Source organism: Kitasatospora aureofaciens, from assembly GCF_019192735.1.
Lineage (GTDB): Bacteria > Actinomycetota > Actinomycetes > Streptomycetales > Streptomycetaceae > Kitasatospora > Kitasatospora aureofaciens_A.
In genome coordinates this window covers 55,980-112,339 of sequence record NZ_JAHTKP010000021.1, presented here as the reverse complement: position 1 = coordinate 112,339, position 56,360 = coordinate 55,980, and the positions used below count along the sequence as shown (strand labels likewise).

Sequence of the window (56,360 nt, the reverse complement as noted above, 5' to 3'; positions counted from 1 at the left end):
GCAGCAGCGCCTCACCCTGGGTGACGATGACGTCGGCGGTGGTGTGCAGCAGCGCGGCCACCTGGTCCTCGATCGCCGCGAAGTCGGCGGCGCTGAGCGGGGGGAGGTCGAGGAAGGGGCTCATGCGCCCGCCTCGCTTCGCTCGGCAGGGGCATTCGCCCATGCGCACCTTTCGATGGCTCGCTCGCTTCGCTCGCTCACGTCTGGGGCCTTTCGCACGTGGGGTGGTTGGGGTCGGAACGAGTCTGCCGTACTTTCGGTGCTTACACGCAGCGCGGCCGTCGGTAGAGTGCGGCCATGAGCGATGGCGCGGTGCTGCACGTCCGGGGTCGGGTGCTGGTCGGTCCGGAGGACGTCCGGGACGAACTCTGGGTGGTGGACGGCCGGGTGAGCTTCACCCGCCCGCCGGGCGCCGAGGACGTCCGGACGGTGACCGGCTGGGTGCTGCCCGGCCTGGTGGACGCGCACTGCCACGTCGGACTGGACGCGCACGGCGCCGTCGACGCCGAGACCAGCGAGAAGCAGGCGCTCACCGACCGTGACGCCGGCACCCTGCTGATCCGCGACGCCGGCTCGGCCGCCGACACCCGCTGGATCGACGAGCGCGAGGACCTGCCGCGGATCATCCGGGCCGGGCGGCACATCGCCCGCACCCGCCGCTACATCCGCAACTACGCGCACGAGATCGAGCCGGGCGACCTCGCCGCCTACGTCCGGGCCGAGGCCCGGCGCGGGGACGGCTGGGTGAAGCTGGTCGGCGACTGGATCGACCGCGAGGCCGGCGACCTCACCGCCTGCTGGCCGGGGGACGCGCTGGCCGAGGCGATCGCGGCGGCGCACGAGGAGGGCGCACGGGTGACCGCGCACTGCTTCTCCGCCGCGTCGCTGCCCGACCTGCTGGCGGCCGGCATCGACTGCGTCGAGCACGCCACCGGGCTGACCGAGGAGCTGATCCCGGCCTTCGCCGAGCGCGGGGTCGCCATCGTCCCCACGCTGGTCAACATCGCCACCTTCCCGGAGCTGGCGGCCGGCGGCGAGGGCAAGTTCCCGGCCTGGGCCGCGCACCTGCGCCGCCTGCACGAGCGCCGTTACGACACCGTCGGCGCCGCCCACGACGCGGGGATCCCGGTGTTCGTCGGGACGGACGCGGGCGGCTCGCTCGCGCACGGGCTGGTGGCGGACGAGGTGGCCGAGCTGGTGAAGGCCGGGCTGAGCCCGGCGGAGGCGCTGTCGGCGGCGAGTTGGGGCGCGCGGGAGTGGCTGGGGCGGCCGGGCCTGGAGGAGGGCGAGCCGGCCGATTTCGTGGTCTACGACGAGGATCCGCGCGCGGACGTCCGAGTGCTGGCCGCACCCCGGCTGGTGGTGCTGCGCGGCCGTCCGGTGGCCTAGCCGGGCCCGGTCGGCTGCATGATCATCCGCTGAACGCGCTGTCGGCGTAGGCCGATAGGGTGGCGACCATGGCACCGCGTCCACTGAACGAGATCGTCGAGCCCGGTTGGGCCACCGCCCTGGAGCCCGTCGCCGGGCGGGTCGCCGCGATGGGCGACTTCCTGCGCGCCGAACTGGCCGCCGGCCGCACCTACCTGCCGTCCGGGCCGAACGTGCTGCGCGCGTTCCAGCAGCCCTTCGCCGACGTGCGGGTGCTGATCGTCGGGCAGGACCCGTACCCGACCCCCGGCCACGCCGTCGGGCTCAGCTTCTCGGTGGCGCCCGAGGTGCGGCCGATCCCGGCCAGTCTGATCAACATCTTCCAGGAGTACGGGAACGACCTCGGCCTCCCGCAGCCGTCCAACGGCGACCTCACCCCGTGGACGCAGCAGGGCGTGCTGCTGCTCAACCGCGCGCTGACCACCGCGCCGCGCAAGCCCGCCGCGCACCGCGGCAAGGGCTGGGAGGAGGTCACCGAGCAGGCGATCCGGGCGCTGGTGGCGCGCAGCGGCCCGCTGGTGGCGATCCTGTGGGGGCGGGACGCCCGGAACCTGCGGCCGCTGCTCGGGGAGGTCCCGGCGATCGAGTCGGCGCACCCGAGCCCGTACTCGGCGAACGGCGGCTTCTTCGGCTCGCGACCGTTCAGCCGGGCGAACGAACTGCTGGTGCGGCAGGGCGCGCAGCCGGTGGACTGGCGGCTGCCGTAGCAGATCGGGGTCAGTGGCGGGCGTCAATCTCACTCCAACGAGTGAAATGACGTTCCGTGTGACTCGTGTGACGGATCGTTCGAGAAGACTGGCGGCTCACCGTTCGGAGCGCCGGCCCCTCCCCGCCTGTCGCGGGTGACGTCCAGGGCGCGCTCCGGAGCCAACAGCACCTGTGGGGGTACCGCCATGTCTTCTCGTCGTCTCGTTTCCGCAGCCGCCGTCGCGGCCTGCACGCTGCTCACCGTCCCGCCGGCGTACGCCGTTCCGTCCGCTCCCGCTCCCTCGCCCGGCAAGGCTCGCGCCGTCACCGCCGAACTCGCCCTGGACGTCAGCCTGTTGAACAAGGCGATCGACGTTCCTGTGAACCTCGCGCTGAACAAGGTGGAGACGCCCGCGCAGCGATGGGGGTCCCCCCAGCCGGAGGCTGGGGGAGGTTCCGTGCTCACCGCGAAGGTGGACGGCGTGGACCAGCAGGGCCCGGTCACCCTGGTCAAGGCGGACGTCGGCAAGTCCGTGACGCGCTCCGACGCCAAGGGCACCGCCGCGTCCGTCCAGCTCGTCAACGCCGACGTGCACGCCCCGGGCCTGCCGGCCACCGCCCTGCTCGGCCTGGAGGCGATGAGCGCCGAGGCGACCTGCCCGGTCGACGGGCAGCCGAGCGCGGACGTCGTCGCGCCCGCCAGGCTGACCGTCCTCGGCAAGCCGGTCACCGTCGGCCTGTACGGGCCGGCCAAGGTGGACGTGCCGTTGGTCGGCAGCGTCTCGGTGGAGTTCTCCAAGCGCACCACCACCTCGACCACGGCTGCCGCCTCCGCCCTGGAGGTGCAGGTGGCGGTGAACCCGCTGAACCTGAACGTCGCCAAGGTGACGGGGACGATCACTGTTGCCTCGGTGAGCTGCGAGAAGCCGTCCGCGCCGCCCGCGACCCCGACGGCTGCGCCGACCACCGCCCCTGCCACGGACGCGCCGACCAGCGCGCCCGCCGTCCAGCCGGTGGCCGACACCACCACCCGCGCCGCCGGCCCGCAGGCCGCCACCGAGAAGCCCGCCGCGGGCCTGGCCGCGACCGGCGGCAGCAGCGCGACCGGCCCGCTCGCCGTCGGGGCCGCCACCCTGGTCGCGGGCGGCGCCGCCGCGCTGTGGGCCACCCGGCGCCGCCGGGCCGCGCACGCCCGCCGGCACTGAGCCGAGGCACCGAACGGTACGGGAGTGCCATCCCCGGCACTCCCGTACCGTGACCGTGTCAACGCGGACGGTTGGTTCACATGCGCGTTACACAAGAGGAACAACCGGGAAACGGCGGCTTGCAACGCTACGCGGGCACCCACCACCCAGCAATGCGAGGTACACCGCCGTGGCAATCAAGGCCGAGTACATCTGGATCGACGGCACCAAGCCGACCGCGAAGCTCCGTTCCAAGACTCGCGTCCTGGCCAACGCGGACAAGATCCCGACCTGGGGCTTCGACGGTTCCTCGACCAACCAGGCCGAGGGCCACGCCTCGGACCGCGTGCTGGAGCCGGTGAAGGTCGTCAAGGACCCGATCCGCGGCGGTGACAACATCCTGGTCCTCTGCGAGGTCCTGGAGATCGACGGTACCCCGCACGAGTCCAACACCCGCGCCCTGCTGCGCGAGGTCGCCGAGAAGTACGCGGCCCAGGAGTCGATCTTCGGCATCGAGCAGGAGTACACCTTCTTCAAGGGCTCCCGCCCGCTCGGCTTCCCGGAGGGCGGCTTCCCGGCCCCGCAGGGCGGCTACTACTGCGGTGTCGGCGCCGAGGAGGTCTTCGGCCGCGAGATCGTCGAGCTGCACCTGGACCGCTGCATCGACGCCGGCCTGGCGATCTGCGGCATCAACGCCGAGGTCATGCCCGGCCAGTGGGAGTTCCAGATCGGCCCGGTCGAGGCCCTGACCGTCTCCGACGACCTGTGGATCGCCCGCTACCTGCTGTACCGCACCGCCGAGGAGTTCGGCATCGACGCCACCCTGGACGCCAAGCCGGCGCGTGGCGACTGGAACGGCGCGGGTGCGCACACCAACTTCTCCACCAAGGCGATGCGCGAGGGCTACGACGCCATCATCACCGCCTGCGAGTCGCTCGGCGCCTCCCAGGAGAAGGTGCTGGAGCACGTCAGCCAGTACGGTGACGACATCCAGTCCCGCCTGACCGGCAAGCACGAGACCGCCCCGTGGAACGTCTACAGCTACGGCGTCTCCAACCGCGGTGCCTCCGTCCGCATCCCGTGGCAGGTCGAGGTGGAGCAGAAGGGCTACATCGAGGACCGTCGCCCGAACGCGAACATCGACCCCTACGTCGTCACCCGCCTCCTGATCAACACCTGCTGCGAGGCCCTGGAGAAGGCCGGCCAGGTCTGATCCGGCTGAAGTCGCGTACGGCCGCAGGCCCTTCCCCCGGTGCGGGAAGGGCCTGCGGCCGTTTCCGCCCGGAGGCATCTGTGGTCAACCTTCCCGAACTGTCCGTGTACCGGCCCGATTGGGCGCCGGCACACGGACGGACTGGACTTACTGACGTTGCGTCAGATCAGGTTCATTCTGGTTCGTACCGCCGGCGCAGGTCCACAGCTCGGTGGCCGACCGTTCGCCGTCGCGGCGCCGGTGACGTCCAGGCAGAGGCCGGACGCGACCCCGCGCAGCACACCCGCGCTGGGGGCGGGCGGCTGGGTGCAGGGCTCGGCGGTGGAGCCGCCCGCCACGTCGGAGGCCTTCAGGAAGGCGAGCCGGTGGTTGTAACGGATCGGGTAGTACGTGTCACAACCGACCACGAGGGTACGGTCGTTGGGCGCGCTGCCGTCGATGTTCTGCGCGTAGTAGAAGTCCGACGGCACCGGGGTGGCGCTCGCCGCGACGTAGGACTGCCCGGCCGGGACGGTCGCGTTCAGCGGCGCCACGGTCTGCGCCGTGATGCCCGGGTACGGGAGGTAGGCGCTCGCCTCGGGGTAGCTGCGCCCGTACACCGGGATGCTCGCGGCCCCGGCCTTCGGGGTGAGCAGGGTCTGGCCGGGCCGGTTGTCGGCGGTCGCGGTCTGCCCGTTGGGGTTGTAGAACCAGGCCTCCTGGCCGTCGTACCAGATGGCGGTCCAGTCGCCGCACAGGTCGGCGACGACGTAGGAAGCGCCGGCGACGGCCTTGTCGCTCCAGTCGGCGGCCCGGGTGGAGCCGCCGTTGATCAGCGGGGCGCTCGGGTCGGGCTGGGTGCGCAGGTAGACGAAGTTCTCCGGGCGGTCGGCGGTGCCGCTCACCGGGGGCTGGTTGGTCGCGTCGAAGGCCGGGGTGATGGTGACCTTGCCGCCGACCGCCAGGGTGCCGCCGATGGCGGGCTTGAGCGGGGCGTTCAGCAGGTCCATGTAGTGCGACCAGTCCCAGAACGTGCCCGGGTCCCAGTGCATGCCGGCGACGTTCGCCTGCAGCGGGCCGGGGACGTCGTCGTGGCCGATGATGTGCTGGCGGTCGAGCGGGATGCCGAAACGGTTCGCCAGATAGCCGACGAGGGCCGCGGACGACTGGTACAGCTGCTCCGAGTACCAGGTCGGGCGGTCGGTCGGGAAGGCGTAGCCCTCGTGCTCGACGCCGATGCTGTGCATGTTGACGGTCTTGTTGCCGGCGTGCCAGGCCACGTTATTCGTGTTGACCAGCTGGGTGACGTGGCCGTCCGAGGACCGCACGATGTAGTGCGCGCTGGCCTGGTTGCTCGGGTTCTGGAACGCCGAGATCGAGCCGGCGAAGCCGCCCTCGGTGTCGTGGATGACGATGTACTGGATGCCGTCGCCGTCGTCGGGGCGGTTGGCCTTGGTGTAGTTGCCGTACGACGTCGGGTCTTGCGGGTTCGTCAGCGCGTACGCGGCGGGCTGGAAGTCGCAGCCGAGGGCGGCGGGGCACTCGACCGTGCCGTCGTCGACCGTGCCGTCGTCGACCGTGGTGGTGGTGGCGGCGGTGGCGGCGGTGGCGGTGGTGGTGGTGGCGGTGGTGGCGGTGGTGGCGGTGGCGGTGGTCGCAGACGTTGCGACCGTGCCGTCGTCGACCGCCGCAGCCGCGGTCGAGACGAAGGCGGCGCGCGTCGCGGTGGACGTGAACACCGCGCGGGTCGCGGTGCGGGTGACCGTCAGCGCGGGCACCGGCGCGAGGGTGACCGTCTCGCCCTCGGCGGTCTGCCGGGAGACGCCCTTGCGCAGAGTGTCGAAGACCCGGTCGGCGAAGGGGTTGGGCTTGCCCGGGTCGCCGGACCGGCTGAACCGGGCCACCGCCTGGTACCAGGCGCCGGGGTCCGCCGCGGCGCCCCTCCCGCTCTCCGTCTGGTACTTCGCCAGCAGGGCCGCGCCGCCGCGGATGCTCTGCGCGCTGTCCCGCTTGAGGTCGTCGGCCGGGCGGTGGATCAGCGCCGCGGCCGCGTCGAGCGTGTGCAGCTCGGGGCCGTCCTGGACGGTGGGCGGGGTGGGCGTGCCCTTGACCGGCCGCGGCGGGGCGTCGTCGCCGCGCCCCTCGACCGTGTCGGGCCCCGGGCCGGCGGCGAGTGCAGCGCCGACCGCGGCGACGTCGACCTGGGTCAGCCCCATGACGTTGTAGTTGCCGGTGGTGCTCGGCAGGCCCTGGTGGGAGTCCCAGCGGGTCTCCTGGTACGAGAGCGCGAGCAGGACGCTCTCCGGCACGTGGAACTCGTCCGCCGCCGCCCGGAACTGCTGCTGGAGTGTGTCCGACGGGGGAGCGGCGGCCGCGGCCGGGGCGATCCCGAAGGCCGTGCCGGCCAGCAGGGCCAGTCCGCCGGCCGAGGCGGTCACCACGGCGGCGAGGTTCCGCCGGGCGCGCGGGGCGAGCGGACGGTGTGCCGCTCTGGGTATGGGTGTCAACGGAGTGTGCCGACCTTCCGCTCAAACGGTGGTTTAGCTCGGACCTTTGTGGGCCGCCGTGACGCTAACACCCCGCGACCGGAAAGCCAGTAGTCAGCCCGGCCATCACCGGTCAGGATGAACAGGTATGACGCCCCTTCTCCTCCTCGATGTCGACGGACCGCTGAACCCCTACGCCGCGCCCGAGCAGCGCAGACCGGACGGCTACGACACCCACCGCGTCCGGCCCGCCTCCTGGGTGGCCCGCCAGGCGCCCAAGCCGGGGGAGGACGTGGAGCCGCTGCGGGTGTGGCTCAACCCGCAGCACGGGCCCGAGCTGCTGGCCCTGCCGTACGAGCTGGTATGGGCGACCACGTGGATGGACGAGGCGAACACCTTCATCGGCCCCCGGATCGGTCTGCCCGAACTCCCGTACATCCGCTGGACCGAGGTCTTCCGGGAGGATCCGGACGGCCTGCACTGGAAGACGCGGGACTTGGTCGCCTGGGCGGACGGCCGCCCGTTCGTGTGGCTGGACGACGAGCTCGGGCCGCAGGACATCGAGTGGATAGCCGCCCACCACCCGGCCCCGGCCCTGCCCCTCTGGGTCGACCCCCGGGCCGGCCTGGGGGAGCTGCACTTCGCGGCGCTGAGGGAATGGGCGGAGGACGAGTGAGGGCCGTCGGCACGGTGGAACGCCTGCGCCGCTACCCGGTGAAGTCGATGCTGGGGGAGGAACTGCGGTGGGTCGGGCGCCGAGCGGTCGGATCGCGGGTGATCACACCCCGGGGACGGCGTCCTTCGCGTTGATGTGCCAGTTGGTGACCACGGCCTTGTCGACCTTGATGTGGCCGACGGGGATGCTGACCGGGTTGGGGTCGGCGTTGCCGATCGCGACGATCACGTCATTGAACTCGACGCTCTGGTCGTTGTTGGTGCTCTTCGGGTTGATGCCGGCGTAGGCAACGACGCCTCCGGTGAGGGTGATGGGCTGGCCGACGGCCTGTTCGGCGTTGCCGGCCTCGATGCCGCGCGAGCCGAAGGCGATGACCGGGTGTTCGCCGGGCAGGGTGCAGGTGACGCCGGGCTTGGCCTTGGCGGAGATCTGGATGTAGCCGCCGGCCTGGGTCTCCAGCCTGGCGCTGATGGTGAGGTCGTTGGCGCCGCAGGCCTTTCCACCGGGGGTGGGCGCCGCCGACTTGGTGGGGGAGGCCGCCACAGGCTTGGTGGGCGTCGGCGTGGCGGTGGGGGCCGCGGCGACGGGCGGCTTGGCGGTGGTCGGGGCCGAGCTCGCGGCGGACGAGGTGTCGCTGTTGTCCGGGCCACAGGCCGTGGCGGTGGCCGTCAGCGCGGCGATGGCGGCGGCCGTGAGGGCGATACGCGAGCGCATGGTGTCTCCAACTTCCTGCTGCCGGTGGGCGACTGCTGTTCCCGTACGGTACGTCGCGCATGTTCACCGCCCGGTGCGCGAAGTATCCCGATCCTGTTTCAGACGGCAGCGGAACGGGAGTTGGCGCGGTTGCGGGGATCACGCCGTGGCCGTGCCTACCTCCCGTCGGCTGACCTCGAACGAGGTCGCTGCGGGTCGGCCCTAAACTCGGGCTGCCGGAAGGCGACTTCGCAATGCTGAGAGGGTGGGCCGGGGCATGAGGACAGGCACGGTGGAGCGGCTGTGGCGCTACCCGGTGAAGTCGATGCTGGGGGAGGAGCTGAACGCTGCCGGGGTCTCCGAGCGCGGGCTGGACGGGGACCGGGCGCTCGCGTTGCTCGACGCGGAGAGCGGGCGGCTGGTCAGTGCCAAGAATCCGCGGCTCTGGGCGGGGATGCTCGGGTTCACCGCTGCGCTCGCGGAAGGTGGGGTGGCGATCAGCGGGCCGGACGGGCGAGCGGTGGAAGAGGGCGAGCTGTCCGAGCAGCTGGGGCGGAAGGTCCGGTTGATCACCGAACGCCCGTCCGGTGCGACCCTCGAACGGGCCGTCCCCGAGGAGGTGTTGGCGCGCGGCATCGACGCCGAAGTCGCCGTCACCGTCAACGAGATCGGCCGGGCCGCCCCCGACGGAACGTTCTTCGACTTCGCCCCACTGCACCTGCTCACCACCTCCACCCTCGCCCGAACCGGGGCCGAGGCCGAGCGATACCGCCCCAACCTGGTGATCCGCACCGAGGACACGGGCTACGTCGAGAACGCCTGGGTAGGACGCGAGTTGTGCATCGGCCCGGACGTCCGCCTCCGCATCGTCATCCCGACCCCGCGCTGCGCGGTGCCGACGCTGCGGCACGGCCCGCTGCCGCGCAGCACCGCCGCCCTGCGCGTACTCGCGGAGGAGAACCGGCTGGTGCCGCTGGAGGGCATGCCGGCGCTGCCCTGCGCGGGTGTGTACGCGCAGGTGCTCGCGTCCGGCCGGGTGGCCGTGGGTGACGCCGTCAGTCTGAGCTGAGCACGGCCGCGAGCGCGTCCAGGAAGCGGTCCGTCGTCGCCTCGTCGCGGACGGCGATCCGCAGCCACTCCTCGCCCAGCCCCGGGAACGTGTCCCCGCGCCGGACGGCGAAGCCGTGCGCGCGCAGCCGCTCCCGGACGGCGGCCGCGCCCGGCAGCCGGACCAGCACGAACGACGCGGCCGGCTCGCCGTACACCCGCACGGACGGGAACGCGGCCAGTCCCTTGAGCAAGTGCGCGCGCCACAGGCCCAGTTCGGCGGCTGCCTCCTCCGCCTCGGCCAGCGCCGCCGGCGTGCTGCACGCCTCGGCGGCGGCCAGCGCCGGGGTGGAGACCGGCCAGAGCGGCTGCGCGGCGCTGAGCGCCGCGATCAGCGGCGCCGGTCCGAGCACGTAGCCGATCCGCAGTCCGGCCAGGCCCCAGGTCTTGGTGAGGCTGCGCAGCACGACCACCTGGCCGGGCAAGTCCCGTACGGTGGCGAGGGATTCGCGCTCGCCGGGCACGGTGTCCATGAACGCCTCGTCCACCACCAGGGTGCGCCCGGGGCGGGCCAGGGCGGCGACGGCGTCGGCGGGGTGCAGGACGGAGGTCGGGTTGGTCGGGTTGCCGAGGACGACCAGGTCGGCCTCCTCGGGGACGGCGCCCAGCCGGAACCCGTCCGCCGGTGACAGCAGCACCCGGTGCACCGCGTGCCCGGCGTCCCGTAGGGCCGCCTCGGGCTCGGTGAACTGCGGGTGAACGACGACGATATGACATGACGTCAATACCCGGGCGAGCAGGACGAACGCCTCCGCGGCGCCCGAGGTGAGCAGCACCTCGTCCGTCGGCCGGCCGTGTCGTGCGGCCACCGCGGCGCGCGCGGCCGTCTGGTCGGGGTAGGCGGCCAGCTCACCGAGGGTGGCGGCGAGCCGCTCGCGCAGCCAGAGCGGGGGCGTGCCGGTGCGCACGTTGACGGCCAGGTCGACCAGGCCGAGCCCGTCGGCGCGCACCTCGGCGTCGCCGTGGTGGCGGAGGTCGGGTTCGGCGGTGGTCACGCGGGGTCTCCTTGAGACTCGATGGGCGGGCCGGGCAGGCCGGGGATGCGGACGACGTCGTACGGGCCGGGCGGCACACCCAGCGCGGAACCGTCACCGAGAGCGACCAGGGCGACGGCGTGCCCGTGCGCGGCCAGGGTGGCGGCCGCCTCGGCGCAGTCGTCCGTCACGATCCGTCGCGTTCCGGGTCGCAGCAGCCCGGCGATCGCCTCGACCGCCGGTGCCGGGCCCACCACCGCCGAGACGCGCCGCAGCTCCGTCAGGGCGCGTGGCACCAGCAGGTCGTGCTCGCCGGGCCCGAGGCCGACCAGCGCGAGCCGTCCGCGCATCGCGGCCCGGGCGATCGCGACCGTCGCCGTCGCCGACTTCCGCTTGGTGACGACGAGTTCGCCGCCGGGCGCGCTCGCCAGCGCCGCCGCCTCGGCGACGCTCGCGGTGCCGACCGCCGCGCCGACCGCGGCGGACGGGTTCGGCACCGGCACGCCCGCGAGGACGTCCGCCGGGTGCTCGTCCACCGGTACCCGGCCGAGGCAGAAGCGGGCCCAGCGCACCGCTGGGTGGTCCGCCTTGCCGGCCACGGTGGCCAGCCGTCCCACCGACGACCGGTCCAGGCCGCTCTCCTTCAGCGTGGCCATCAGCAGCCGCATCACCTCGGCCTGCTCGGTGCCGCTGCCCGCGCCGATCCCGACGACGAGCTTGCGCGGGAGCACGACGAGATCGCCGTCGCCGGGGTCCTCCTGGTCGACGATCCGCAGGATCGGCGCGTCCGTGGGGGCATCGGCCGTTCGGGTGCCCTGTGGGGCCGTGTGTCCGTCCCCGGACGGGTGGCCGGTGGGCGCTCCCTCGGGCCGGAGCGGGCGGCCGGTGAGCACCGGCGTGACGCCGAGGACGGCCGCCACCTCCAGGGCCAGCTCCTCCGCGCCGGAGTCCCGGCCGGTCAGCGGGATCACGTACCGCCGCTGCGGGTCCACGCAGAGCAGGCCCTTGCCCCGGGGAATGTCGATGCCCCAGCCTCCGAGCAGGGAGACGATCGTCGCGAGGGGCGCGAAACAGACCACCTGCGCGGACCGGCCCAGGGCGAACTCAAGCGCCTCGGGCGGGCCCATGCAGTTGCCGCGCGAGGCCCGGTAGACGCTGCTACTGTCCGGCCAGGCGGCGTGCAGTTCGTCGGCGAGCGGCCGGACCGTCCCGTCGACGGCGACCAGTCCGATCACGTCCCGCTCCTTCACCGCCTTCACCGAAAGCCCCGGTGATCCCACCACGCCCGGCCGGAACGGGTCAATCGGGACGGCTGTGACGGAGGCTGTGACATCGGCTGTGACGTCGACCGCCGACGGGCGGCAGCTGTTCGTCTGTTCTTCACTTGTCTTGTGCGGTACACGACACGCCGCGATCCTAGGGTTCTCGGCGCCCCAAAGCCGGAAGACCCAACGCACGGAGGACCCCCATGCCCTTCGCACGACTGCGCACCCCCGGTACGACACCTCCCCGTCGCCGCACCCTCACGGCCCTCGCCGCCGCCCTCGGCCTCGCCGCCGGCTCGCTCGGCCTGTGGGCCGCGAGCGGCAACGCCGCCGCCGACACCACTGTCGCCCTGCCGACGCCCGACCACGTGGTCGTCGTCATCATGGAGAACCACGAGTACGCACAGGTGATCGGCAGCTCCGACGCTCCCTACGTCAACAACACCCTGGTGGCCGGCGGCGCGACCCTGACCCAGTCGTACGCGCTCACCCACCCCAGCCAGCCCAACTACTACATGCTGTTCTCGGGCAGCGCGCAGGGCATCACCGACGACAGCTGCGTCGACATCGGCGCCCTCCAGCAGCCCAACCTGGCCTCCGAGCTGCTGGCCACCGGCCAGACCTTCGCCAGCTACAACGAGGGCCTGCCCGGCGCGGGCGCCACCGACTGCCGCGTCGGCAACTACGCGCAGAAGCACAACCCGTGGTTCGGCTTCGGCAACGTGCCCACCTCCAGCGCCTACGGCATGGACGCGTTCCCGACCGACTACACCACCCTGCCCAAGGTGTCGTTCGTCGTCCCGGACCTCTGCAGCGACATGCACGACTGCTCGGTCGGCACCGGCGACTCCTGGATCCAGAACAACCTCGCCGCGTACGCGAACTGGGCCAAGGACCACAACAGCCTGCTCATCATGACCTTCGACGAGGACAACCGCCTCGCCGGCAACCGCATCCCGACCGTGATCTACGGCGGCCACGTCACCCCGGGCAGCAGCACCGGCACCACGTACAACCACTACGACGTGCTGCACACCCTGGAGGACCTGACCGCCGTCAACGCCCACGCCGGCAACGCCGCCAACGGCAGCGACATCACCGGCATCTGGAACTGACGCCCGTGTACGTCGCGGACTCCCGCAGCTCGAAGGCCCCCGTCGCCCCGGCCACCGCGCCGGGGCGACGGGGCGCCGCCCTGCGCGCAGCCGTGCCCGGGGCGGTAGTCGCCCTCGGCACCGTCAGCCTGGTCACCGACATCTCGTCCGAGATGGTCAGCGCCGTCCTCCCGCTCTACCTGCTCACCGGGCTCGGCCTGTCCCCGCTCGGCTTCGGGCTGCTGGACGGCATCCAGAACGGCTTCAGCGCGCTCGTCCGCCTCGCCGGCGGCCACCTCGCCGACCGGCGCGGCGCCGACGGCGCGGCCCGGCACAAGGCGGTCGCGGCCGTCGGCTACGGCCTGTCGGCCCTGTGCAAGCCGCTGCTGCTGTTCGCCCACACCGTGCCGCTGATCGGCGCCGTCATCGCCGTCGACCGCACCGGCAAGGGCCTGCGCACCGCCCCGCGCGACGCGATGATCTCGCTCGCCACCGAACCCGAGCACCGCGGGCGGGCGTTCGGCGTGCACCGCGCGATGGACACCGCCGGCGCGCTGCTCGGGCCGCTCACCGCGTTCCTGGTGCTGCGGTTGGCGGGCGGCCCGCTGCTCGCGGACGGCGGCGAACGGCACGGCTACGACGCGGTGTTCACCGTCAGCGCGTGCATCGCGGCGCTCGGGGTGCTGGTGCTGCTGCTGTTCGTGCCGAATCGGCTCGGTAGTGACGAAACATCAACTTCTACTCCCTCGCTGCGTGATGGGATTCGGTTGCTAAGGCTCCCCGGCCTGCGGCGGCTCACCCTGTGCGCCGTCCTGCTCGGACTCACCACCGTCAGCGACTCGTTCCTCTACCTGCTCGTCCAGCGCCAACTCGGCCTCGCCACCAACCTGTTCCCGCTGCTGCCGCTCGGCACCGCCGCCGCCTTCCTGCTGCTGGCGGTTCCGCTGGGTGCGCTCGCCGACCGGATCGGCCGCCGCCGGCTCTTCCTCGCCGGGCACGCGGTGCTGCTCCTCGCGTACGGGCTGCTGCTCTCGCCGCTCCGTGGCCTGCCCGCGGTGCTCTGTGTCCTCGTCCTGCACGGCTCCTTCTACGCCGCCACCGACGGCGTGCTCGCCGCCGCGGCGGCCGACGCCGTGCCCGCCGACCAGCGCGGCGCCGGCCTCGCGCTGGTCGGCACCGGACAGGCGCTCGCCCGGTTCGCCTGCTCCCTGCTGTTCGGCGCGCTGTGGAGCGCGATCGGCGGCGCCGACGCGCTCGCCTGGTCTGCGGGCGCGCTCGCGCTGTGCGTGGTCGGCGCGGCCGTCGTGCTCCGTGAGCCCACCCGTGAGGTGCCCTCGTGAACCAGCTCCAGAACCGGACCAGGATCCTCGTCCTCCTGGTCGCCGTCCTGCTGCTCGGCGCGGTCGGCACCGGCGCCGTCCTCTACGCCGCCGACCGCACCGCCCGCCGCGACCAGGCCCAGCCCGGCGGACCCGCCGTCAGCCCGGGCCACGTCACGCTCCAAACGCCTTCCGGGGGGCGGCAGTTGGTGTTCCGCAATATGGCCTGGGGCCCGCACCGCGACGAACTCACCGCCGTCCCCGCCGACCACGCGGACGGCCCCCGTACCGCCTCCGGCGTCCACTGCCTGCGCTTCTACGCCGCCGGCGGCACCGGCATCTGCCTCCAGGCCGAACACGGCGCTCTTGAGGACACCTACCGCGCCGTCGTCCTCGACGACCACCTGAAGGAGAAACGCTCCTTCCCCGCCGCCGGCATCCCCACCCGCTCCCGGGTCTCGCCCTCCGGCCACCTCGCCGCCTGGACCGTCTTCGTCAGCGGCGACTCCTACGCCGGCACCAACTTCTCCACCCGCACCTCCATCGTCGACGTCCGCGACTGGAACCTCCGCGACAACCTGGAGACCTTCGACATCATCAAGGACGGCCGGCCCTACCAGGCGCACGACATCAACATCTGGGGCGTCACCTTCGCCGACGACAACACCTTCTACGCCACCCTCGCCACCGGCGGCCAGACCCACCTCGTCCGCGGCGACCTCGCCGCCCGCACCCTCACCACCCTCCACGACAACGTCGAGTGCCCCTCGCTCTCCCCGGACGGCACCCGCATCGCGTACAAGAAGCGCGTCCCCGGCCTGTCCGCCGACGCCCCCTGGCGGCTCTACGTCCTCGACCTCGCCACCATGACCGAGACCGCCACCGCCGAACAGCGCAACATCGACGACCAGGCCGTCTGGACCGACACCGGCACCCTCCTCTACGCCCTCCCCGGCGACTACGGCGCCGACCTGTGGACCGTCCCGGCCGACGGCAGCGGCACCGCCCGGCGGGTCACCCAGGCCGCCGTCGCACCCGCCTACGTGGGCTGAGGAACTCTCGGCCACGGTCCCTCGTCGAGCACAGTGATGATTTGATCGAACATGGATCGATCAAACGGGGATCGAACGGGGGAACGACAACGGTGGACGGCATCCCGCCCGAGCGCATGGTCGCCGACTCCTGGCCGGCCCTGCACGGCCGCCCGGTGCTGCGCCGCACCGTCGCCGTCGGCCTGGTGCTCTGCGTGTCCGTCGCGGCCGCCCTGCTGGTGCGCGGCATCAACACCCTCACCCTCGGCCGCGGCGGCCGCGACACCGACCGCGACCGCGCCGAACGCCTCGCCGGCCTCCACCCCTCCCAGCACCCCGGCGCCGACCGCTACTACGTCCCCGTCGGCGCCGTCTACACCCACGCGGCCGACGGCTCCGCCGTCGCCTACCTGCACTACCGCGTCGCGGGCGGCACGGGCGTCGGCCTCGGCGACTTCCTGCGCGCCTACGACCTCCCCGCCCCCGGCCCCGCCGCCCCCCTCCCACCCGACCTCACCACCGCCCTCGGCGGCGACGAACCCACGGCCGCTCCAGAACTCCCAGAACCCTCGGACGCCCCGCCTTCCCCCTCGCCCACCGCCGACCCGGTGGCTCAAGGCCTCCAGCCCACCGACTCCGAGGACGACCCCACCCCCACCGAGGCCCCCTCGCCGTCGCCCGCCACCACAATCACCCCCACCCCCACCCGCCGCATCTACGTCTCCACCATCCCAGGCGCCCTCCCCGGCGCCGCCGACATCTACATCCGCGCCACCGGCTGACCCGAGGCGCGGCGGCTCAGGACACGTCGCGGTCGATGGTGAACGCCATGACGCTCCCGGGCTGAAGCGGGAAGGGCAGCTGAACCAGCCCGGCGAGATTGTTGAACGGTGCGGGGAAAGTCGTCCGGACACTGGCTCCGTGGGCGGCCCCGAGCGCGCTGATCTCCGACGCGTTGACGCCCAGGCGGGTGGGCTTCAGCGCCGGGTCGATGGTGAGCCGGTACTCGGCGTCCGTGACATGGCGGAACACCTGCGCCTGGACACGCACCCGCCGGTCGTTGCCGACGAACTTGCGCGCGACGACGCTCAACTCGACGAGATGGCCCACCGTGACCTGGGCGTCGTGCGGCACCGAGAACTGGTCGATCCGGGCCTTCCCGCCCGCGACGGTCTCGTGCACCGGCGGCTTCCGCTCCAGGTCCCGGTTGTCCACGCGGACGGCGCCGATGGTGAAGATCTCCGGGTCGTCCGGGTCCAGGTTGTCGTCGATCATCCAGCGCAGCAGGTACTCGGGCCCGGTGAAGCGGTCCAGGCAGGCGTCGTCGTTGGAGGCCAGGCAGACGATGCTCACCGTCCGGGGGAGGCTGTCGACCCGGTAGGAGATCCGGAAGCTCTGGTAGAGGTAGTCGGGGTGGGCGTCACCGGCCGGCGCGGGCGCCAGCATGCAGTCGTAGCGGTAGGCGGACAACGCCCCGGCGAACAGTGGGTCGCGCACTGGGCCGAGGACATCCTGCATGCCGCGAAGCACCGCGCTGTCGACCTGCTCGGTGGCCTCGCGGACGGTGAGCGATCCGATGGCCAGCGTCACCACTGCCGCCGAGACGAAGGCGCCGCCGATCAGGCTCAGGACGGTTGCGAGCACCTGCTGGTGCGTGAGCAGTGAGGCGACCACGACGCAGACCAGTCCGGTGGTCAGCGCGAGGACGTTGACCAGGACCAGGACCTTGCGCAGTTGTCGTTCCCGAGGCAGAGCCACGCTTCACCCCCCCGCAGGCGGCGTCAGTGCGCCGCCCCCTCCGTGATGATCCGGACGATCCGTTCGGAGACCTCCCCGATCTCCCGCGCCGTGCGAACGTTATCGGACTGACTGTCCGTCAGAAAGACCATGGCAATGGGAACGTCCGGATGCAGGACGATGCCGGCGTCGTTGACCACGCCCCGCAGGCTGCCCGTCTTGTGCCGCACCGGGACGTCGTCGTCCAGGCGGGACGGGATCCGGTCGTTCCGCAGGTAGTTGACCAGGTAGCGCCGCAGCGGCTCCAGATGCGGTGTCCGGTCGATGTGCTCGACGAGTCGCAGCATGTCCTGCGCCGTGGTGGTGTTCACGCGCCCCAGCGGGCCGAGTTCGCGTTCGGAGAAGCCGGCCGGAAAGGCGGTCGAGTTGAGTCGAAGTTCCTTGATCACCGCGTCGATCCGGTCCTGCTGGAGCACCGAACGGATGTACTCGGCCGCCGGATTGTCGCTGGTCACCAGCGAGAAGCCGCACAACTCCCGGACCGTGACAGTGGTTTCGGGGTCGAAGGCCTGCATGACGCTCGGGTACATCGTGGTGGACAGCTCGCCGACCCGGATCCGCGCGTCCAGATCGAGGTCGCCGCGCTCGCCGGCCTCGAAGAGGGCGACCCCCAGAATCATCTTCGCCAGGCTCGCGGCGGGCAGCACGCGGTCCGCCTGGTGCGCGACGGTCAGCTGCGGTGCACCGAGGGTTTTCACCAGGACGCTGCGCACCCCGACTCCGCCGCCGCCCTGCGCGAACTCCTCGATCTGTGCGGCTACTGCGGCGCGCACTCCGTCGGAATCGATCATCAGGGCCATCCATTCCTCCCGTAACGGGTGAGTCGGGCTGACAGTCGTCTACCCGGCTGCCGGCCGCACATGCCGCCGCGTCCGGCGGTTGTCCCTGTTGCCTTTTCCGGCCCTGCTCCGGCCCCCGCTGCCAAAGTGCTGTGCCCCGCCGAGCGGGTGCTCGGCGGGGCACAGGGGGCTCAGCGGCTTGCGGTGACTGGTTCGCGGGCGGGCGCTGGCAGCGCGTCTGCTGGGGTGGGCGTGCGGGTGGGGGCCTGGCCGGCGAGGAGGGCGGCCAGGGCGATGACGAGGCCGAGGATCTGCCACGGGGTGAGGGTCTGGTCGAGGACGACGAGGCCGCCGACCGTGGCGATGACCGGGTTGATCAGGCCGAGGAAGGACGCCGGGCCGGCGCCGAGGCGGGCGATGCCGCGGAACCACAGCACGTACCCGAGGGCGGTGCCGAAGAGGCCGAGGTAGGCGAAGCCGGCCAGGTTGGTGGCGCTCAGGGCGGGCGGCGCGCCCTCGACCACGGCCGCGAGCGGGACGAGGAAGAGCGAGCCGGCGAGGAGTTGCCAGGCGGTGAGGTCGAGCAGGGTGGCGCCTTCGGGCCTGCCCCAGCGGCGGGTGAGCACGGTGCCCATGGCCATCAGCGCGATCGCCGTGACCATTGCGGCGATGCCGATCCCGTCCAGCCGCGCCCCGCTCTTGAGCACGAGGAGCGCGACGCCGCCGACGCCCGCGAGTCCGGCGAGGACGGCCCGCCGCCCGGGCCGTACGCCGAGCACGCCGATCGAGAGCCCGGTGACGAGGAGCGGCTGGATGGCCCCGATGGTCGCCGCGACCCCGCCGGGCAGGCGGTACGCGCCGACGAACACGAGCGGGAAGAAGAACCCGATGTTGAGCATGCCGAGGATGGCGGCGCGCCCCCACCAGCGCCCCTTGGGCAGCTTGCGCCCGAGGAGCAGCAGGAGCAGCCCGGCCGGGACGGCGCGCAGGGCGGCGAGCAGCAGGGGGCGGCCTTCGGGCAGGAGCTGGGTGGTGACCAGGTACGTCGTGCCCCAGGCGGCCGGGGCCAGGGCCGCGGTGGCGGCCACCCCGATGCGGTTCCGGTCCATGGCATCCCCTCAACGTTGATTATCTGAACGTTGAGATAAGTTCTACGCCCAGGACGTGCGAACGTCAAGTATGTGAAGGTTAAGATAAAGCCGTTAAGCTACATGCGGTCCCCATCCAGGCTGTGGGAAGGCGGAAGGCCATGCAGGAGCAGGAGCAGGAGCACGAGCGCGACACCGTCGACGACATCGTCGATCAGTGGTCCCGGACCCGCCCCGAGCTCAACAGCCAGCCCATCGCCCTGATCGGCCGGCTGCGCCGTCTGAACGTCCGCGTGGACACCGCCCTGCGCGAGTACTTCGCCGAACACGGCTTGGACTCCTCCGAGTTCGACGTCCTGGCGACGCTCCGCAGGTCCGGCGAGCCGTACGAGCTCAACGCCCGCGCCCTGCTCAAGTCCGCGATGGTGACGTCCGGCGCGATCACCAACCGCGTCGACCGCCTCTCCGCCAAGGGCCTCGTCGAGCGCAACCCCTGCCCGAACGACCGTCGCGCCGTCCTGGTCCGCCTCACCCCGGCCGGCAAGGACCTGATCGATGCGGCCATGCCCGGCCACGTCCGCAACGAGGAGCGCATCCTCGCCGCCCTCGATCCGGAGGAGCGCGTCCAGCTCGACGCGCTGCTGAAGAAGCTCCTCGTCGCGCACGGTGACACCGAGCGGTTGTAGGGCGGCTGGGACGTATGACGCGCGAGAAGTCGGACGGGCCGACTTCTCGCGCAACGGCTGTCACCGGCCGCGTCTACCGTGTCCGGCCGATGCCTTCGACATGCTCCAGCACCTGTTGCGGCATGTGACGGTCGGTGGGGTCAGCTCGGTGCGGTGTCGTCAGTGGCCGGGTGCAGGTGCGTGAACTCCTCGGCCAGCATGCCCATCAGGACGAGATCGTGGTGTCGGCCTGCTTGGTACGTGTGGTAGCGGAGGCGGCCTTCTTCGACGAAGCCGAGGCGGCGTTGGAGGGCGAGTGACGGTTCGTTGTACGCGTAGGCGCGGGTCTCGCACTTGTGGAAGCGGCGCTCGGTGAACATGTAGCGGAGAAGGAGGATGGCCGCTTCGGCCGCGTAGCCCTGGCGCTGGTACTCGGTGCCGATCGTGATGCCGGCGGTGAAGCGGCCCGCGCGGGGGTCGGCCTCGTAGGAGCCGACGAGTCCGACGAGTTCGCCGGTGTCGAGCGCTTCGACGGCGAGTTGGAAGGTGTCGCCGTCGGACTTGGCGGCTGCTTGCTCCTTCGACCAGCCGCGGTACCAGTCGGCCGAGCGGGGCGGGGAGACTGCGTTGCCCGCCCGCTGGTACTCGGAGTCCTCGTCGAAGCGCATGAGCGCGGACCAGTCGTCGGGTTCGATGGCACGGAGGCGCACCCGTTCGCCCGTCCAGAAGGAGGTCATGGCGGTATCGGGAGCGCTACCTAGCGCCGAACTCGCCGTTGCGGACGGCGGAGACGAAGGACTGCCAGGACCCGGCGGGGAAGAGGAGTGCCGGCCCCTCGGGGTCCTTGGAGTCGCGGACGGGGATGGTGCCCGGGAAGCTGCGGGAGATCTCCACGCACTCACCGCCGTTGGTGGAGTACGACGACTTGATCCAAGACGCGCCGGACAGGTCGGAGTTCATGGGGTTAGCTCCTTTCGAGCCTTGTGGATCAATGCCAGGGATGCTGCCTTGGGCAGGGCTTCCACCACTAGCTGATCGTACTGTCTCTCCCAGGCTGCGACCGTCTCGCGGGTTCGCTCCAAGTGGCCACGAGCATGCGATTCGGCGTATCCGACCACCGAGCCATCCGGGAGGTCCAGCAGGGTTACCGGCAGCGCGAACGGAAGGTGCTCGCCCAGGTGGAACGGCGCCACCTGGAAGGTGATGTTCGGCCGGGAGGCCAGTTCCGCTATGTGGTCAAGCTGCTTGAGCATCACAGCCTTTCCGCCGACCGGCCGCACCAGGCAGCTTTCGTCCAACACCGCGTGGAGCAGTGGTGGCTTCCTCTGGCTGAGCAGACGCTGACGGGTGGCCAGGAACTCCACTCGTTCCTCCGCCTCGACCTTCGTGATTGCGCCGCGCTGGAAAGCTGCGTACGCCAGTGCCTCGGCGTACTCCGGCACTTGGAACAGTCCCGTGACGACCGTCAGCGCAAACGTGCGCAGGCGGCGGCATCGCGCCTCGGCGTCGGCGAACTCGGGGAAGCCCTCCAGCAAACTGGCCTTCGCGTACCGGCGCCATAGCTCGTAGAACGTGCCCCCGGTCTCGAAGACCGCGTCGGCTTTAACAGCGAAGTTCTTTGTGGGAGCACGCTTCGCTCGTTCGACGTACGACACGAGCGTATTCGAGTACCCCATGCGCTTCGACAGACCGACCTGGGACCAGCCCTTTGCCCGCCGTGATCTGCGGAGTTCCCATCCGAATCTGGCGGCTGGGGATGAGGTCGGGTCAACTTCCTGATCGCTTATGGCGACTGAGACCTTTCACACGACAGAGCCGTCAACGTTGAGGCTCTGGTCATCGTAGGCAGAACATGGCCACTATGGCTACACCCCGTGAGTAATCGGGCGCGGAGAGCAATACCCCTGGAGTTCCCCTATGCCCAACTCCCCCTATCGGCCCCGAATCGGCGAGGTCGTCCGCGACCTCGGCCGCAAGGACCCCGACGGCCGGCCCCTCGAAGGCATCTACCTGGACACCCTCGGCGCCGCCGCCTACCTCCGGCCCGAGCGCGGTGGCTGCGAATGGTCCACCAAGCCCGAGAACATCCAGCCGCTCGACGCGGCCTAACCCCCCGAAGGAGCCCCCGTTGCTGAACTCCCTGCGTGCTGTCCCCTCCCGCCACCAGTCCCTCGTCCTCAACGACGCCGGCCAGGTCCTGCTCGTCGAAACCTCCAACCGCACCACCCTCACCCTCCCCGGGGGCGCCGCCGGCAAGGGCGAGCCGCCCCACCTCGCCGCCCGCCGGCACCTCGAATCCGCGACCGGCCTCGTCCGCGCCCTCCGTTGCCTCCTCGTGGCCGACTACACCGCAGCCCGTCGTCCCTTCACCTTCATCCACTGGGGCGGCCGCCTCACCCTCGACGACGCGGCGGCCGTCCAACACCGCCGGGCCGTGCACTGGGTGGACGAATCGGTGTTCCCTGACGTCCTCGCGCCCGACGACCACCGCCGCCTCGCCCACGCGCTCGCGTTCTACACCTTCGGCTCGATCCTCCCGGTGCTCGTGGACGGCGCTCCGCCCGAGTAGCGCGGCAGAGCGGGGCAGTTCGCGTATCCAACCAATCCCCGGCCGCGTTAGTCCCGGCAGAACCGGACCGGAGGAGAAGGCCGATGAAGGACGACAGGACGCCCAGGGACATCGCCATCGACGACCAGCTGCGCGCCGCCGGCGCCGAGGGCGCCGACTGGCTCATGGCCTCCGGCTGGGGCGCGCCGGTCACGATCCCGGTGCAGAAGGCAGCCCGCTGGCAGCGGGAGGCCCGCGCCAGGATGCTGGCCGCCGAGGCCAGCGACACCTGGACCTTCTGCAAGCACCTCTGCGCCGGCGGCCCCCAACCCGTGGTCGTCCACGCCGAGACCCCGGAGCGCATGCTCTGCCGCGCCTGCTCCATCGCCGAACGCGCGACCCGCCCCTGCCTGATCTGCGGCAAGCCCGCCGCCTCCGAATCCCCGGCGGACGGCCGCGAGGACGTCATCATGGGCCCGGTGGCGATCTACACCCGCCTCCGCTGCGCCACCTGCTACCGCGCCGACCCGCTGCACGGCACCTTCGCCGGCAGCGGGTTCTGAAGGGGCCGGGTGGTCGCGCCGAGAACCCCGGGACGGGCCCGGCAAGGGGGTGCCGTAATCTCGCCGCGTGACGCTCCCGGTACCGAACGGGCGATTGTCGATTGACTTCGGAACGTGTTCCGAAGTGGCGTTGGGCTATGTCAACTCTCACCGTGTTGTTCTCTGACCTGTCGAAGGGAGTACGAGGTCACGGCCGGCGGGCGGGTGCGCTACCTGGTGGACGCCTCAGGCTGCGCCACCGAGCATCGGGGCCTGCCAGTTGTAGGTGGGGGCGGTGCGGCCCAGCAGGGCGCGGTCGGGGAGGAGGCCGCCGACCGTCAGGGCCACGTCGCGCAGCAGGACGGCGGCGGGGGAGCGGAGGGCTACCAGGGCCCCGATGCGGCGGGAGCCGGTGACGATGCGCGTGGTGCGGGGGAGGCGGGCGGCGGTGTAGGCGGGGACAGCGGCGGCCGGGTCGGAGCCCGCACCGATACCCGCCGCGAGGACCAGGGCGTCCTCGATGGCCTGGCAGGCCCCCTGGCCCTGGAAGGGGCACATCGCGTGGGCCGCATCCCCCAACAAGGCGACGCGTCCGTGATGGTAGGCGGGCAGGGGGTCGGCGAGTTCCCAGGCGTCGTGGCGCAGCACCTTCGCGGGGTCGGCCTGCCTGAGCAGCTCGGGGACGGGCGCGCACCAGCTTCCGTACAGCTGGAGCAGTTCCGCGTGCTCGGAGGCCGCCCTCGAACCCGCCGGGGCGAGGGCGGCGCCGTAGACGTAGACCCGGCCGTCGGTGAGCGGGACGATCCCGGCCAGGCGCCCCCGGCCCCAGACCTCGCCCACGGCGGCGGGCCGCCGGGCCGGGGAGTCGATGATCGTGCGCCACGTCGTGAAGCCCGAGTAGCGCAGGCCGGGGTGCTGCGGGAAGAGCAGGCCGCGCGTGGCGGAGCGGATGCCGTCGGCGCCGACGACGAGTCCGGCGGTCACCTCGCCGTCAGGCGTGGAGACGACAGCGGGGTTCGCGCCATCCCCGGGCGAGACGAGTGCCGCCGCCGAGCCGGTGCGCACGGTACCGGCCGGCAACGCCTCGACGAGCGCGTCGATGACGGCCGCCCGGGCGACGGCGGCGATGGGGTCGCCGAAGTACCGCTCGACCGCCGCCGTGTCCGTCCGGGCGAGCCAGCGGCCGGAAGGGCGGCGGAGGCCGAGGGCGGGATGCGGGGTGGCAAGGGCGCGGAGGTGGCCGCCGATGCCGAGGCGGTCGAGGGCGCGCAGGGCGTTGGGGGCGAGGGCGAGGCCGGCGCCGACGGGATCGAGGGAGGTGGCGCGTTCGTGGACGGCCACCGGGATGCCCTGCCGGTGCAGGGCGAGGGCGGCGGTGAGGCCGCCGATTCCGCCGCCGATGACGATCGCCCGGTTCATGGCCATGAAGATCTCCTCACTACACCTGTAGTTGCCACTCCCCAACACCGTACTGCACATGTAGTGAGTTGGGGATGGTCACCGAAAACGGCCATGATCGGACGCATGACGTCCCAGCCCCCGCGCCCGACCCTGATCGCAGACGCCGCCATCGCCCTGATCGCCGAACGTGGCCTGCGCGGGCTCACCCACCGCGCGGTGGACGAGGCGGCCGGGCTGCCCACCGGCTCGACGTCGAACCTCGCCCGGACCAGGGCCGCCCTGCTCGAACTCGCGCTGACCCGGATCGCCGAACTGGAGTCCGCCGGGTTCCTCGACCCGGCCCTGATGCCGGGCTCGCCCCGCGAGCTGCTCGCCCAGGTCGCGGCCGACGGCCTGCACCAGGCGCTCACCTCCGGCCGCACGCTCACCGTCGCGCGCATCGAACTCGCGTTGGAGGCCGCCCGCCGCCCCGAACTGAGGGACGTCTACGACCGGCTGGGCGCACGCTTCCTCGACGTCGCCGCGCTCCTCCTCGCCCGCTGCGGCTCGCCGGAGCCCGCCGCGGACGCCCGCCGCCTGATCCGCTGGTGCGACGGCGTGCTCTTCAACGCGACGGCCGGCAGCGGACACGGCCACCCGCCGACGTCCGCCGAACTGCAGGACGACGTGGCGCGCTACCTGACCGCGTTGCTGGCCCGGCCGGAGTAGCAACGGCCGATCCCCCTATACTCCGTGTGCCCGAACGACGGGCGTGCAGGGGGAAGCATGCTGAATATGTTCGATCTCGCTGTCCTGATCGTCGTCGGAGTGGCACTGCTGCTGCGGCTGGCGACACTGCCCGTGCTCGTGCGCGCCCAAACGGCGACGCGCCGACGGGCGTTGGCGGCCGCCGGCGTGGATGCGAGCGCAGGCGCTCCGGGCGGCCTGGGCGCGACCATCGGCGAGGTGGCGGTGGGCCTTCTCTGCGCCGTCGGACTGCAAGCCCTGATGTTCGCCTGGTTCAACCACGGCTTCATCATGCTGCGGCAGCATTTCTACATCGACAACGCGCGCTACCTGGCCATCGAGCTGCACTTGGCCCGCGGGGTGGCACGGATCTGGTACCTCGTCCCCTTCATCGGGTGCCTGGTGCTCTGGCTGCTGCTCTGGTACCTGACCCAGCGCAACCTGCTGACCGTCGGCATGCCCAGGCAGGCGTGGTACTCCGGTCCGACCCAGCTCCGGATCGTCGGTCTGGTCGCCCTCCGCGCGGCGATCGGCGTGTTTCTCCTGCCGGTCGGCCTGATCATCGCCGCGCTGCTGTTCCAGATCGTGGCCGTGCTCGTGAGCCGACGTCCCCGGACGGTCGGCGCCGAGGCCGACCAACTGCCGCCGCCGAACCCGTACGCGGCCACCGTGCCGCCGCAGGGGTACGTCCCGACGCAGTACGCCCCTCCCGCCCCGCAGTACGCGCCGCCCGCGCCCCAGTACGTCCCTCCCGCGCAGCCCGTCCAGCCTCCCGCAACGCCCGTCCCGCCCGCCGCAACGCCCACGCCGCCGCTCGCCCGCCACCCCCTGAGCCCGCACGAGCCCCGCACGATCGGCGGCTACCAGCTCCTCGGCCGGATCGGTTCCGGTGGCATGGGCACGGTGTACCTCGCCCAGCGCCAGGGTTCGGCGACGCAGGTCGCGCTGAAGACCATCAACCTCGAACTCCTCAACGACGCCGAGCTGCTGCGCCGCTTCCAGCGCGAGTCCGAGGTGCTGGCGATGGTCCCCGGCGCCTACACCGCCCGGGTGCTCGACGCCGGGGTGGACGCCGGACGCCCGTACCTGGCCATGGAGTTGCTGGACGGCCAGCCCCTCGACGCGCACCTGCGCGAGCAGGGGCCGATCCGCTCCCCGGAGGCGCTGCGCGCCCTGGCGTTGGCGCTCGCCGTGGCCCTGTCCGGGGTGCACCGGCTCGGGCTGGTGCACCGGGACCTCAAGCCGGCCAACATCATGCTGACCACCGCCGGTCCGCGCCTGCTCGACTTCGGCATCGCGGCGATCGTGGACGGCACCCGGCTCACCGTCACCGGCGGCGGTCCTGGCACCCTGACGTACATGGCGCCGGAGCAGTTCGGCGACGAGCGGGTCGGCACGGCCGCCGACGTCTGGGCGTGGGCGTGCTGCGTGGTGTGCGCGGCGCACGGCGCCAGCCCGTTCGCGGCGACCAGCACGGGCGCGGTGATCCGCCGGATCGTGGACACCGGGCCCGAGCCGGCCGCGCTGGCGGCGGTCCAGGCCATCGACCCGGCGCTCGCCGCAGTCGTCACCCAGGCCCTGGCCATCGACCCGGCGCAGCGCCCGGCGGACGGCGCGGGCCTGCTGGCGGCGCTGACGACCCAGCAGGCGGTGCCGCGCGAACCGGCCGCCGTCCACGACCAGATCACCCGGGGCTGGCAGACGCTGGCGCTCTGAACCGGGCCTGGGGCCCGACACCCGGGCCTGTCCGCCCGGTGATGGCCGAGGTCGGATCGGCAGGGCGGCGGATGTTGCCGAGCGAGGGAGCCGCGAGCGGGCGCGGCCGAGCGGGAACGCCGCAGCAGTTCCCGCTCGGCCGGAGGGCTCACTGGCCCGCGACCGTCACCACCGGCTCGTGCCGGACCGGGAAGTTGACCGAGTTGGCGATGAAGCAGGCCCGGTGTGCGTCGGTGTGCAGGGCGAGCGCCTTCTCGACCATGCCCTCCGACGCGACCTCGATCCGCGGGTGCAGCACGGCCGAGGTGAAGTGCCCGCCCTCGGGCGTCTCGGCCATCGTGCCGACGGGGTTGTCGACGTACGAGGTCACGACGACGCCGTTGACGGCGCACAGGTGCAGGTACCAGAGCAGGTGGCACTGCGAGATCGACGCGAGCAGCAACTGCTCTGGGTTCCAGCGGGCCGGGTCGCCGCGGAAGGCGGGGTCGGAGGAGCCGGGGATGGTCGGCAGGCCTGCGGCGGCCACCTCGTGGTCGCGGGCGTAGGAGCGGTAGTCGCTGGTGCCGGTGCCCTGGTTGCCGGTCCAGGTGATCTCGGCGGTGTAGGTGTGCTGCTTGGCCATGCGCGTGCCTCTCCTCGAAACCGAACCCTGCGGAACAGACAACCCTGCGGAACAGTCAACCGCATCAGGCCAGGTGGTCGAGGACGGTTCGGGCGCACGTGACCACATCGGCCCGCACCGTGTCCACTTCCACGTCGTACGTGACCCCCACGTGCACCGCCTCCGCCTGCGCGGCGGCCATCCCGGCGACGCGGTCGCCGCGGGCGGCCTCCCGGGCCGCCGCCACGGCGGCGTCGCACCGGACGCCCACCCACAGCACGTCCAGCCCGTGCAGCGCCGTCCGCCACCGCTCCTGCGAGGCGGTGGTGCCGAGGAACACCTCGTCCACGACGATCCGGGCCCCGGCCCGCGCCATCGCCGCCACGCCGACCGACCAGGCGGCGTCGAGCGCTGCGAAGGCAGGCCCGACGCTCACCGTGCCGCCGCCGTCGTCCAGGCCGCCGATGCCCTCGCCGCCACCGATCAGCGACGGCGGCAGCGCGCCGACCAGGGTGTCCGCCCCGAGGTGCAGCCACGGCTCCGGCAGCAGCTCCTGCAGGCACCGCGCGATGCTCGACTTGCCGGAGCTGGAGCCCCCGTTGAGGACGATCACGTTCATGCGGGGATCCTAGGAGACGTGGCCCCCGTACGTCGCCGCCGCAGCAGCGAACGAAGAGGCCAGCGACGGCGATCCCGCCCAGTGAAGGTGCAGGTACGACGCGTGGACGTTCCCGCCCGCGAACCCCTCCATCCGGGGCCCGGTGGGCAACCGCCATCCCCAGGCGGGGAGTTCGCCCGCGCCCGGCTCGCAGACCGTCCGGTGGAACTCGTGTCCGCGCAGCCGGGTGCCGGCCGGGCCGAGCGGGGAGTCGTGCAGGGCGACGGCCTCCCGGTAGCCGAGGGTGAGCCGTTCGGTCATGCGGGCGGAGGTGTCGAGCACGCCGCACATCGGCAGGCCGTCCAACTCGCGTCCCAGGTACAGCAGTCCGGCGCACTCGGCGGCAATCGGCCCGCCGGAGGCCGCGAACGCCGCTATCGCCCGGCGCAGTTCGGCGTTCCCGCTCAACTCCCGGACGTACAGCTCGGGGAAGCCGCCGCCGATGACCAGCCCGGCCGTTCCCTCCGGCAGCGCGGAGGCGTGCAGCGGGTCGAACGGGACGACCTCCGCGCCCGCCGCGCCGAGCAGTTCGGCGTTCTCGGCGTACGAGAACGAGAACGCGGCCCCGCCCGCCATCGCGATCCGCGGCGCACCCGGGACCGGTGCGACCTCGGCTGCCGGGTCCCATGGCTGTGCGTCCAACTCCGGTGCGGTCCTGGCCAGTTCGAGCAGGGCATCCAAGTCGACCGAGGAGGCGACGAGTTCGCCCATGTCCGCGACGGCCTTCAGCGCCTCCGCCGACCGCTCCACGGCCGGGATCAGCCCGAGGTGGCGCGAGGGCGTGGCGACCGCCGCCGACCGGCGCAGCGCGCCCAGCACGGGCACGCCGGATCCCTCCTCCAGGGCCTCGCGCAGGAGGTGCTCGTGGCGGTCGGAGGCGACCCGGTTGAGGATGACGCCCGCGAGCCGCACCTGCGGGTCCCAGGAGGCGAAGCCGTGCACCAGCGCGGCCACCGACCGCGACTGCGAGCTGCCGTCCACCACGAGCACCACCGGCGCCCGGAGCAGCTTGGCGACGTGCGCCGTGGACGCCAGCTCCCCACGCCCGGACGCCCCGTCGAACAGCCCCATGACCCCCTCGACGACGGCGACGTCCGCCCCGGCCGCGCCGTGCAGGAACAGCGGCGCGATCCGCTCGGGCCCGCAAAGGAAGGCGTCCAGGTTGCGGCCCGGGCGCCCGGCGGCCAGCGCGTGGTAGCCCGGGTCGATGTAGTCCGGGCCGACCTTGTGCGGCGACACCGCCAGCCCGCGCGCGGCGAGTGCCGCGATCAGGCCGGTGGCGACGGTGGTCTTGCCCGCGCCCGAGGAGGGCGCGGCGACGACGAGGCGAGGAATGTTCAAGGAGCTACCACTCGATACCGCGCTGGCCCTTGCGGCCGGCGTCCATGGGGTGCCTGACCTTGGTCATCTCGGTGACCAGGTCGGCGAATTCGGTCAGCGGCTCGGGCGCGTACCGGCCGGTGATGACGACGTGCTGGCTGCCCGGACGGTCCTTGAGCACCGCCAGCACCTCCTCGACGTCGATCCAGCCCCAGTGCATCGGGTACGTGAACTCGTCGAGCACGTAGAAGCGGTAGGACTCGGCGGCGAGGTCGCGCTTGACCTGCTCCCAGCCCTCCTTGGCCGCCTCCTCGCTCGACATCTCCATCTCGGCGGACCGCTGGACCCAGGACCAGCCCTCGCCCATCTTGTGCCAGGCCACCGTGCCGCCCTCGCCGGAGGCGCCGAGCACGCGCAGCGCGTTCTCCTCGCCGACCTTCCACTTGGCGGACTTCACGAACTGGAACACCCCGATCGGCCAGCCCTGGTTCCAGGCCCGCAGCGCCATGCCGAACGCGGCCGTGGACTTGCCCTTGCCGGGGCCGGTGTGCACGGCGGTGATCGGCAGCGTGCGGCGCTGACGGGTCGTCAGGCCGTCGTCGGGGACGTTCTCGGGCACTCCCTTGGGCATGGCGCTCAGGCCGCCTTTCGCATCGAAGAAGCACGGTTCTCGCGGACGAGCGAGGCGACGCCCTCGGCGCGCAGCTCGTCCAGGGTGACGGCGGTGCCGCCGAGGCGCCCGGCCAGGGTACGGGCGAGGCCGAGCCGGACCGGGCCCGACTCGCAGTCCAGCACCACACTGGCGACGCCCTGGGCGGCGAACAGTTCGGCCGCGCGCTGCGACTGGGCGAGCGCGTCGCGCCCGCCGGTGGCCCGGCCGTCGGTCACCACGACGACCAGCGGGCGGCGGCTCGGGTCGCGCAGCCGCTCGACCCGCAGCACCTCGTGCGCGCGCAGCAGCCCGGCGGCCAGCGGGGTGCGCCCGCCGGTGGGCAGCGACTCCAGCCGGGCCGCGCCGACCTCGACGGACGAGGTCGGCGGGAGCGCCAGTTCGGCGCCCGCGCCCCGGAACGTGATCATGCCGATCTTGTCGCGCCGCTGGTAGGCGTCCATCAGCAGCGACAGCACGGCGCCCTTGACGGCGGTCATCCGCTGCCGGGCCGCCATCGAGCCGGAGGCGTCGACGACGAACAGCACCAGGTTGGACTCCCGGCCCTGGCGCACCTGTTCGCGGAAGTCGTCCTTCTGCAGCACCAGCGCGCGACCGGATCGCCCGCGCGCCACCTGGTGCGGCGCGGCGGCCTGCAGGGTGGCGGTCAGGTGCAGCCGGCTGAGCGTGCCCCGCGGGCGTCGGGAGCGGACGGTGTGGCCGCCGTCGGTCTCGGCGGGGGAGCGGCGGCCCTGGGCGCCGCGGCCGGTGCCGTGCACGGTGAACAGCCGGGTGCGGTACGGGTCTCCGGCCGCGACCGGCGCCGACTCCCGGGCGGGGGCGGGGTGTTGGGCCGGGACGGGCTGCTCGGGCGTGCCCGAGACCGAGGCTTCCGGTGCCTCCGGGCCGTCCGCGGGCTCGGGCGCCCCGCCGCCGTCCGGACCGCCTCCGGGGCCGCCGTCCGGGCCCGGGCCGTCGTCCTCGGGCCCGTTGCCGTCCCCGTCGCCTTCGCCCTCCGGCTCCTCCTCCGACTGCGCGTGCTCCTCCAGCGTCCGGTCCAGCTGCTCCTCGTCCAGCCCGGGCGCGTCGAACGGGTTGCGACGGCGCCGGTGCGGCAGCGCCAGCTGGGCGGCCTTGCGGACGTCCTCCTCCAGCACCTCCGTCCGCCCGTCCCACGCGGCCAGCGCGACGGCAGTGCGCGCCATCACGATGTCCGCGCGCAGCCCGTCCACCTCGAACGCAGCACACACCGCAGTAATCTGGCGGAGCGCCACATCCGTAAGCTCCACCTTCGACAGCAACTCCCGTGCGGTGGTGATCCGTTCGGCGAGCTCCCGCTCCTCCGCCGCGAATCGCGCGGCGAACGAAACCGGATCCGCGTCGTACGCGAGCCGCCGCCGCACCACCTCCGCACGCTCCGCCGGATCCCGCGTGGCGGCGATCTCCACGGTCAGCCCGAACCGGTCGAGCAGCTGCGGCCGCAGCTCGCCCTCCTCCGGGTTCATCGTGCCGACCAGCAGGAACCGGGCCGCGTGCCGCACCGACACGCCCTCGCGCTCGACGTACGAGCGGCCCATCGCGGCGGCGTCCAGCAGCAGGTCCACCACGTGGTCCTGGAGCAGGTTCACCTCGTCGATGTAGAGCACCCCGCGGTGCGCCTTGGCGAGCAGCCCGGGCTCGTACGCCTTGACGCCCTCGGCGAGCGCCCGCTCCAGGTCGAGCGAGCCGACGATCCGGTCCTCGGCCACGCCGACCGGCAACTCGACCAGCTGGGAGGGGCGTTCGGAAGCGGACGTGCCAACATGGGGCCCATCCGGGCACTGCGGGTCGGCCGCGGCCGGGTCGCAGGCGAAACGGCAGCCGTCGACGGTGGCGATGGACGGCAGCAGGCCGGCCAGCGCGCGCACCATGGTCGACTTGGCGGTGCCCTTCTCGCCGCGCACCAGCACGCCGCCGACGGCCGGGGAGACCGCGTTGAGCAGCAGTCCCAGCCGCAGGTCGGCCATCCCGACGACCGCGGTGAACGGATACCGGACGTCACTCATGCTTTGCCAGCCTCCTCAGGCGCCCCGGGCGGCAGGAACGGCAGCGATCCGGCCGCCGGCACCCCGCCCTCGATCAGCTTCCACAGCGCGTCGGTGTCCGCGTGTTCCTCGATCAGGTCCCCCAGCCGGTCCAGCCGGGCCTCGCGCGCCGCGGCGAACGAGGTGTCCGGCGCCGGGACAAACGCCCGGCCCGCCAACTCGGCCACCTCGCACAGCAGTTCACGGCGGAACCCGTCGTTCTCCAGCGCGCCGTGCCAGGTCGTGCCCCAGACCGCGCCCACCCGGCAGCCGTCCAAGAAGGGCTCACCCCCCTCGACGCTCACCACCCCATGGTGGATCTCGTAGCCGTCGACCCGCTGCCCGTACGCCTCGCCGACCGGCCGCGCCAGCACCTTCTCCGCGCCGAACCGGACGTGTGTAGGCAGCAGGGCGAGCCCTGAGACCTGACCCGCCTTCGACTCCACCTCGTCGTCGATCGAGCGCGCCAGCATCTGGTAGCCGCCGCACACCCCGAGGATCGGCAGCCCGGCCGCCGCCCGCGCCTTCAGCGCCGGCTCCAGGCCGCGCTCGCGCAGCCAGGCCAGGTCGGCCACGGTGGCCCGGGTGCCGGGCAGCACCACCAGGTCGGCGTCGGCCAGCTCCTCCGGCCGGGTCGCCCAGCGCACCAGCACACCCGGCTCCTGCGCCAGCGCGTCCAGGTCGGTGAAGTTCGACAGCCGGGGGAAGCGGACCACGGCCACCCGCAGCACGTCAGCCCCGAGCGGCCCGCGCGCGTCGACCCGGTCCACCACGGTCGTCAGGTCCAGCGAGTCCTCGGCGTCCAGCCACAGGCCCGGCAGCATCGGCAGCGTGCCGAGCACCGGACGGCCGGTCAGGTCGTGCAGCATCTCCAGCCCGGGCGCCAGCAGCCGCGCGTCCCCGCGGAACTTGTTGACGAACCAGCCCGCCACGTGCCGCTGGTCCTCCGCCGACAGCAGCGCCAGCGTCCCGTACATCGCCGCGAAGACGCCCCCGCGGTCGATGTCCCCGACCACCACCACCGGCAGCCCGGCAGCCGTCGCGAGGCCCATGTTGGCGATGTCCCGGTCCCGCAGGTTGATCTCGGCGGGCGAGCCGGCGCCCTCGCACACCACCACGTCGTAGCGGCGGCGCAGATCCGCCAGGCACTCCAGCGCGCGCTCCAGCAGGACGGGCTTGCGCTCGCGGTAGTCCAGCGCGCCCACCTCGGCGACCGGCCTGCCCAGCAGCACCACCTGGCTGCGGCCGTCCGCGCCGGGCTTCAGCAGCACCGGGTTCATCGCCGCCTCCGGCTCCACCTGGGCGGCCTGCGCCTGCATCGCCTGGGCGCGGCCGATCTCGGCGCCGTCGGCGGTGACGAAGGAGTTCAGGGACATGTTCTGCGCCTTGAACGGCGCCACCCGGACCCCCTGCCGGGCCAGCCAGCGGCAGATGCCCGCCGTGACCACGCTCTTGCCCGCGTCCGACGTCGTCCCGGCGACCAGCAGCGCGTTGCTCATGCGTCCACCTCGCTTCGCTCGGCAGGCGCTTCGCACAATGCGCACCTTTCAATGATTCGCTCGCTGCGCTCGCTCATGCCTTTCCCCTCCTGCTCAGGATCGCCCGCAGCAGGACATGCCCCGCGACCGTCGTACCCACCGCCAGCGCACCCACCCGCCGCGAGAGCGTGCAGGCCCGCTCGATGTCGTCCACCGCCACCGGCCGCAGCTCCGCGCCCAGCACCGGCCGGTGCTCCACCCGCTCCCCGTAATGCAACGTGCCGCCCAGCCGTACGCCCACCGCGCCCGCGAAGGCCGACTCCGCCTGGCCCGCGTTCGGGCTCGGGTGTGACGAACCGTCCCGCCGCCACACCCGCCAGGCCGTCCGCGGCTCCGGCGCGGCGGCCACCGTCAGCAGCGCCGTCAGCCGGGCGCCCGGCCAGCCCGCCACGTCGTCCAGCCGGGCCGACGCCCAGCCGAACCGGGCGTAGCGCGGCGAGCGGTGGCCCACCATCGCGTCCAGCGTGTTGACGGCCCGGAACGCCAGCAGCCCCGGTGGACCCGCCAGCGCGCCCCAGGCCAGCGCGTTCACCACGGCGTCGGCGGTGTTCTCGGCCACCGACTCCACCACGGCACGGGCGATCTGCTGCTCGTCCAGCGCGCTCGGATCCCGGCCGCAGAGGTGCGGCAGCCGCTCCCGCGCAGCCTGGAGGTCGCCCGCGGCCAGCGAACGGCCGATCGTGCGCGCCTCCCGCGTCAGCGACGTGCCGCCGAGCACCGTCCACGTCGCTGCGGCGGCCAGCGCGGCGCGCCCCAGCGGGCGGCGGCCCACCGTCCGGTCCAGCACCACCGCGCCCGCCGCGACGGTGCCCACGCAGAGCGCCGTGTACGCGGCGCCGGTGGCCCGGTCGTCCCGCCAGATCCGCCGCTCCAGGCGCGTCGCCGCACTGCCGAAGACGGCCACCGGGTGGCCGCGGCGCGGGTCGGCGAAGCGGGCGTCGGCCAGACAGCCCGCGACGGCGCCCACCGCGAACGCGGCGGCGCGGGTCAGCGGGCGCACGACGGGGAGCAGCAGAGGGCTCGGCGGGGCGGGGCAGCCTGCATCGCGTGCGTGTCCTCACTCAGGGTCCGCGCCCTGGATCGACGTACCGGCGGCGAGAGTCTCCTGGCTTCCGGGTCGAACGCACCCCCAGGCCTTCCAGCGGCACCTGACGGTCCGCCGTGGCAATGATCCGAGCGTGCTCCCCGGTGACAGTGGCGGGACCGCGCCGGATTCGCACCGGCTTCCTCTGCATGCCTCCGTTTGGCCCTGGGATCCCATCACGCGGCCGAACCGGGAGTCAACCGAGGTCACGGAGGGGTTGGTCACACGCCTGGCACACCCCAGGCCCTCCTCCGGCCCGTCCCCTGGCCCGTCCCCGCCCCCGTCGCTACCTCCGATCCGCCCCGCCGCAGGAGCATGACACCCTGTGCGATCGTCCAGCCGCCTGGAGACACCTACAGCGGTGCTTCGTGCGTTCGGCGGCTGGGGGCCGTTGGTGCGGACCCCTAGCGTTCGTTCCCATGCGACGAAGACAGCCACCCGCCCTGCCCCCGGTGCCGTTCTCGCCCGCGGCCGCCCGCGCCCACCGCGCCGGCCTCGGCCTGACCCCCGAACAGGTCGCCGACGGCATGGCCGCCCACGGCATCCGGCTGCTGCCCACCCACGTCCTCGCCTGGGAGAGCGGCGAGCTGCGCCCCACCGAAGAGGAGTTCATCGCCCTCGCCCGCACCCTCTGGTGCCCGCCCGCCCACCTCATGGGTACCCGCCCGGCCCGGCTCCGCGACTACCGCGTCGCCCGCGAACTCAACCAGGACACCGCCGCCGGTCGCATCGGCATCGCCCTCCGCCGCTACCAGGACGCCGAACTCACCGGCCGGTGGGACGGTGACGAGGACCAGACGTACGCCCTCGCCCAGGTCCTCGGCCTGCGCCTCACCGAACTCGTCGAGGTGACGGGCCGGAGCGGCGAACTCGACCAGCGCCTGCGCCGATGCGTCGACGGCCGCTGGCAGGCCCACGTCCGCGCCATCGCCCGCCTCGTCCCCGTCCACGCGGACGACCTCGCCGCCGTCCTGGCGGCCCTGCAACAGGAGAACCAGGTCTCCGCCCACTGGGGCGCCGCCACCTGGGGCGCCCCGACCCCCACCGAACCCGTGCAGGCCCGCGACCTGGCCACCCGGTTCTGGGAACTCCTCGGACGTCAGCAACCTGACATCCCCGTTTGATCCACCGCCCGCCGCGGGTACCCCCGTACGGCCCATCCCGCTGGCCGCCGGTGCGACCCCCCAGTGAACTGGTGACCGAACACCGACCGGACCGGGGTGGGCCAAACCAGAGCCTCATAGAGCGGGGAGCGATATGCGTTGGGGAACCGCAGCCGTCGTGACGGCAGCCGCCGTCGGCACCGGGGTCGCCGTCCTGGTGATCGGCCGGCGGGCGTCCGAGCGGATCGTCCACCCGGCGACCGCCGTGCAGGAGTCCGAATCCGTCCTGGTGCAGAGCCTCGCCGCCGGCCGGGTCACCTTCACCCGCCGCCCCGAGAGCCTGCGCCCCGGCCGCTGGGCGGTCGAGTGGGACGACAACGGCCACGCCGTCGTGGACGACATCCTGCACAGCGACGAACAGGGCGTCACCCGCCGCCTCGTCCGCGCCGACCGGGGCACCCTCGTCCCCGGCGCCGAGGTGCGCTTCACCCCCCGCGTCCACCTCGGCGACCCGACCGAGGCCCTCGGCCTCGCGTTCTCCGAGACCGCCGCCGAGGGCGAACTCGGTGCCCTGCCCGCCTGGCGGCTCGGCGGCAAGCGCGGCACCTGGGTGATCCTCGTGCACGGCCCCGGCGCCGACCGCCGGCAGACCCTCCCCGTGCTGCCCGTCCTCGACCGTCTCGCCCTGCCCGCCCTCGCCGTCACCTACCGCGGCGACGAGGGCGCCCCCGCCTCCCCGGACGGCCTCGGCCACTTCGGCGAGACCGAATGGCGGGACGTCGAGTCCGCGATGCGGCTCGCCCTCGACAGCGGCGCCGGCCGGGTCATCCTGTACGGCTGGTCGCTCGGCGCCACCATATGCCTGCAGACCGCCGCCCGTTCCGACTGGGCGCACGCCATCAGCGGCCTCGTCCTGGACTCGCCCGTCCTCGACCTCCCCGCCACCGCCCGCCGCGGCGCCACCCGCGCCGGCTACAGCGGCGCCGCAGCCGAACTCGGCGCCCTCGCCGCCGAGGGCCGCACCGGCGTCGACCTGGCCGACTTCGCCCGCATAGCCGAGGGCACCGACCTCCGCGTGCCCACCCTCCTCCTGCACAGCCCGGACGACCCGATCGCCCCCTTCAGCGCCGCCGAACACCTCGCCGCCGCCCGCCCCGACGTGGTCAGCCTCCAACCCTTCCCCGGCGCGGATCACGCCGCCCTCTGGAACTCCGCCCCGGCCCACTACGCCGAGCTCCTCCGCCGCTGGCTCACCCCCCTCCTGTAACCTCCCCGCGGCGCGGCCGAGCGCCCCCCACACCCTCCTTTCCGGCGCTCCGTATCCGGCTCGTCGCCCGCCGTGACCACCGGAAACGGCCCTGGCATGGCCCCGCCACACGTTTCCGGCCAGGCGGTTTGCCGCTGTTGCCCGATCTTGCGGAGGTGCCGCAACCACCCGCCCGTCCGTACGGCCAACCGGATGTGACAGAAGGCCGGTACAAGGGGAAGACTGCTCGACGTGACGTCTCGGAACCCGCGCGACCGTGATGCCCCGCTCCCACCGGCGATCGGTACCGGTGCGACGGTGACCCGTCTCCCCGGTACGGCCCACCGGCCCGCCGGGGCCAGGCCGGGCGGGGCCGGCGTACCCCGCCGACGAGGCCCCGCACCTGCGCCCGGCCGGGGCCGGGTTCCCGTGCCGGACGGCTTTCCCGCCCCCGCCGAGCTGGCGCCGCTGGCTCGCCGGATGCTGGTGGACGCCGTCCGGATCGCCCGCTGGGCGGGGGAGCTGGGCGAGGTCGACAAGCGGGGCGAACTGCTTCCGGAGGATGCCCGTGCGGCGGGCCGGGCGCTGGCCATGACGGTCGGCGCCGCGGCGAAGGCGTGGGGGCAGGCGCTGCTGGTGGGCCTGGTGGAGGCCCGGGACGGCGGGGCCGGTCCGGGCTGGCGGCTGCACGCCTGGGAGCACGACGACGAGGCCGTGGTGCGCGGCTGGTCGGCGCTGTTCGACGCCTGGACGCTGCTCGCCCCGGTGCCGCCGGCCGCCCTGCGCGGCGTCTTCGCGGTGCTCGCCGGGCAGGCCGTGGACCAGGCCCCGCAGCTGCTCTCCTTCCTCCACCTGGTGGCCGGCCCGGTGGCCGACAGCGAGCTGCTGGAGCTGCTGCGCCGGGGCCTGGACGAGCGCCGCGTCGGCGGCAACGGGGGTGCGGGCCTGTCGCCCGTCCCGCACGCCGCCTCCGCCGTGTCCGCCGTCCGCGGCACCTGCCGGGAGCCGCAGATCGACACCCCGGCCGCGCCGTCCGACGTCGCCGCCGTCCTCGACTGGATGCTGGACGGCCTGGCGGCGGTCGGCGCCGTCGTCCGCAGGAACGATGCCGCTGAGCTGTCGCCGCTCGGGCACTGGGCGGTGCGCGCGAAGCTGGAGGAGATCTGCACGGTCGCGCAGACCGCGGCCGGCCACATCGAGCAGAGCGCCTTCGAGCTGCTGAACGCCTGCGCCGACTACTCGCCGGGCCCGGCCCGGGCGGAGTTCCGCGCCTGGGTGGCGGCCCGTCCGGCGGACCGGGCGGTGGCGGAGCTGCTGGACGCCGCGCAGGGGGACGACGCGCTGGTGCGCGGTTTGGCCTTCGAGGCGCTCCGGGTGGCCGGCAGTACGGCCGAGCAGGCGGTGCGCGCGGCGGTGGACGAGCCGGTGCTGCGCCCGTACGCGCTGCTGTGGCTGGCGGAGCAGTCGGACGAGGGCGTGTCGCCGGCGGACGTGCTGGGCGCCGAGGACGCGGCCTGGCTGTGGGTGGACACGGCGGCGGCGGTGCTGGACCACGGGGAGACCGAGCTGCTGGTGGGCCACGTGGAGGGCGCGTCGGCGGGTGATCCCGTCCGGCTGTTCGCCCGGGCCCGGCAGTCGGGGCACCCGCGGGCGGCCTCGGTCCTGACGGCGGTGTCGGGCGTGCACCCGGACCCGGGCGTGGCCCGCGCGGCCCGCCGCTCGGCGTTCAGCGTCCACACCGGCGGGGCGTAGCCCGGAAGACCGGAACAAACGCGAAGGGCCCGGATCCAGGTGGATCCGGGCCCTTCACCGTTCAAGTAGCAAGCAGCCTCAGCCGAGCCGCGACTCCGCCCGCCGGGCGCGGACGTCGCCGACCTTCTGCCCGACCTTGCGCCGGATGACCAGCAGCGGCGCCATGGCCGCGAGCGCGATCTGGGCGAAGGCGCCGACGTGCAGGAGCGCGTCACCGCCGGGCAGGCCGGTGGCCCAGGCGGCCAGGCAGCCGATGGAGACCACGATCCAGCAGAGCGTGGCGGTGGCCAGCAGGCCCTGCGGCTTGGGGTACTCGATCCGGCTGACCATCAGGTACGCGGCGCCGAAGATGGCGAGCAGACCGGCCTGGAACGGCGGGTCGAGCAGCACGATGGCGATGACCGTCATGGCGCCCATCGGGCAGGGCATGCCCTGGAACACCCCGGGCCGCATCTTCACGGCGGAGAAGCGGGCCAGCCGCAGGACCACCGCGAGCAGCACGGTCAGCGCGATCAGCGCCGAGAGCGTCCGGTTGGAACCCTGGGAGACCATGCCCCAGACCGCGACGAAGTAGGCCGGCGCGATGCCGAAGCTGATCAGGTCGGCCAGGTTGTCGAGTTCGGCACCCAGGGCGGAGGAGCGCAGCTTGCGCGCCACCAGGCCGTCGAACAGGTCGCACATCGAGCCGATCAGCAGCAGCGTCACCGCGGTGGCGGCGCTGTGCCGGTCCGGAGCGACGTCCGGGTTGGTGATGTGCGGGATCAGGACCCCGGTGGTGATCGAGTAGATCGCCAGGAACCCGCAGACGGCGTTCCCCAGGGTCAGGAAGTCGGCGGTGGACAGGTGCTGCGGCGAGCGCGGCGCGCGGAGTTCGCGGTCGCGTGCCCAGCGGCGGCGGCGCAGCGCCGTCTCCTCGTCGTCCAGGCCGACGATCGTCTCAGGATCAGTCACGGTCAAGGCGTGTCACCCCGGCTGTGGTCTTCTGGCCGACCTCGACGCCGACCTCGACGCCGGCCGGCAGGTAGGTGTCGACCCGGGAGCCGAACCGGATCAGGCCGATCCGGTCGCCCTGCTCGACCTTGGTTCCGGCGTCGACGTACGGCACGATGCGGCGGGCGACGGCCCCCGCGATCTGCACCATCTCGATGTCGCCGAGCTCGGTGTCGAAGTGCCAGACGACCCGCTCGTTCTGGTCGCTGTCCTTGTTGAACGCGGGCACAAAGCCGCCCGCGACGTGCTCGACCGACGTCACCGTGCCGGGCAGCGGCGCGCGGTTGACGTGGACGTTGAGCGGGCTCATGAAGATCGCGATCCGGGTGCGGCCGTCCGGCCAGGCGTCGATGCTCTGCACCACGCCGTCGGCGGGGGAGATCACTCTGCCCGTGCCGATCTCACGCTCGGGGTCGCGGAAGAACCACAGCATGCCCGCGCTGAGCGCACAGGCGGGTACCGCCGCCAGGGCCCACTTGCCGCTGCGCCGGGTGAGGGCGGTGGTCACGGCGGCCGTGGCGAGGGTGGGGACGAACCAGGGGGTGGCTCCGCGCGCGATGGTCACGCGGGGTCGCCGACCGGCCGCCGGGGCTGCGAGGGCATCGCGGTCCGTGACGGAGGTGTGAGGGGACGGGCTGATGGGCATCGAAGACCTTTGTCGCGGGGGATCATGGCCGCTGGACGGGGGCCACCGCGGGATCGGGTAAGAGAGGGACGGCTACTGTCCCGGTGGATGCTATCGGGAGCACACGGTGGGTGGGCAACCCGCCTGCTCGTTCATGTGTCCTTCGGGAGGTGCGGCTGCGCCACCCGCTCATACGACCGTAGCTCGACCCGCTCCGGTTCCCAAGGGGCCGGACGGGGCTGGTGACGCTTGTCTCAGCACGCGCGAGCGCTGAACCACGGACGGCCGAAACCCGCCGCAGGACCCCCGCCAGGGTGTGCGGAAGCGGCCGCAGGGCGCGTATCTGCAGCTGTACGCCCATGCGGCCGCTTCCGGAGGGCCGTGCCGGACCCCAGGCGGACCAGGCCGGGGCCGCGGTGGCACGGCGCGCTGCCGGGACGGGCCCGCACGCCCGTCGACCGGCGGTCGGAGGGCCACCCGTTGAGCCGGTGCGACCGGAGGGTCACACCCGTTGGGTCAACGGCGGCCCGGGGGATCACTCGGCGATCCGGTACTCCTCCAGGAGCCGGCGGCCGACGATCATCTTCTGGATCTCCGCAGTTCCTTCACCGATGAGCAGCATCGGGGCCTCGCGGTAGAGGCGCTCGATCTCGTACTCCTTCGAGAAGCCGTAGCCACCGTGGATGCGGAAGGCGTCCTCGACGACCTCCTTGCAGTACTCCGAGGCGAGGTACTTGGCCATGCCGGCCTCAAGGTCGTTGCGCTCGCCCGAGTCCTTCTTGCGGGCGGCCATGACCATCATCTGGTGGGCGGCCTCGACCTTGGTGGCCATCTCGGCGAGCTTGAACTGGATCGCCTGGTGCTCGGCGATCTTCTTGCCGAAGGTGGAGCGCTGCTGGGCGTAGGAGATGCCCAGCTCGAACGCGCGGCGGGCGACGCCGCAGCCGCGGGCGGCGACGTTGACGCGGCCGACCTCGACGCCGTCCATCATCTGGTAGAAGCCGCGCCCGGGGACGCCGCCGAGGATGCGGTCGGCCGGGATCCGGACGTCCTGGAGCACCAGCTCGGTGGTGTCGACGCCCTTGTAGCCCATCTTCTCGATCTTCCCGGGCACGGTGAGGCCGGGGACGGTCGGATTCGGGCCGAATCCGGGCGTCTTCTCGATCAGGAAGGTGGTCATGTTCTTGTACGGGGTGTTGCCGCCCTCGTCGGTCTTGCAGAGGACCGCGACGAGGGTGGAGGTGCCGCCGTTGGTGAGCCACATCTTCTGGCCGTTGAGGACGTAGAAGTCGCCGTCCTTGACGCCCTTGGTGGAGATGGCCGAAACGTCGGAGCCGAGGCCCGGCTCGGACATCGAGAAGGCGCCGCGGATCTCGCCGGCCGCCATCTTCGGCAGGAAGTAGTCCTTCTGCTCCTGCGTGCCGTGGGCGTTGATCATGTGCGCCACGATGAAGTGCGTGTTGACGATGCCGGAGACGGACATCCAGCCGCGGGCGATCTCCTCCACCACGAGGGCGTAGGTGAGCAGCGACTCGCCGAGGCCGCCGTACTCCTCGGGGATGGTGAGGCCGAAGAGGCCGAGCTGCTTCATCCCCTCGACGATGGCGGTGGGGTACTCGTCCTTGTGCTCCAGCTCGGTCGCGACCGGAATGATCTCCTTGTCGACGAAATCCCGCACGGTGGCGAGGATGTCCCGCTGGATCTCGGTGAGGCCGTCGGTCTGTGCGAGGCGTCCCATCGTGCGGCTCCGAAAAAGTCTGAGGGTCAGGGGGAAAGTCCGTGGATCCCCCGGGGGGGGGGATTGCCGGGGGCCCTGCCGGCGTGGCTGCGGCAGCAGGGCCCCCGTTCCGGGTGGGGGTCGGCCGATGACGGCGGCCTCCCCCTCCGGGGTATAGAGGGGACAGCTGGTTCAGGAGAGGGGCGTGGGACGGCCGGGCTGCTCGCCGCCGCGCTCCTTGATGTACGTCTCGGTCGGCACCATCACCTTGCGGCGGAAGATGCAGACGACCGTGCCGTCCTGCTTGTACCCCTTGGTCTCGACGTAGACGATGCCGCGGTCGTCCTTGGACTTGGACGGCCACTTGTCGAGGACGGTGGTCTCGCCGTAGATGGTGTCGCCGTGGAAGGTCGGTGCGACGTGCCGCAGCGACTCGATCTCCAGGTTGGCGATCGCCTTGCCGGAGACGTCCGGGACGGACATGCCGAGCAGCAGCGAGTAGATGTAGTTGCCCACGACGACGTTCTTGCCGAAGTCCGTCGTCTTCTCCGCATAGTTGGTGTCCATGTGGAGCGGGTGGTGGTTCATGGTGAGCAGACAGAAGAGGTGGTCGTCGTACTCGGTGACCGTCTTGCCGGGCCAGTGCTTGTAGACCGCGCCGACCTCGAACTCCTCGTAGGTGCGTCCGAACTGCATGGCTCAGGCCCTCAGCTTTCCGGGATCTCGAACTTGGTGGTGCGCTCCATGCCGGCGGCCCGGCCCTTGCCGGCGATGACCAGGGCCATCTTGCGGCTGGCCTCGTCGATCATCTCGTCGCCGAGCATCGCGGAGCCCTTGGCGCCGCCCGCCTCGGAGGTGCACCAGTCGTAGGCGTCGAGGATCAGCTCGGCGTGGTCGTAGTCCTCCTGCGAGGGCGAGAAGATCTCGTTCGCGGCGGCGACCTGGTCCGGGTGGAGCACCCACTTGCCGTCGAAGCCGAGGGCGGCGGCGCGGCCGGCGACCTCGCGGTAGCCCTCCTGGTTGCGGATCTGCAGGTAGGGGCCGTCGATCGCCTGCAGGTCGTTCGCGCGGGCGGCCATCAGGATCCGCATCAGGATGTAGTGGTAGGCGTCGGCCGGGTAGCCGGGCGGCTGCTCGCCGACCACCAGGGACTTCATGTTGATCGAGGCCATGAAGTCGGCGGGGCCGAAGATGATGGTCTCCAGCCGGGGCGAGGCCTCGGCGATGGCGTCGACGTTGATCAGGCCCTTGGCGTTCTCGATCTGCGCCTCGATGCCGATCTTGCCGACCTCGAAGCCCATGGTCTTCTCGATCTGGGTGAGCAGCAGGTCGAGCGCCCTGACCTGCTCGGCGTCCTGGACCTTCGGCAGCATGATGCAGTCGAGGTTCGGGCCGGCGCCCTCGACGACGGTGATCACGTCGCGGTAGGTCCAGTGGGTGGTCCAGTCGTTGACCCGGACGACCTTGGTCTTGTTGCCCCAGTCGCCGTTGTTGAGCGCGTCGACGATGTTGTGGCGGGCGCTCTCCTTGACGAGGGGGGCGCAGGCGTCCTCGAGGTCGAGGAAGACCTGGTCGGCGGGCAGGCCCTGGGCCTTCTCCAGGAAGCGCGGGTTGCTGCCGGGTACGGCCAGGCAGGAGCGGCGCGGGCGAAGACGGTTGCTTGAAATGTCGCTGGCGGTGGTCATGAGGGTGGTTCAGTTCCTTCCAGTGGTCAGCTGGTGGTCGCGGTCGGTGCGGGCGTCCAGGGCTGGAGCTTGTTGGCGAGCCGGATCTCGTCCACGATCCGGCCGATGATGGTCGTGATGCCGAAGTCCTTCGGGGTGAACACGGCGGCGACGCCGGCGGCCTTGAGGGCCTCGCCGTCCGCTGCCGGGATGATGCCACCCACGATCACCGGGACATCCTCCACCCCGGCGCGGCGCAGTCGCTGCAGCACGTCGGGCACCAGCTCGGAGTGGGCGCCGGAGAGGATGGACAGGCCCACGCAGTGCACGTCCTCCGCGACGGCGGCGGAGACGATCTGCTCCGGGGTGAGCCGGATGCCCTGGTAGACCACCTCGAACCCGGCGTCGCGGGCCCGGACGGCGATCTGCTCGGCACCGTTGGAGTGCCCGTCCAGGCCGGGCTTGCCGACCAGCAGACGCAGCTTGCCGGCGCCCAGCTCCTCGGCGGTGGCGGCGACCGCGGCACGCACCGCGGCCAGCTCGCCGCCGGGCTCGGCGGCCACCGCGACCGGGGCGCCGCCGACGCCGGTGGGGGCGCGGTACTCGCCGAAGACCTCGCGCAGGGCGAAGGACCACTCCCCGGTGGTGACGCCGGCCCGGGCGCAGGCGAGCGTGGCCGGCATCAGGTTGGCGTCGGTGGCGGCCACGGCCTTGAGCTCGGCCAGCGACTCCTGGGCGGCGACCTCGTCGCGCTGTCCGCGCCAGGCCTCCAGGGCGGCGAGGACGGACTGCTCGGAGGCCGGGTCGACGACCATGATCGCGGTGTCGAGGTCGGCCGTGAGCGGGCTCTCCTCGGTGGTGTCGAAGCAGTTGACGCCGACGATCTTGTCCTCGCCGGACTCGATCCGGGCCCGCCGGGCGGCGTGCGAGGCGACCAGGTTGGACTTCAGGTAACCGGACTCGACGGCCGGAATCACTCCGCCCATCTCCAGCACCTTGGCGATCTCGGCCTCGGCGCCGGCCAGCAGCTCGGCGGTCTTGGCCTCGATCACCTCGGAGCCGTTGAAGATGTCCCCGTACTCCAGCAGGTCGGACTCGTAGGCGAGCACCTGCTGGATCCGCAGCGACCACTGCTGGTCCCACGGCCGGGGCAGGCCGAGCGCCTCGTTCCAGGCGGGCAGCTGGACGGCCCGGGCGCGGGCGTCCTTGGAGAGCGTCACGGCGAGCATCTCCAGGACGATCCGCTGGACGTTGTTCTCCGGCTGCGCCTCGGTCAGGCCGAGCGAGTTGACCTGGACGCCGTAGCGGAACCGGCGCTGCTTCGGGTCCTGGACGCCGTAGCGCTCCAGCGTGACCTTCTCCCACAGCTGGGCGAAGGCACGCATCTTGCACATCTCCTCGACGAAGCGCACGCCGGCGTTTACGAAGAAGGAGATCCGGGCGACCACGTCGCCCATCCGCTCGGCCGGCACCTGGCCGGAGTCGCGGACGGCGTCGAGCACCGAGATGGCGGTGCACATCGCGTAGGCGATCTCCTGGACGGGCGTGGCGCCGGCCTCCTGCAGGTGGTAGCTGCAGATGTTGATCGGGTTCCACTTGGGGATGTTCCCGACCGTGTAGGCGATCATGTCGGTGATCAGGCGCACCGAGGGGCCGGGCGGGAAGACGTGCGTCCCGCGTGACAGGTACTCCTTGACGATGTCGTTCTGGGTGGTGCCGGTGAGCCGGGCGACGTCGGCGCCCTGCTCCTCGGCGACCACCTGGTAGAGCGCCAGCAGCCACATCGCGGTGGCGTTGATCGTCATCGAGGTGTTGGTCTGTTCGAGCGGGATGCCGTCGAACAGGGTGCGCATGTCGCCGACGTGGCCGACCGGGACGCCGACCCGGCCCACCTCGCCGCGGGCGAGGATGTGGTCGGAGTCGTAGCCGGTCTGGGTCGGCAGGTCGAAGGCGACGGAGAGGCCGGTCTGACCCTTCGCCAGGTTCCGCCGGTAGAGCGCGTTGGAGTCGCTCGCGGTGGAGTGCCCGGCGTAGGTGCGCATCAGCCAAGGGCGGTCACGCTTCTGCTGCTCAGTCATTGGATCGGCCTCAGACGTTCCGGCTGCGGTTGATGTTCCGCTCGCCGAGCTCGCGGAAAAGGTTGATGGCGTCGATGTGCTGCGCGCGGAACTCCTGGTCGCGCACGCCCAGGCCCTCCTCGGGGGCCAGGCAGAGCACGCCGACCTTGCCCTGGTGCTTGTTGTGGTGCACGTCGAGGGCGGCCTGGCCGGTCTCCTCCAGGGAGTAGACCTTCGACAGGGTCGGGTGGATCTTGCCCTTGGCGATCAGGCGGTTGGCCTCGAAGGCCTCGCGGTAGTTGGCGAAGTGCGAGCCGACGATCCGCTTGAGCGACATCCACAGGTACCGGTTGTCGTACTGGTGCATGAAGCCGGAGGTGGAGGCGCAGGTGACGATGGTGCCGCCCTTGCGGGTGACGTACACCGAGGCGCCGAAGGTCTCCCGGCCCGGGTGCTCGAAGACGATGTCCACGTCCTCGCCGCCGGTGAACTCGCGGATCTTCGAGCCCAGGCGCTTCCACTCGCGCGGGTCCTGGGTGTTCTCGTCCTTCCAGAACCGGTAGCCCTCGGCGGAGCGGTCGATGATCGCCTCGGCGCCCATGGCGCGGCAGATCTCGGCCTTCTGGTCGTTGGAGACCACGCAGATCGGGGTGGCGCCGCCGGCCAGCGCGTACTGGGTGGCGTACGAGCCGAGGCCGCCGCTGGCGCCCCAGATCAGCACGTTGTCGCCCTGCTTCATGCCGGCGCCGTTGCGGGAGACCAGCTGGCGGTAGGCGGTGGAGTTGACCAGACCGGGGGAGGCGGCCTCCTCCCAGGTGAGGTGCTTCGGCTTGGGCAGCAGCTGGTTGGTCTTCACCAGCGCCAGCTGGGCCAGGCCGCCGAAGTTGGTCTCGAAGCCCCAGATACGCTGCTCCGGGTCCATCATCGTGTCGTTGTGGCCGTCCGGGGACTCCAGCTCGACCGAGAGGCAGTGGGCGACGACCTCGTCGCCGGGCTTCCAGGCGTTGACGCCCGCGCCGGTGCGCAGGACGACGCCGGCCAGGTCGGAGCCGACCACGTGGTACGGCAGGTCGTGGCGCTTGGTCAGCGGCGACAGACGGCCGTAGCGCTCCAGGAAGCCGAAGGTGGAGACCGGCTCGAAGATCGAGCTCCACACGGTGTTGTAGTTCACCGCGCTGGCCATGACGGCGACCAGGGCCTCCCCGGGGCCCAGCTCGGGCAGGGCGACCTCGTCGAGGTGGAGGGACTTGCGGGGGTCCTTGTCGCGGCTGTCGAGTCCCGCGAACATCTGCTCCTCGTCCTTGTGGAGCGTGACCGCTCGGTAGGACTCGGGGAGCTCGATGGCGGCGTAGTCCTCCGACGTGGCGTCGTTGCTGAGGATCGCGTCGAGGATTTGCTGCATGGCTCTGCCTCCGAAGGCGTACCTGTGTGAGGGCGCACAGGGCGTCTGGGGGAGCCGGGAGCGGACACCGGCTTCGCTGAAGTGGGTGGTGGGCGGGTCAGGCTGGGCCCGGCGGTGGACCGGGTGGTGACTGGCACTGCTCCCGGGGTGTGGGAACACCGGACGACGGCGCGCCGAGGTGGGGAGCCGCGGCGCCGCGACTGGTGGGTAACAACGTAGTGGCACCCTGTGCCACTCGTAAAGACACCGGGTGTCAGGAATTCCGGCGGGTTCGTGCCACCTTCGAGCGGTGCCGAACGGGTACGAAAAGGGCCCGCGCCGATTGCTCGGCACGGGCCCTCGATACTGCTGTGACCTGCGGAAATGTCGCTGTCAGGCTGGCCTGGAGCCGCTCAGTGCGGCCCGGATGCTGTCCACCACCACGTCCAGCGGAGCATCCGTCCGGGCGACTGTGATGAGTACCTCACCTCCGGGGCTGGCACTCAGTGCGCTCTCGGCCAGCACCTCCCCAGGGGCCCCACTGGCACCGGGTGCCACCAAAGATCCCCGACGCCTGGCACCGGGCGCGTTGGACGCCCAGAAGGTCCGCCGGATCACCTCGAAGGAGTGGTCCAGCTGCGCCTCGACGTCCCCCCGGCCGCCGGCCCGAAGCCAGCGCCGCAGCACGTGGTTGTGCGCAGCGACCACGGCCGCTGCCGACACCTCGGCCAGCATCGAGTCGTCCTCGCCGCCGCGCTGCCAGCCCGACGGGATCTCCTCGCCGGTGTCGAAGCGGCCCAGCAGGTACCGGGTGAACAGCCGCTCGTACCGGGCCACCACGGCGATCTCCCGCTCGCGCAGCGCCGGGACCTGACGGATCAGCTGGTACCGCGCGACGGACACCCCCGGGGTGGAGGCGTACATCCGCAGCACCTCCTTGATGCCCCGGCAGACCACGTCCAGCGGGTGCTCCGCGGGCTCGGCGCTGGCCAGCAGGTCGGCCACCCGGACGAGCGTGTCGTCGTGGTCCGGGAAGATCGCCTCCTCCTTCGACCGGAAGTACCGGAAGAAGGTGCGCCGGGCCACCCCGGCCGCTGCTGCGATCTGGTCGACCGTGGTCTCCTCGTAGCCCTGCGAGGCGAACAGGTCCATCGCGGCCGTGGCCAGGTCCTGGCGCATCTGCAGGCGCTGCGCCGCGGCCCGGCGGCTGCCCGGCCCGCCGTCCGGCCCGGTGCCCCCGGCCGACGGGGCCGGCCGGTCGGCGCCGCGCGGTACGGCGGACTGCTGCGGGGTGGCTGACTGAACCCGATCCATGTCCGGAACGCTACACGGCCCCGGCGGCGCCCCGGCCGCCCTTCCCCGGCGGACCGGCGAGACCGGCCCGGTCACGGCCGGGCGGGGCCAGCGGGCGGACACCGTCCCCGGGTTCCAGGCGGACCTCGGCTGGCCCGAGGCGCCCCCCGACGCGCCCCCTGAGGCGCCCCCCGACGCGCCCCCCGACGCGCCCCCCGACGCGATCCCGGCCGGCGCCGCCCCGCGCGGAGCGGCGCCGCCGGCCTGCGGCGTGGTCACCGGCGCGCGTGGTCGCGGAACCCGCGGCCGGTCTTGCGGCCCAGGCAGCCGGCCGCGACCAGGTGCTCCAGCAGCGGCGCGGCGGCCAGGCCCGGCTCGCGGAACTCCTGGTGCAGCACCTGCTCGATGGTCAGCGACACGTCCAGGCCGACCACGTCCAGCAGCTCGAACGGGCCCATCGGGTAGCCGCAGCCCAGCTTCATCGCGGTGTCGATGTCGTCCACCGTCGCGTAGTGCTCCTGGAGCATCCGCACCGCGTCGTTCAGGTACGGGAAGAGCAGCGCGTTGACGATGAAGCCGGCCCGGTCCCCGCACTCCACCGGGTGCTTGCGCACCTTCGCGCACAGCCCCAGGACGGTCGCGGTGACGTCCGGCGCGGTCAGCACGGTGGAGACCACCTCGACCAGCTTCATGGCCGGCGCCGGGTTGAAGAAGTGCATGCCGATCACGTCCTGCGGCCGCGAGGTGGCGGTCGCGCAGCTGATCACCGGCAGCGAGGAGGTGGTGGTGGCGAGCACCGCGCCGGGCCGGACGATCTTGTCCAGGGTGGCGAACAGCTCCCGCTTGACCGCCAGGTCCTCGGCTACCGCCTCGACCACCAGGTCGACCTCGGCCAGCTCGGAGTACTGGCCGACCGGCGTCACCAGGGCCAGCGCGGCGTCCCGCTGCTCCGCGGTCAGCCGGCCCTTGGCGACCGACCGCTCCAGCGACCTGGCCAGCTGCGCCTTGGCCTTCTCGGCCTTCTCCTGGCTGCGGGCGGCCAGCAGCACCGGGTGGCCGGACTTGGCGAACACCTCGGCGATGCCGGTCGCCATCGTGCCCGAGCCGCAGACGCCGACCGTCCGCACCTCGCGGCCCGGCACCTTCGGCTGCGCCGGCCCGGTGGCCGCGTCGACGGCCTTGGACGAGCCGGGCGCCTCGTAGGTGTAGAAGCCGCGGCCGGACTTGCGGCCGAGCAGCCCGGCCGAGACCAGCTGGCCGAGGATCGGGGCGGGCGCGTGCAGCCGGTCCCTGGACTGCTCGTACATCGCCTCCAGGACGGTCCGCGCGGTGTCCACGCCGATCAGGTCGAGCAGCGCCAGCGGGCCCATCGGCAGGCCGCAGCCGAGCCGCATCGCGGCGTCGATGTCCTCGCGGGAGGCGTACTTGGACTCGTACATCGCCGCGGCCTGGTTCAGGTACGCGAACAGCAGGCCGTTCACCACGAACCCGGCGCGGTCGCCGGCCGCGACCGGCTCCTTGCCGAGGTCCCGGGCGAACGCGGCGGCGTCCATGGCGACCTGCGGGGCGGTCAGCACGGTGCGGACCACCTCGACCAGCTTCATGGTGTGCACCGGGTTGAAGAAGTGCAGGCCCAGCACCCGGTCCGGACGGGCGGTGGCGGCGGCGATCCGGGTCACCGAGAGCGCGGTGGTGCCGGTGGCCAGGACCGTCTCAGGCGGGCAGATCCGGTCCAGCTCCGCGAAGACCTCCCGCTTCAGCTCCAGCTGCTCGGGCACCTCCTCGATCACCAGGTCGGCCCCGGCGGCGGCGGTCAGCTCGTGGCCGACCGAGATCAGCGCGAGCAGCGCGGCGCGCTCCTCGGCGGTGATCCGCTCCCGGTCGACGGCGTGCGCGGTGGCCTCCTCGATCCGGGCCAGCGCCCGGGCGGCCGAGTCCTCGGTGGCTTCGATGCCGATCACCCGGCGGCCGCTCTTGGCGACCGCCACCGCGACACCGGCACCCATCGTGCCGAGGCCGACCACGGCGACCGTGGGGAAGGGACGCTCCATTGTCCTGAACTCCTAGTCATGAGGGGCCCGCGCGCGCTCCGGCGGGCGCGCCGCCGCGCCCGGACGCACGCCGGGGGCGGCCGCCGCCGGAGGAGGGTTCGCGCGCGGGGGCTGGGGAGATGACGGTTGCGGCGCACGCGCGCAGCGGCCGGTCCGCTCCGGCCGAACTGCGGGTGTGCCGTGGTACTCAGGCGCTCAAAGGTGAAGGAAGCGGCGCTGATACGAGGAGAGAACCCGGCCCGCCGCGGTTCGCGGCACCGGCCGGTGAAGGACGCACGACGCCGTCGGTGCGGCTCCCGAAGCCCGACGGTGGTGCGTGCGGCCACTGTAGCGAAGCTACTGCCCAGTAGGAAGAGGTCGGTCGGGAGCAGTGCGGCCAGGACCGGGAGCAGTCCGGCCAGGAAGAGTGCCGTCCGCCCCGAACGAGTGAACGGGAGGACGGGCGTCCGTTCCAACCACTCGATAGGGGAGTTCCGGGGACCCCGCGGGCGGGGCAGCATGAAGGCATGACTACCGGAACCGTCGCCGTGGGCACGGCCGCGTCCTCCTCCGGCGCGACCGGCCCGACCGGCCTCGACGCCCACCTCGCCGCCGTCGCGCTGCCCCCGCGCGCCGAACGAGCCGAGCGGGCCGAGGCCACCGCCGACCGGCTGCGCGCGGCCGGCGTCGAGGCGGTCGCCGTCACCTGGGTGGACAACGCGGGCATCACCAGGGTCAAGGCCGTCCCGCTGAGCGGCCTGGTGCACACGGCCCAGTGGGGCGTCGGCGCCGCGCCCTGCTTCGACGTCTTCCTCGCCGACGACACCATCACCACCAGCCCGATCATCGGCGGTCCCACCGGGGACCTGCGGCTCTACCCGGACCTCGACCGGGCCGTCCCGCTGGCCGCCCAGCCCGGCTGGGCCTGGGCCCCGGGGGACCGGCACACCCAGGCGGGCGCCCCGCACCCCGGCTGCCAGCGGCTGTTCGCCCGCCGGATGGAGGCCGCCGCGGCCGCACGCGGGCTGAGCCTCAAGGCCGGGATCGAGGTCGAGTGGGTGGTCGCCCTCGCCGGGGCGCCGCAGGACGAGCCGCAGTACCCCACGCACGGCCCGGCGTACGGGATGCACCGGCTCACCGACCTCTCCGACTACCTGCGGGACGTCCTGCGCGCCCTCGGCGAGCAGGGGCTGGCCGTCCTGCAGATCCACCCCGAGTACTCGCCGGGCCAGTTCGAGGTCTCGGTCGCCCCCGAGGGCCCGGTCGGCGCCGCCGACACCTCCGTCCTGGTCCGGCACACGATCCGGGCCGTCTCCGCCCGGCACGGCCTGCGGGTCTCCTTCGCCCCCGTGGTCGAGGCCGGCGCGGTCGGCAACGGCGGCCACCTGCACCTGAGCCTCTGGCGCGACGGCCACAACCTCGGCCGCGGCGGCTCCGGCCCGCACGGCCTGACCACCGAGGCCGAGGGCTTCCTCGCCGGCGTGCTCGGCGCGCTGCCCGAGCTGCTGGTGCTCGGCTGCTCCAGCCCGGCCGGGTACCTGCGGCTGGTGCCCTCGCACTGGGCCGGCGCCTACCAGTGCTGGGGCCTGGAGAACCGCGAGGCCGCGCTGCGCCTGGTCACCGGCTCGACGGGGGAGCGCTCCGCCGCCGCCAATGCCGAGGTCAAGTGCTTCGACGCCAGTGCCAACCCCTATCTCGCGGTCGGCGCGGTGCTCGCCACCGGCCTCGTCGGGCTGGACCAACGACTCGCCCTGCCACCGGAGTTCATCGGAGACCCGGTCGCCGCCGCGCCCGGCACGGTGCCCCGGCTGCCGGCGAGCCCGGCCGAGGCGCTGGCCGCGTACGAGCGCTCGGCGGTGCTCCGCGAGGCGCTCGGCGAGCCGCTGTACCAGGCGGTGCTGGCGGTCCGCCGGGCCGAGGCCGAGCAGTACGCCGAGGCCACCCCCGAGCAGGTGGTCGCGGCCACCCGCTGGCGGTTCTGACCGGTGCCCTCGCTGGACGTGCCCGCGCTGGTCGACCACCACTGCCACAGCGTGGTGGCGGCCGACCTCGCGGACGACGCCCTGGCCGGGCTGCTCACCGAGTCCGACCGCCCGCCCGCGCCCGGCACCTCGCCGTTCGACAGCGCGCTCGGCCTGGCCGTCCGGCGCTGGTGCCCGCCCGCGCTCGGCCTGCCCGCGCACGCCCCGGCCGCCGACTACCTGGCCCGGCGGCGCGAGCTGGGCGCCGCCGAGGCCACCCGCCGGCTGCTGGCCGCCGCCGGGCTGGACACCTGCCTGGTGGACACCGGGCTGTCCGCCGCGGCGGGCCGTCCGCTGCTCCCGCTCAGCGAGTTCGCCGAGGCCTCCGGGGCCCGGGTGCGCGAGGTGGTGCGGCTGGAGTCGGTGGCCGAGGCCGCGTCGGCGACGGCCGAAGCCTGGCCGCAGGCCGTCCGCGAGGCACTGGCCGGGGCCACCGCCGGCGCGGTCGCCGTCAAGTCGGTGATCGCGTACCGGCACGGTCTGGCCGTCCCGCCCGAACGGCCCGCGACGGTGGCCGTGGTGGCCGCGGCGGGTGCCTGGCTGCGCTCCGGACGCGGCCGGCTGACCGATCCCGTCCTGCTGCACCACCTGCTCTGGACGGCCGTCGACGTGTGCGCCGGGCTGGGCCTGCCGCTCCAACTCCACACCGGCTTCGGCGATCCGGACCTCACCCTGCACCTGGCGGACCCGTCGCTGCTCACCGGTTTCGTCCGCGCGGCCGAGTCGAGCGGCGTCCCGCTGGTGCTGCTGCACGGCTATCCGTACCACCGGCAGGCCGCCTGGCTGGCCCAGGCCTTCCCGACCGTGTACACCGACCTCGGGCTGACCGCTTCCTACGCCGGGCCGCGGGTGGCGGCGGTGCTCGGCGAGATGCTGGAACTGGCGCCCTTCGGCAAGCTCCTGTTCTCCACCGACGCGTACGGGCTGCCGGAGCTGTACCTGGTCGGCGCGGCGCAGTTCCGGCACGGGCTGGGCGAGTTGCTCGCGCGGTGGCGGGCGGACGGCGCCTGTTCGTCGGCGGACGCCCAACGGCTGGCCCGGCTGGTCGCCGCCGACAATGCCCGCCGCCTCTACCGGCTCTGAGCCGCTACCAAGTGACGAACCCGTAGGTGCCGCCGACGCCCGGGCCGAGCTTGGGCAGGTGACCCTCGGCCGACATGTCCAGCCGCCAGTCGCCGTCCGCCCAGCGGAGGTTGGCGGTCGTCGAGTTGTGGATCCCGGGCCGGGCACCCGGAAGGTCGACGAGCAGCATGACCATGGCCCGCTCCGGCGTGTAGGTCATGACGGAGAAGGCGACCACCTTCACCGAGCCGACGCCCTCGGCGTGGAGCGGGTCGTTGAGTCGGTGGTCGGCGTATTCCTTGGCCGCGCTCGGCGGGTAGATCTGGGTTCGGGCGGCCTTTTCCCAGTCGTCGTGGCCGGTGTCGATCGCCGCGAGCACGGCGGCGGCCCTGGCGGCGCCTTCGGGGGTGTGTGCGAAGCAGTGCCAGAAGCCGCCCTCGTAGAGGAGCGGGCCCGTGGTGCGGGAGGTGGGGACCAGCAGCGAGCCAAGCGGCTTGAACTCCGTCCCGGGCGGAGTGGCGGTCGGCTTGCTCTGGTCGTGGTCGTCGGTCTGGCAGCCCGGGCCCCGATCGCCGGCCGGCACCGGCACCGGTGGCGTGGTGGTGGCCGGTGCGGGCGCGGTGGTCGCTGCGGTCGAACTCGGAGTGCTCGCAGCACTCGTGGCCACGCTCGTGGGCGCGGTGGCGGTGGCGGTGGCGCCGGTGGACGTGGACGTGGGCGTGCAGGCGGCGCTCAGAGCGAGCGCGGCGACGGCGGCCAGGGCGATGGCCCGAGGTCTGATGGACATGGCTGTGAAGAGTCCCCCGTGGTGATGACGATTCCGATGGCATGGATCATGCCAGCCGCGGACAGGGGGCGTGGTGGGCGGTCCGACGGATGGTCAGCCGACAAGGCCGTCGTCGATGCGGATGGTCAAGTTGTGACGATTAGATGACTACCTCTTGCAAATCTCATCGCATATTCATTAGCGTCCCGACCATTCCAGTGCACCTGCCAACCGCGGCCGCTGCATGACGACTCGGGAGGGCCAACCCCTATGAGTGTTCCTCGGATCAGCCGGACCCGGTACGCGGCGGTGGGCCTCGTGCTCGCCACCGCCGGCGCCCTCGCGCTCCCGGCCGGCACCGCCGTCGCGGCCCCCGCGGCCGACTCGACGACCGGTCCGCTGCTCAGCTACGTGGTCAACACCAAGGCCAACCACGGCCAGGTGCAGAAGGTCGAGAAGGCGGTCACCACCCTGGGCGGCACGGTGGTGTACTCGTACGAGCAGATCGGCGTCGTCATCGCCCGCTCGAACGACACCAAGTTCGCCGAGAAGCTGCGCCAGGCCAAGGGCGTCGAGTCGGTCGGTGCCAGCCGCACCAAGGGCATCACGGCCGCCGACCAGTCCAAGGCCGAGGTCGCCGCCGAGCCCACCGCCGCGCCCGCCCCCGGCCAGGAGCCGTACGAGGCCAACCAGTGGGACATGCGCCAGATCGGTGTCGACAAGGCGCACAAGATCTCGCTCGGCAGCCGCAACGTCACCGTCGGCGTGCTGGACTCGGGCGTCGACGCGACGCACGAGGACCTGGCCCCCAACGTGGACGCCTCGCAGTCGGTCTCCTGCATCGACGGCGGCAAGCCGAACACGGACTGGAAGTCCTGGCAGCCCACCACCAGCGACCACGGCACCCACGTGGCCGGCACCATCGCCGCCGCGAAGAACGGCAAGGGCATCGTCGGCATCGCGCCGAACGTCAAGCTGGCCGCGGTCAAGGTCGTCGACGACGGCGGGTTCATCTACCCGGAGTACGCGATCTGCGGCTTCGTCTGGGCCGGTGAGCACCAGTTCAAGGTGACCAACAACAGCTACTACGTCGACCCGTGGATGTTCAACTGCCCGAACGACAAGGACCAGGAGGCGATCACTGCCGCCATCCGCAAGGCGGTCGCGTTCTCGCAGCGCAAGGGCGTCCTCAACGTGGCCGCGGCCGGTAACGAGAACATCGACCTGGCCCACAAGACCACCGACGTCAGCAGCCCGGACGACACCACCCCCGGCACCCGCCCGGTCACCAACGACTGCCTGTCGCTGCCGACCGAGCTGCCGGGCGTCATCGCCGTCTCCTCCGTGGGCGTCAACGGCGACAAGGCGTACTACTCCAGCTACGGCAAGGGCGTCGTGACCGTCGCGGCCCCCGGTGGTGACCGCCGCTACCAGCTGCCGGACACCCCGGACAAGGACGGCCGGATCCTCTCCACCATCCCGGGCAACAAGTACGGCTACATGCAGGGCACCTCGATGGCCACCCCGCACGTCACCGGTGTGGTCGCGCTGCTCGCCGGCACCTTCCCGTGGGCCAGCCCCGACGAGCTGACCGACCTGCTGACCAGCCAGGCCGAGTCCCACGCCTGCCCGACCGCCGAGTTCAACCCGGGCGGCGCCGGCCAGTGGAAGGCCACCTGCGAGGGCGGCGAGAACGACAACGGCTTCTACGGCGCCGGCATCATCAACGCCGAGAAGGCGGTCCAGTGGTGGCGGTGACGTGCTGACGCGCCGGCGTTGATTACGGCGACAGCTGAACACTGAGCTGGGGAGCGGGACCTCGGGTTCCGCTCCCCAGTCGTTTTTGAGTACCCGTACTCAGGCCGGCGCACCGCCCGCTCGCCAGGATGAAGCCGTACCGCACGGATTCACCCCAGGAGTTGAGCAGCATGGCGCAGACCTTCACCGGCCGGACGGATGGCGGGCGTACCTGGCCCTTGCTCGTCCTCGGCGTGGTCGAACTGTTCGTCGCCGGGCCGATGTTGGCGATGCTCGTGATGACCGGCCTGGTGGCCGGCGTGATGGGCCTCGCCAGCGGCAGTTCGGCCGTTGTCGTGCTGGGCCTCGCCCTGCTGCTGGCCCTGGGACCGCTGCTCGGACTGGGTCTCGGGTTCCTGCTGGTCCGGGTATTCGAGCTGCGCAGGGAGCCCGGCGCGTTCCCGCTGATCAGCTTCGGCCTGCTGGCCGGCACCGCGATCGAGTACCTCTGCTGGATCCGCCCCGCCATCGGCTGAGGGCCCTAACTCTCGAAGTGGTGCTCCCACACCGTCTCGACCGACGGTTTGCCGTGCAGGTCCGGCACA

53 protein-coding genes and 1 riboswitch (2 of these 54 cut by a window edge) are annotated in these 56,360 nt (G+C 72.7%); of the genes, 23 read left to right on the top strand and 30 right to left on the bottom strand.

The genetic code is table 11. The features are described from left to right. Positions 1-124, bottom strand: the 5' end (the start) of a protein-coding gene (locus KV557_RS21620) for a pyridoxal-phosphate-dependent aminotransferase family protein (RefSeq protein WP_218202672.1). 962 nt of this gene lie to the left of the window's left edge; only the first 124 of its 1,086 coding nucleotides appear in the window; its start codon is at positions 122-124; its stop codon lies beyond the left edge, outside the window. A 173-nt stretch (positions 125-297) separates the two neighbouring features. On the opposite strand from KV557_RS21620, the gene KV557_RS21615 reads away from it, so the two are divergent. The 4 genes from KV557_RS21615 (at position 298) to glnII (ending at position 4,512) form a co-directional block, all read left to right on the top strand. After that, positions 298-1,389, top strand: a complete 1,092-nt coding sequence (locus KV557_RS21615) for an amidohydrolase family protein (protein ID WP_218202670.1) — start codon at positions 298-300, stop codon at positions 1,387-1,389. A gap of 68 nt (positions 1,390-1,457) precedes the next feature. Next, positions 1,458-2,135 carry a uracil-DNA glycosylase gene (locus KV557_RS21610; protein WP_218202669.1) on the top strand — a complete coding sequence of 226 codons (678 nt, stop codon included), beginning with the start codon at positions 1,458-1,460 and terminating at the stop codon, positions 2,133-2,135. Positions 2,136-2,321: 186 nt separating this feature from the next. Beyond that, the gene (locus KV557_RS21605; protein ID WP_218202667.1) at positions 2,322-3,320 is read left to right on the top strand and encodes an SCO1860 family LAETG-anchored protein; all 999 of its coding nucleotides are present in this window, start codon (positions 2,322-2,324) and stop codon (positions 3,318-3,320) included. Positions 3,321-3,489: 169 nt separating this feature from the next. After that, positions 3,490-4,512, top strand: coding sequence for a glutamine synthetase (glnII, locus tag KV557_RS21600; protein ID WP_218202666.1), 1,023 nt, complete (start codon positions 3,490-3,492; stop codon positions 4,510-4,512). 161 nt (positions 4,513-4,673) lie between these two features. On the opposite strand, the gene KV557_RS44125 is transcribed toward glnII, so the two are convergent. Further along, positions 4,674-6,932, bottom strand: a complete 2,259-nt coding sequence (locus tag KV557_RS44125; protein ID WP_308130000.1) for an N-acetylmuramoyl-L-alanine amidase — start codon at positions 6,930-6,932, stop codon at positions 4,674-4,676. A 193-nt stretch (positions 6,933-7,125) separates the two neighbouring features. Between KV557_RS44125 and KV557_RS21590 the strand changes: the two genes are divergently transcribed. Beyond that, on the top strand, positions 7,126-7,653 hold the full coding sequence (locus KV557_RS21590) for a hypothetical protein (RefSeq protein WP_218202665.1): 528 nt from the start codon (positions 7,126-7,128) through the stop codon (positions 7,651-7,653). A 102-nt stretch (positions 7,654-7,755) separates the two neighbouring features. Here KV557_RS21590 and KV557_RS21585 read toward each other — a convergent pair whose 3' ends face one another. After that, complete coding sequence (locus tag KV557_RS21585; protein ID WP_218202662.1) at positions 7,756-8,367, bottom strand: DUF4232 domain-containing protein; 612 nt, start codon at positions 8,365-8,367, stop codon at positions 7,756-7,758. 256 nt (positions 8,368-8,623) lie between these two features. Between KV557_RS21585 and KV557_RS21580 the strand changes: the two genes are divergently transcribed. Further along, a complete protein-coding gene (locus KV557_RS21580; RefSeq protein WP_218202660.1) occupies positions 8,624-9,415 on the top strand; it encodes an MOSC domain-containing protein in 792 nt (263 codons plus the stop codon). On the opposite strand, the gene cobC is transcribed toward KV557_RS21580, so the two are convergent. Both cobC and KV557_RS21570 read right to left on the bottom strand, forming a co-directional pair. Next, entirely contained in the window at positions 9,402-10,448 is a 1,047-nt protein-coding gene (cobC, locus tag KV557_RS21575) for an Rv2231c family pyridoxal phosphate-dependent protein CobC (RefSeq protein WP_218202658.1), read from the bottom strand. The two genes, KV557_RS21580 and cobC, sit on opposite strands and share 14 nt — an antisense overlap. Beyond that, a complete protein-coding gene (locus tag KV557_RS21570; protein WP_218202655.1) occupies positions 10,445-11,662 on the bottom strand; it encodes a cobalamin biosynthesis protein in 1,218 nt (405 codons plus the stop codon). Before KV557_RS21570 ends, cobC begins: the two co-directional genes overlap by 4 nt. Positions 11,663-11,895: 233 nt before the next feature. Here KV557_RS21570 and KV557_RS21565 point away from each other — a divergent pair, with 233 nt between their 5' ends. The 4 genes from KV557_RS21565 (at position 11,896) to KV557_RS21550 (ending at position 15,918) form a co-directional block, all read left to right on the top strand. Beyond that, positions 11,896-12,807 (top strand): alkaline phosphatase family protein, encoded by a 912-nt coding sequence (locus KV557_RS21565; RefSeq protein ID WP_218202654.1) that lies wholly within the window; start codon positions 11,896-11,898, stop codon positions 12,805-12,807. A 5-nt stretch (positions 12,808-12,812) separates the two neighbouring features. After that, positions 12,813-14,126, top strand: coding sequence for an MFS transporter (locus tag KV557_RS21560; RefSeq protein ID WP_218202653.1), 1,314 nt, complete (start codon positions 12,813-12,815; stop codon positions 14,124-14,126). Further along, positions 14,123-15,157, top strand: a complete 1,035-nt coding sequence (locus KV557_RS21555) for a TolB family protein (RefSeq protein ID WP_218202652.1) — start codon at positions 14,123-14,125, stop codon at positions 15,155-15,157. The genes KV557_RS21560 and KV557_RS21555 overlap by 4 nt, the downstream gene beginning before the upstream one ends. A 92-nt stretch (positions 15,158-15,249) precedes the next feature. After that, complete coding sequence (locus KV557_RS21550; RefSeq protein ID WP_218202651.1) at positions 15,250-15,918, top strand: hypothetical protein; 669 nt, start codon at positions 15,250-15,252, stop codon at positions 15,916-15,918. 16 nt (positions 15,919-15,934) lie between these two features. On the opposite strand, the gene KV557_RS21545 is transcribed toward KV557_RS21550, so the two are convergent. The 3 genes from KV557_RS21545 to KV557_RS21535 all read right to left on the bottom strand — a co-directional run bounded on the left by KV557_RS21545 (position 15,935) and on the right by KV557_RS21535 (position 18,821). After that, positions 15,935-16,894: a hypothetical protein gene (locus tag KV557_RS21545; RefSeq protein WP_218202650.1), complete on the bottom strand. Its 960-nt coding sequence runs from the start codon at positions 16,892-16,894 to the stop codon at positions 15,935-15,937. A 23-nt stretch (positions 16,895-16,917) separates the two neighbouring features. Beyond that, positions 16,918-17,724, bottom strand: coding sequence for a serine hydrolase (locus tag KV557_RS21540; protein WP_218202649.1), 807 nt, complete (start codon positions 17,722-17,724; stop codon positions 16,918-16,920). Between the two features lie 179 nt (positions 17,725-17,903). Continuing rightward, positions 17,904-18,821: an EamA family transporter gene (locus tag KV557_RS21535; protein WP_218202648.1), complete on the bottom strand. Its 918-nt coding sequence runs from the start codon at positions 18,819-18,821 to the stop codon at positions 17,904-17,906. A gap of 140 nt (positions 18,822-18,961) precedes the next feature. Here KV557_RS21535 and KV557_RS21530 point away from each other — a divergent pair, with 140 nt between their 5' ends. Next, positions 18,962-19,486, top strand: a complete 525-nt coding sequence (locus tag KV557_RS21530) for a MarR family winged helix-turn-helix transcriptional regulator (protein WP_218202647.1) — start codon at positions 18,962-18,964, stop codon at positions 19,484-19,486. Positions 19,487-19,626: 140 nt separating this feature from the next. Here KV557_RS21530 and KV557_RS21525 read toward each other — a convergent pair whose 3' ends face one another. From KV557_RS21525 to KV557_RS21515, 3 genes are read right to left on the bottom strand one after another with little or no spacing between them, the layout of a single operon-like run. Then, on the bottom strand, positions 19,627-20,202 hold the full coding sequence (locus KV557_RS21525) for a GNAT family N-acetyltransferase (protein WP_218202646.1): 576 nt from the start codon (positions 20,200-20,202) through the stop codon (positions 19,627-19,629). Positions 20,203-20,218: 16 nt separating this feature from the next. Continuing rightward, on the bottom strand, positions 20,219-20,425 hold the full coding sequence (locus KV557_RS21520; protein ID WP_218202645.1) for a DUF397 domain-containing protein: 207 nt from the start codon (positions 20,423-20,425) through the stop codon (positions 20,219-20,221). After that, positions 20,422-21,252 (bottom strand): helix-turn-helix domain-containing protein, encoded by an 831-nt coding sequence (locus KV557_RS21515; protein WP_218202724.1) that lies wholly within the window; start codon positions 21,250-21,252, stop codon positions 20,422-20,424. Before KV557_RS21515 ends, KV557_RS21520 begins: the two co-directional genes overlap by 4 nt. Positions 21,253-21,382: 130 nt before the next feature. On the opposite strand from KV557_RS21515, the gene KV557_RS21510 reads away from it, so the two are divergent. The 3 genes from KV557_RS21510 (at position 21,383) to KV557_RS21500 (ending at position 22,576) form a co-directional block, all read left to right on the top strand. Continuing rightward, positions 21,383-21,574, top strand: a complete 192-nt coding sequence (locus KV557_RS21510; protein WP_218202644.1) for a hypothetical protein — start codon at positions 21,383-21,385, stop codon at positions 21,572-21,574. A 19-nt stretch (positions 21,575-21,593) separates the two neighbouring features. Further along, the gene (locus KV557_RS21505; RefSeq protein ID WP_218202643.1) at positions 21,594-22,034 is read left to right on the top strand and encodes an NUDIX domain-containing protein; all 441 of its coding nucleotides are present in this window, start codon (positions 21,594-21,596) and stop codon (positions 22,032-22,034) included. An 83-nt stretch (positions 22,035-22,117) separates the two neighbouring features. Further along, on the top strand, positions 22,118-22,576 hold the full coding sequence (locus KV557_RS21500) for a hypothetical protein (protein ID WP_218202641.1): 459 nt from the start codon (positions 22,118-22,120) through the stop codon (positions 22,574-22,576). Between the two features lie 225 nt (positions 22,577-22,801). Here KV557_RS21500 and KV557_RS21495 read toward each other — a convergent pair whose 3' ends face one another. Further along, the gene (locus KV557_RS21495) at positions 22,802-23,980 is read right to left on the bottom strand and encodes an FAD-dependent monooxygenase (RefSeq protein WP_218202639.1); all 1,179 of its coding nucleotides are present in this window, start codon (positions 23,978-23,980) and stop codon (positions 22,802-22,804) included. A gap of 99 nt (positions 23,981-24,079) precedes the next feature. Here KV557_RS21495 and KV557_RS21490 point away from each other — a divergent pair, with 99 nt between their 5' ends. Both KV557_RS21490 and KV557_RS21485 read left to right on the top strand, forming a co-directional pair. Then, positions 24,080-24,664 (top strand): TetR/AcrR family transcriptional regulator, encoded by a 585-nt coding sequence (locus KV557_RS21490; RefSeq protein WP_218202637.1) that lies wholly within the window; start codon positions 24,080-24,082, stop codon positions 24,662-24,664. Positions 24,665-24,730: 66 nt separating this feature from the next. Then, positions 24,731-26,398 carry a serine/threonine-protein kinase gene (locus KV557_RS21485; protein ID WP_218202635.1) on the top strand — a complete coding sequence of 556 codons (1,668 nt, stop codon included), beginning with the start codon at positions 24,731-24,733 and terminating at the stop codon, positions 26,396-26,398. Between the two features lie 148 nt (positions 26,399-26,546). On the opposite strand, the gene KV557_RS21480 is transcribed toward KV557_RS21485, so the two are convergent. The 7 genes from KV557_RS21480 to KV557_RS21450 all read right to left on the bottom strand — a co-directional run bounded on the left by KV557_RS21480 (position 26,547) and on the right by KV557_RS21450 (position 34,227). Then, on the bottom strand, positions 26,547-27,020 hold the full coding sequence (locus tag KV557_RS21480; protein WP_218202633.1) for an OsmC family protein: 474 nt from the start codon (positions 27,018-27,020) through the stop codon (positions 26,547-26,549). A gap of 64 nt (positions 27,021-27,084) precedes the next feature. Then, entirely contained in the window at positions 27,085-27,618 is a 534-nt protein-coding gene (gene cpt / locus KV557_RS21475; protein ID WP_218202630.1) for a chloramphenicol phosphotransferase CPT, read from the bottom strand. A 9-nt stretch (positions 27,619-27,627) separates the two neighbouring features. Beyond that, complete coding sequence (locus KV557_RS21470; protein ID WP_218202629.1) at positions 27,628-28,998, bottom strand: cobyrinate a,c-diamide synthase; 1,371 nt, start codon at positions 28,996-28,998, stop codon at positions 27,628-27,630. A 4-nt stretch (positions 28,999-29,002) separates the two neighbouring features. Beyond that, positions 29,003-29,608: a cob(I)yrinic acid a,c-diamide adenosyltransferase gene (gene cobO / locus KV557_RS21465; RefSeq protein ID WP_218202627.1), complete on the bottom strand. Its 606-nt coding sequence runs from the start codon at positions 29,606-29,608 to the stop codon at positions 29,003-29,005. 5 nt (positions 29,609-29,613) lie between these two features. Beyond that, positions 29,614-31,671, bottom strand: a complete 2,058-nt coding sequence (locus KV557_RS21460; protein ID WP_218202625.1) for a putative cobaltochelatase — start codon at positions 31,669-31,671, stop codon at positions 29,614-29,616. Beyond that, entirely contained in the window at positions 31,668-33,188 is a 1,521-nt protein-coding gene (locus KV557_RS21455; RefSeq protein WP_218202624.1) for a cobyric acid synthase, read from the bottom strand. The genes KV557_RS21460 and KV557_RS21455 overlap by 4 nt, the downstream gene beginning before the upstream one ends. A gap of 73 nt (positions 33,189-33,261) precedes the next feature. Then, positions 33,262-34,227 (bottom strand): cobalamin biosynthesis protein, encoded by a 966-nt coding sequence (locus KV557_RS21450; RefSeq protein ID WP_308129999.1) that lies wholly within the window; start codon positions 34,225-34,227, stop codon positions 33,262-33,264. Between the two features lie 98 nt (positions 34,228-34,325). Next, a riboswitch (cobalamin riboswitch) is annotated at positions 34,326-34,457 on the bottom strand. A gap of 273 nt (positions 34,458-34,730) precedes the next feature. On the opposite strand from KV557_RS21450, the gene KV557_RS21445 reads away from it, so the two are divergent. The 3 genes from KV557_RS21445 to KV557_RS21435 all read left to right on the top strand — a co-directional run bounded on the left by KV557_RS21445 (position 34,731) and on the right by KV557_RS21435 (position 38,412). After that, a complete protein-coding gene (locus KV557_RS21445; RefSeq protein ID WP_218202622.1) occupies positions 34,731-35,435 on the top strand; it encodes a helix-turn-helix domain-containing protein in 705 nt (234 codons plus the stop codon). Between the two features lie 157 nt (positions 35,436-35,592). Further along, a complete protein-coding gene (locus tag KV557_RS21440; protein ID WP_218202621.1) occupies positions 35,593-36,681 on the top strand; it encodes an alpha/beta fold hydrolase in 1,089 nt (362 codons plus the stop codon). Positions 36,682-37,089: 408 nt separating this feature from the next. Continuing rightward, positions 37,090-38,412, top strand: a complete 1,323-nt coding sequence (locus KV557_RS21435; RefSeq protein ID WP_218202619.1) for a hypothetical protein — start codon at positions 37,090-37,092, stop codon at positions 38,410-38,412. A gap of 78 nt (positions 38,413-38,490) precedes the next feature. On the opposite strand, the gene KV557_RS21430 is transcribed toward KV557_RS21435, so the two are convergent. From KV557_RS21430 to KV557_RS21390, 9 genes are all read right to left on the bottom strand, one after another. Beyond that, the gene (locus KV557_RS21430) at positions 38,491-39,369 is read right to left on the bottom strand and encodes a CDP-alcohol phosphatidyltransferase family protein (RefSeq protein WP_374106659.1); all 879 of its coding nucleotides are present in this window, start codon (positions 39,367-39,369) and stop codon (positions 38,491-38,493) included. Next, positions 39,356-40,048 (bottom strand): phosphatidylserine decarboxylase, encoded by a 693-nt coding sequence (locus KV557_RS21425; RefSeq protein ID WP_256177736.1) that lies wholly within the window; start codon positions 40,046-40,048, stop codon positions 39,356-39,358. The genes KV557_RS21430 and KV557_RS21425 overlap by 14 nt, the downstream gene beginning before the upstream one ends. A gap of 514 nt (positions 40,049-40,562) precedes the next feature. Beyond that, positions 40,563-41,765 (bottom strand): acyl-CoA dehydrogenase family protein, encoded by a 1,203-nt coding sequence (locus KV557_RS21420; protein ID WP_218202615.1) that lies wholly within the window; start codon positions 41,763-41,765, stop codon positions 40,563-40,565. Positions 41,766-41,936: 171 nt separating this feature from the next. After that, a complete protein-coding gene (locus KV557_RS21415; RefSeq protein WP_045704019.1) occupies positions 41,937-42,440 on the bottom strand; it encodes a MaoC family dehydratase in 504 nt (167 codons plus the stop codon). 11 nt (positions 42,441-42,451) lie between these two features. After that, the gene (locus KV557_RS21410) at positions 42,452-43,429 is read right to left on the bottom strand and encodes an HpcH/HpaI aldolase/citrate lyase family protein (protein WP_218202614.1); all 978 of its coding nucleotides are present in this window, start codon (positions 43,427-43,429) and stop codon (positions 42,452-42,454) included. A gap of 26 nt (positions 43,430-43,455) precedes the next feature. After that, positions 43,456-45,486: a protein meaA gene (locus KV557_RS21405; protein ID WP_218202612.1), complete on the bottom strand. Its 2,031-nt coding sequence runs from the start codon at positions 45,484-45,486 to the stop codon at positions 43,456-43,458. A 10-nt stretch (positions 45,487-45,496) separates the two neighbouring features. Next, a complete protein-coding gene (gene ccrA, locus KV557_RS21400; RefSeq protein WP_218202610.1) occupies positions 45,497-46,867 on the bottom strand; it encodes a crotonyl-CoA carboxylase/reductase in 1,371 nt (456 codons plus the stop codon). A 372-nt stretch (positions 46,868-47,239) separates the two neighbouring features. Then, a complete protein-coding gene (locus KV557_RS21395) occupies positions 47,240-48,160 on the bottom strand; it encodes a TetR family transcriptional regulator (protein ID WP_218202609.1) in 921 nt (306 codons plus the stop codon). Between the two features lie 254 nt (positions 48,161-48,414). After that, positions 48,415-50,190 (bottom strand): 3-hydroxyacyl-CoA dehydrogenase family protein, encoded by a 1,776-nt coding sequence (locus KV557_RS21390; RefSeq protein WP_218202607.1) that lies wholly within the window; start codon positions 50,188-50,190, stop codon positions 48,415-48,417. Positions 50,191-50,696: 506 nt separating this feature from the next. On the opposite strand from KV557_RS21390, the gene KV557_RS21385 reads away from it, so the two are divergent. Together KV557_RS21385 and KV557_RS21380 are read left to right on the top strand one after the other, a co-directional pair. Next, positions 50,697-52,151 (top strand): glutamine synthetase family protein, encoded by a 1,455-nt coding sequence (locus KV557_RS21385; protein ID WP_218202606.1) that lies wholly within the window; start codon positions 50,697-50,699, stop codon positions 52,149-52,151. A 3-nt stretch (positions 52,152-52,154) separates the two neighbouring features. Continuing rightward, positions 52,155-53,273 carry an amidohydrolase family protein gene (locus tag KV557_RS21380; RefSeq protein ID WP_374106658.1) on the top strand — a complete coding sequence of 373 codons (1,119 nt, stop codon included), beginning with the start codon at positions 52,155-52,157 and terminating at the stop codon, positions 53,271-53,273. 4 nt (positions 53,274-53,277) lie between these two features. On the opposite strand, the gene KV557_RS21375 is transcribed toward KV557_RS21380, so the two are convergent. Next, positions 53,278-54,039, bottom strand: coding sequence for a hypothetical protein (locus KV557_RS21375; protein ID WP_218202605.1), 762 nt, complete (start codon positions 54,037-54,039; stop codon positions 53,278-53,280). Between the two features lie 249 nt (positions 54,040-54,288). Between KV557_RS21375 and KV557_RS21370 the strand changes: the two genes are divergently transcribed. Then, a complete protein-coding gene (locus tag KV557_RS21370; RefSeq protein ID WP_218202603.1) occupies positions 54,289-55,776 on the top strand; it encodes a S8 family peptidase in 1,488 nt (495 codons plus the stop codon). A gap of 170 nt (positions 55,777-55,946) precedes the next feature. Next, positions 55,947-56,291 carry a hypothetical protein gene (locus KV557_RS21365; protein WP_218202601.1) on the top strand — a complete coding sequence of 115 codons (345 nt, stop codon included), beginning with the start codon at positions 55,947-55,949 and terminating at the stop codon, positions 56,289-56,291. 5 nt (positions 56,292-56,296) lie between these two features. On the opposite strand, the gene KV557_RS21360 is transcribed toward KV557_RS21365, so the two are convergent. Continuing rightward, a protein-coding gene (locus KV557_RS21360; protein ID WP_218202598.1) for a HipA family kinase crosses the window boundary here: on the bottom strand, positions 56,297-56,360 show its end. Its footprint extends 833 nt past the window's final position; only the last 64 of its 897 coding nucleotides appear in the window; its start codon lies off the right edge, out of view; the stop codon is at positions 56,297-56,299.

Bases quoted from the DNA above. Each gene is read 5' to 3' on its own strand.
- KV557_RS21615 (WP_218202670.1), top strand. From the start codon at position 298: ATGAGCGATGGCGCGGTGCTGCACGTCCGGGGTCGGGTGCTGGTCGGT.
- KV557_RS21610 (WP_218202669.1), top strand. From the start codon at position 1,458: ATGGCACCGCGTCCACTGAACGAGATCGTCGAGCCCGGTTGGGCCACC.
- KV557_RS21605 (WP_218202667.1), top strand. From the start codon at position 2,322: ATGTCTTCTCGTCGTCTCGTTTCCGCAGCCGCCGTCGCGGCCTGCACG.
- KV557_RS21590 (WP_218202665.1), top strand. From the start codon at position 7,126: ATGACGCCCCTTCTCCTCCTCGATGTCGACGGACCGCTGAACCCCTAC.
- KV557_RS21585 (WP_218202662.1), bottom strand. From the start codon at position 8,367: ATGCGCTCGCGTATCGCCCTCACGGCCGCCGCCATCGCCGCGCTGACG.
- KV557_RS21580 (WP_218202660.1), top strand. From the start codon at position 8,624: ATGAGGACAGGCACGGTGGAGCGGCTGTGGCGCTACCCGGTGAAGTCG.
- KV557_RS21565 (WP_218202654.1), top strand. From the start codon at position 11,896: ATGCCCTTCGCACGACTGCGCACCCCCGGTACGACACCTCCCCGTCGC.
- KV557_RS21540 (WP_218202649.1), bottom strand. From the start codon at position 17,724: ATGATCGATTCCGACGGAGTGCGCGCCGCAGTAGCCGCACAGATCGAG.
- KV557_RS21535 (WP_218202648.1), bottom strand. From the start codon at position 18,821: ATGGACCGGAACCGCATCGGGGTGGCCGCCACCGCGGCCCTGGCCCCG.
- KV557_RS21530 (WP_218202647.1), top strand. From the start codon at position 18,962: ATGCAGGAGCAGGAGCAGGAGCACGAGCGCGACACCGTCGACGACATC.
- KV557_RS21525 (WP_218202646.1), bottom strand. From the start codon at position 20,202: ATGACCTCCTTCTGGACGGGCGAACGGGTGCGCCTCCGTGCCATCGAA.
- KV557_RS21520 (WP_218202645.1), bottom strand. From the start codon at position 20,425: ATGAACTCCGACCTGTCCGGCGCGTCTTGGATCAAGTCGTCGTACTCC.
- KV557_RS21510 (WP_218202644.1), top strand. From the start codon at position 21,383: ATGCCCAACTCCCCCTATCGGCCCCGAATCGGCGAGGTCGTCCGCGAC.
- KV557_RS21500 (WP_218202641.1), top strand. From the start codon at position 22,118: ATGAAGGACGACAGGACGCCCAGGGACATCGCCATCGACGACCAGCTG.
- KV557_RS21495 (WP_218202639.1), bottom strand. From the start codon at position 23,980: ATGGCCATGAACCGGGCGATCGTCATCGGCGGCGGAATCGGCGGCCTC.
- KV557_RS21490 (WP_218202637.1), top strand. From the start codon at position 24,080: ATGACGTCCCAGCCCCCGCGCCCGACCCTGATCGCAGACGCCGCCATC.
- KV557_RS21485 (WP_218202635.1), top strand. From the start codon at position 24,731: ATGTTCGATCTCGCTGTCCTGATCGTCGTCGGAGTGGCACTGCTGCTG.
- KV557_RS21480 (WP_218202633.1), bottom strand. From the start codon at position 27,020: ATGGCCAAGCAGCACACCTACACCGCCGAGATCACCTGGACCGGCAAC.
- cpt (WP_218202630.1), bottom strand. From the start codon at position 27,618: ATGAACGTGATCGTCCTCAACGGGGGCTCCAGCTCCGGCAAGTCGAGC.
- cobO (WP_218202627.1), bottom strand. From the start codon at position 29,608: ATGCCCAAGGGAGTGCCCGAGAACGTCCCCGACGACGGCCTGACGACC.
- KV557_RS21460 (WP_218202625.1), bottom strand. From the start codon at position 31,671: ATGAGTGACGTCCGGTATCCGTTCACCGCGGTCGTCGGGATGGCCGAC.
- KV557_RS21455 (WP_218202624.1), bottom strand. From the start codon at position 33,188: ATGAGCAACGCGCTGCTGGTCGCCGGGACGACGTCGGACGCGGGCAAG.
- KV557_RS21445 (WP_218202622.1), top strand. From the start codon at position 34,731: ATGCGACGAAGACAGCCACCCGCCCTGCCCCCGGTGCCGTTCTCGCCC.
- KV557_RS21425 (WP_256177736.1), bottom strand. From the start codon at position 40,048: ATGCCCATCAGCCCGTCCCCTCACACCTCCGTCACGGACCGCGATGCC.
- KV557_RS21420 (WP_218202615.1), bottom strand. From the start codon at position 41,765: ATGGGACGCCTCGCACAGACCGACGGCCTCACCGAGATCCAGCGGGAC.
- KV557_RS21415 (WP_045704019.1), bottom strand. From the start codon at position 42,440: ATGCAGTTCGGACGCACCTACGAGGAGTTCGAGGTCGGCGCGGTCTAC.
- KV557_RS21410 (WP_218202614.1), bottom strand. From the start codon at position 43,429: ATGACCACCGCCAGCGACATTTCAAGCAACCGTCTTCGCCCGCGCCGC.
- KV557_RS21405 (WP_218202612.1), bottom strand. From the start codon at position 45,486: ATGACTGAGCAGCAGAAGCGTGACCGCCCTTGGCTGATGCGCACCTAC.
- ccrA (WP_218202610.1), bottom strand. From the start codon at position 46,867: ATGCAGCAAATCCTCGACGCGATCCTCAGCAACGACGCCACGTCGGAG.
- KV557_RS21395 (WP_218202609.1), bottom strand. From the start codon at position 48,160: ATGGATCGGGTTCAGTCAGCCACCCCGCAGCAGTCCGCCGTACCGCGC.
- KV557_RS21390 (WP_218202607.1), bottom strand. From the start codon at position 50,190: ATGGAGCGTCCCTTCCCCACGGTCGCCGTGGTCGGCCTCGGCACGATG.
- KV557_RS21385 (WP_218202606.1), top strand. From the start codon at position 50,697: ATGACTACCGGAACCGTCGCCGTGGGCACGGCCGCGTCCTCCTCCGGC.
- KV557_RS21375 (WP_218202605.1), bottom strand. From the start codon at position 54,039: ATGTCCATCAGACCTCGGGCCATCGCCCTGGCCGCCGTCGCCGCGCTC.
- KV557_RS21370 (WP_218202603.1), top strand. From the start codon at position 54,289: ATGAGTGTTCCTCGGATCAGCCGGACCCGGTACGCGGCGGTGGGCCTC.
- KV557_RS21365 (WP_218202601.1), top strand. From the start codon at position 55,947: ATGGCGCAGACCTTCACCGGCCGGACGGATGGCGGGCGTACCTGGCCC.